The sequence below is a fragment of the Cellulophaga sp. RHA_52 genome (assembly GCF_007827205.1).
Taxonomy (GTDB): Bacteria; Bacteroidota; Bacteroidia; order Flavobacteriales; family Flavobacteriaceae; genus Cellulophaga; species Cellulophaga lytica.
Window position 1 is genome coordinate 980,413 of record NZ_VIRZ01000001.1, and the last position, 57,671, is coordinate 1,038,083.

Sequence of the window (57,671 nt, forward strand, 5' to 3'; positions counted from 1 at the left end):
CAATTCCACTTATTAATTCATGCGGCAAATTTTCTACTCCAAAAAGGTTTATACCACGTGCAATTAATCCGGGAACAATAAAAATAAATAATGTAAATAGGTATAAAAAACCTACTAGTAAAACACCTTTTCTTCCATGGTCTATAGATTTTGCAGATAATACACGTTGTACCATAACTTGGTTGTTAGCCCAAAAGTAAAACCCAAGAATAGGAATACCAATCCACATTCCTAACCAGGGTACAGTAGGGTCATCTAAAGGTCTGGTTAATTTTAACCAAACACCATCGTTAAATTTATCTATAAAAGATTCCCAACCACCAATACTACTAATAGCGTAGAACGATAAAATTGAAGAACCAATAATTAACACAGCAGCTTGTATCATATCTGCATTAATTGCAGAAGACAAACCACCAATAATGGTATAACTACCTGCAACAGCTGCCATACCTATAATGATCCAGAAAATTTCTACTTCCGGAAAAATCATTTTTATAATTAAGGCGCCTGTGTATAGGGTAGCAGAGGCATCTAAAAAAACGTTACCAATAATTGTAATAAAAGAAAAGTAAGATCTAGACTTACCATCAAACCTGCGTTCTAAAAATTCCGGCATTGTAAAAATTCCAGATTTTATGTAGAAAGGCAAAAAGAACATGGCAAAAAATACCATTATTAAAACCGATATCCAGTTGTAATTAAACACTGCAATACCGCTAATAAAGCCTTCTCCAGAATGACCCATTAATGTAGAACTAGATACACTTGCGGCAAATAAAGATAACCCAACCATTGGCCAAGTTAGGTTTCTGCCAGCTAAAAAATAGGCGTCAGAATCTTTACTTTTTCCATTTTTTAAGGCCCACCATACTATAAAAACAATGTACAGTACTAGTACAGTAAGGTCTATATAACTTAAGTTACTCATAATTTAATAATTGTAGGTTGTGTAAAGTAATACGCTTTTTGCAGGAATATTTATTTGCTTTGAGTCTGATGTAAAACTTAAATTAGTTTGTACTGCTTTAGGAAAGTTATTGCCGTCTACAGGTCTGTTTTTTTTACTGTATATAAACTTTTTAAAGTTTTTATTTTGTAAATTTTTAGTGTCTAGTGTAAAAGTTGCGTTTTTACTACTATTATTTACAATAGAAAACGTAACGTGGTTGTTTGTAGACCAGCCAGATACCATACGTACTTTGTTTAGCTTTAAACCAGTAGTTTTTACAATTTTCATATCTTCTGTAAAGTACCTGGTTATAATAGACCACGTATAAAACCAAGGTCTAATATCTTCTTCTTTAGCATCACCAGTTAGTTCTTTGCCAAGAATATTCCACATTCCCCATTTTTTAAGCTGATTTTTATCTCCGGTGTCACCGTTGGTATGCATAGCATCATCTAACCCCCAAGCAATAACGGCATCAAAACCGCTATTCATAGATTGTATTAGCACATCTGCCATATCTACACCATAGTCATAATCATAAACAGATAATTGACTATCTGGGCTAGCAAACGGGTCTGCCTCATACCTTTTTATGTTTTCATCTACATATTTTTCAAACCCAATTTCGCCTAAAATAAAAGGTTTTTTTGCAACGCTATCAGCAAAAGAAATCATTGCAGAGTATTTTTTTTCAAACTCACCAGAACGTACAAACTCTTTTGTAGGGTAATCATGTACATCATAAGCAGCTAAAACATTGCTTAATTGTAAAACAGACTCCTTTGCCCATTCTGTTCCTGTATATTTAGATTTGTCATTATTAAAAGGTGTAGCATCTGGTCCTATAACGTGTACAGGTGTTTTTAGTTTTTTAGACACTAATGCACTATCTAATTTTTTAACACCAAGTTTCCACTCGTCCCAATTACCATCTATAGAAGACCAATAGCCGTTTGGCTCATTTACTAAGTTGTAATACTTAATACAGCTGTATCCTTTAGTATTTACAAGGTAGTTTAGGTGCTCTGCAATGCTATTTAACCATTTAGGGTCTGTACCACCAGTAAAGGTATTTTGCATTTTTAAATGTGTGTCATGCACCTTGTACGGTTGTCCCCATTCTCCAAGTATAACTTTAATGTCATTTTTTTGGCAGTAGTCTAGCAGCTTGTATAAAGCGTGCATTTCTTGGTTTTCAAAATTAAGAATTGGGTTGCCATCTTTGTCTATACCCTCTAGGTACCTCCAATTTGCTTGGTCTAGTACACGTACTATTTTGGGTTTCATATAATTTAACCTTTTAAAAACAGTTTCCCATTTTTTATTGGTCATTAATAAGCCCCATTCTGCGTCATCTGCATCTGCGTGTGGATACGCAGACCACTCTACTCCATTGCCAATAAATTCCGAAGAGATAATAGTATTGGCATCAATTGTAACTAACTCTTCCTTTTTTACCGTTTGGCAAAATGCTAACGGCAAAAAAAGGAGAAGTAATAGGTAATTAAATACTTGCTTTTTAAGCATTTTTAAGTTCATTTAATAATTCATCAATATTACATGTTGCAAGACCAACATACCTGTCTGCAGCACCATAATATACGTATAAAGTATCATCAATAATCATATTTCCTGTTGGAAAAACACAACCTTTGTAAAAGCCATCAATTTCATAATCATGTTCTGGTTCCATAATCCAATTGGTTAGTCTAGATTTTACAATTGTAGGGTCTTCTAAATCTAAAAGAGCTGCTCCTACACGGTAATATCCTAAGCCGCCATTTTCTACACCATGATATATAATTAACCAGCCATCTTTAGTTTTTAAAGGAGGTGTGCTACCGCCAATTTTTTCTTCCCAGCTATTATTAATACCTGCAAGTAGCAATGTACTTGGCTCTTCCCAAACCATTAAATCGTTAGAAAAACGAATCCATATAGAAGGTTTGTCACAGCCATACTCTTCACCAATCCATTCTTTTGGTCTGTGTAACATTGCATATTTCCCGTTTATTTTTTCTGGAAAAATAATAACATCTCTATCGTCTAAATTACTTTGTGTAATTCTTCCTAAGCGTCTGTAATTTTTAAAATCTTTGGTTAAAAGTAAGCCCGAGTTTGCAATGTTGTTTTTTAAAACCAACGGAGCATCAGCATCACAATCTGGTAATAAAATTTGATCATGATCAAAATTCCAATACTGTCCTGGAGGATGAGGTCTGTAGGCATATGTTACATAAAACTCATCTCCAAATTTTACAATTCTAGGATCTTCTACAGCGCCCATATCTGGCCCATCTGTACTTGGGCTAAAAACAGGTTGGTTAGAGGTACGAGTAAAGTTTACACCATCTGTACTTGTGGCTAAACCAAAACGTATTTGATGCTCTTTGTCATTACCAGCGGCTCTGTACAGCATAAAAAATGTACCGTTTTCATACCAAACTCCTGGGTTGCAAACAACTAAACTTTCCCAATCGTTTTCTGGATTTGGACTTAAAACTGGGTTGTTTTGGTGTTTTTTAAGACGTAATAATCCTGTTTTTTTTTGTTCTACAGTATTCATACTAATTTTTATTTCCTTATTTGTAAATTATATTGATTGATTTTTTAATTCTACTTTATAGATTACTCCATATTTGTAAATAGTATAAAAGACTCCCCTTCTAGGGTCATATTTACACCATTTGTAAAGTTTAATTCTTTGTTATTTTCTATTGGAGTAGCAAAGCCATTTTCATCTACTTTACCAACAAAAGAGCCATCTGCGTTAGACTTGTAGCTGTATTTATTTGCAGTAATGTTGCCTAAAAAGTCCGATTTTAAATTAAGCTCATACGTACTGTAATGAGAGTTTACAATAGCAATTGTTTGTTTACCATTGTATGTACCTACTACGGCACGTAATCCTTTTTTATTAGGTAGTTCTACGTTATAAATATCACTACCAGCAGGAAAAAAGCGAGTTAATAATGAAACAGGATAAAAGTATGGTCTAATGTCTTCATCACTAACATTGCCAGTGTGTTCTTCGCCTAAAATGTTCCAAAAACCCCAACGTTTTAATTTATCAGACTGGTAATCTCCGTTGTCTGGACTATTGTACATAGCGTCATCCATATTCCAAACTAAAGAGCCAGAGAAGCCTTCTCTCATTGCTTGTATTAAGGCATCTGCCATATCTATGCCGTAAAAAGCTCTGTAAATCATCATATTAGAATCTTCACCAGCATATGGGTCGTTAGCAATAGCTTCTTCGTTTTCTAATTTTAGCTGCGCATCTACCTCTGTGTATTTAAATCCTATTTCTCCTAAAACAATACGCTTGTCTGCCGGAGTTATTTTTTTATATGCGCTAAGCATTTGTGCAAACTCACCATTACGAATTAGTTGTTGTTGTGGGTACACGTGAATGTCATACAAACCTACATTGTCTCCTAAATCTGCCTCAGTTTTTGTTAACCATTCTGTTTGGCTAGCGGTGTTAAAAACGGCTATATCTGGCCCCATTACTTTAATGTCTGCCAAGCTGTAGTTTTTCATTTCTTCTAAATAAGCTAGCTGTACATTTTTCCAAATGTTGTAATCTCCTTTAGTACTAGACCAATCGCCATTAGGCTCATTAATAATATTTATTGTTTTAATGTTGGTATAGCCTTTTTCGTTTACCAAATGATTTAAGAATTTCACAGATTTTTCAATCCAATCCATATCTATAGTGCTAATGTCACCTGTAGAGCTGTGGCCCCATTCACCATACGTAATTTCTATATTGCGTTCTTTGGCATAGTCTAACATTTTAAAAAGCGATAACGTTTTTGTAGTCTCATCATACACACCATCATTATCATAAGACCAACCAGAATTGGTTACAATTCTTAAAAACGGAGGCCTCATAAAATCTATACGCTTAAATAGGGTGTTCCAATCTGCATCACTAAGTGTTTCTGTTCCTAACCAGGTTGGCACCATATCATAACCACCCCATTGTGCACCATTACCAACAAAATTGGTAGAAACAAGTTCTTCTGTAATTAGTACCTCTCTGTTTTTTTCTATAGAAGTAAATGCAGGCTCATCATCATTACAACTTGCGGCAACAAGTAGCATTGGTAATACAGCAGTGAAAATATTTTTTAGTGTCATATTCTATTTCTTTAGTATTGTTGTAGCACCTTAATTTATAGTTAAGGTGATGATCTTTATTTGCTTAAGTTGTACCACATTTTTTTAGACATATGTGCTGTCTCTTCGTAATTGTAGTTTGTGTCTGTCCAATTGTATAATTCAGATAAATACTCTACTTCTGAGGTTATAGCAATTTCAGTTTCAGAATTAATTTCTAGTGTTAAAACAAATACAGTGCCTGCACTATCTGTAATAGTTACTGTGTCTCCTACAAGTTCCCAAGTTCCTGTACCTGTAGGCACTTTTCTAAATCTTGCATTAAATTCTGTTTCTGGCCAAGTAGTGTCATCAGAAACAAAATCTCCGTGCTCGCCATCTGCACCAGCATTGTTTTCAAATGTGCCGTAAGGGTTGTCTCCGTTTTTACCTTCTACAACAAATGAAATTGTATTATCTAGTTCTTTACCTGCACTAGGTAGGTAATTATTTAAAAGTTCAGTTTTTTCCCAGCCCCAGCTTTCCCAGGTAAACATATCACAGTAAACGCCTATTTCGGCAATGTTCCAAGTTCCTGCAATAGACACGTTACTTAAATCAACATCTATTTTTAGTTTAACTGTCCATAAAGTGCTTTCACCAGTTTGTGAAGTAACATTTATTGTAGTGCTATTGTCTGTAGAAAAATTTAAAGTATTACCAACACTTGTGTCTGCTGTAGCTGCATAAGAAATGTTTAGGCCTGTAAGTTCTATAGCAGAAATGTCTGCTCCGTTATCTGCAACAGTAACTGTAATTTCTTTAGCATCTGCATCTATTTGTGTGTCTCCTACTTGGTCCTTAACAGTTAAGCCAGTAATGCTATTACCTGTTTGTAATACACGTTCTTTGGTTAATGTATACCAGGTTAGTTTAGACATATGAGCTAATTCTTCATAACTCCAGTCAGTATCTGTCCAGTTAAAGTTTTCGGCTAAGTAAGGAACTTCAGTTTTTAAATTTACTTCGTTAGTTGCGGTTAGTAACTCTAAATCTAGTTCATGTTCTACTTTGTTTGCATCGGTAATAATTACTTTGTTGCGTTCAAAATCGCGCAGCCAAGTACCTTTGCCTGTTGGTACTTTACGAAATCGTGTATTAAAGTTCCATCCTTTGCTAGCATCAGTATAACTACCAAAAGCACCATCATTACCTGCGTTATGCTCATAATTACCAAAAGGGTTTCCTTTAGCATCTGCGCCTTCTACAGTAAAAATAATTTCGTTGTCTAACTCTGGGTTTAATTCTGCTAAGTAACTAAACATACTTTCATTCTTTTCCCAGCCCCAGCTCTCCCAGGTAAACATATCACAATACATACGTACATCACCAATGTACCAAGTGCCTTCTAGGTCAGACATAAATGGTAGTAATGTAACTTCCCAATTTAGGGTTTCGCCAGCTCCAGCTGTTACAGCAATTGTAGCTGTACCAGAACTTAAATCTAATGTTGTGTCCTTTTCATTTTCAGAAGTTGCACCATATGAAAGCTCAATATTTTTAATTTCTACCTTAGATAAATCTGCTATATTTTCTGTTTTTGCATAAATTTTAATTTTAGCATCATCAAAATTACGTTCTATAATAGCTGTACCTATTTGACCTTCAACTAAAATAGAAACCACGTTGCGTTCTTTTTGCCAATCTGTGCCCTCTACATCTTCTAGAGGATTTTCTGTACAGGCCACAAAAAATAGTGCCAGCACTATAAAATATATGTTATTTAATTTTTTCATTGCGCTTTAGTTTAGTTGATGTTAGGGTTTAAGTCTATTTCACGTTGTGGAATAGGATAAAAAGCAACTGCTTCTGGAGATAAACCAGCGGCATTGGTTACATTGCTTTGTACTGTGTTTGTACGTCTAAGATCCCATAGGCGGTCTCCTTCGTAAGCAAGTTCTCTTTGGCGTTCTTCTACAACCAGTTTTCTAAAGTCTGCCTTAGATAAACCACCAATACTAGCTAGCTCTGTAGCGTTTGCTCTACTTCTAATTTGATTGTATTGTGCTAAACCATCTGCATTAGCAGTAGCTTCTGCATAAACCAATTGTATGTCTGAGTAACGAATTAAGTATGGTCTTGTACTTGTTTTATCGCCTTCAAATAAAGGATCTACGTATTTTCTTGTAAACGGATAAATTACAGTACCATCTGCAACAGAACCTACAGCAATACCATCTTGGTTGTATATTTCAGAAACAAACAAATCTGTTTTACGTTTGTCTTCAGCTTCATAAGAAGTAAATAATTTATCTGTAGTCTGAAAAACGCTCCACCCGTCATGTGTTGGAGAAAAAGTGCCATTTGTATTTTTTAGATAAACTGTTGCACCATCTATATAAGGAATAAAGTATTTAGATAGTTTAGAGTAATCTCCTTCTTCTGTGCCAGACCTATCTAACGATAATATAAAAATATGTTCAGATCCGTTAGGAGAGTCAACATTATAAATATTTTGTAGATCAGTATCGTGACTATATTCTCCTTGGTTGTTTAGAACCATACCTGCATACTCTGCTGCTTTAGCATATAAATTGTCTACACTTTCTGTAATAGTATTGTATTTAGGAACACCACTTTCTTTAGCAGAAGCAGCAAATAAGTACACTTTAGAAAGCAGTGCCTGTGCAGCAACTTTATCTGCACGACCAGTAACTCTGTTTACCTCTAAATTGTCTATTGCTCTAGTTAAATCGTCTATTAAAAAGGTGTAAACTTCTTGCATATCTGCAGGCAGTGTAGCTGTGGTTTCATCTAACTTATCTATTAGAGATTTTTGTAAAGGGGCTAAACCAAAGGCTTTTACAGCGTTAAAGTGGTTGTAAGCTCTTAAAAACAAAGCTTCTCCTAAGATGCGTTTTTCATCTTCTGGGTTAAAGCCTTTGCCTTCTATATTTTCTATAACCGCATTGGCACGGTTTACAGCAATATATATAGATCTGTAATACTGTGTTAGTAATTGGTTTTGAGCTGTTACCTCCCAATTTACAAATGCCTGTGCATCTGCACCTTCATCTGCTTTAACAATGCAGTTGTCTGACGCTAATTCTGTAAAGTAATACGTAACAGGAGCATAACTAACAAGTGTTAGTGCATCATAAGCATATAAAATAGACGCCTCTGCATCTTCAATAGTCTTGTAAAAGTTTTCATCAGAATAAAAACCAGTAGGCTCTACGTCTAAACCTTCGCAAGAAGTACCACCTACTACAAGAGTAAGTGCCACTATTAATTTTTTAAATTGCTTCATTTTCAATTCGTTTATTATTGTAAATGTTTTCATTTTTAACTGAATTTAAAAGGTTAACTCTACACCTAAAGTCCAGTTTCTTAACTTAGGGTAACCACCCCAATAAATACCGTCTCCACCTAATTCTGGGTCATAACCATTAAAATCTGTTATGGTGAATAGGTTGGTTCCGTTCATAAAAATTCTACCTTTTTTAAACCAAGCAGTGTTTAAGTTTTTTATGTTATAGCCAATAGAAACGTTTTGTAAGCGTACAAAGCTTCCTTTTTCTATAAACCAGTCAGACATATAAAGTGTGCGTCCGTCTCTTAAGCTTGGGTAGTTGTTTGTAGTGTTGTCTTGCGTCCAGCGTAATGGTATGTTTCCTGGCTCACTAAATGCTTTTGTATTAAAAATATCTTGACCAAAACTACCGTTAAAGAATAAAGAAAAATCAAAGTTTTTGTAACGGCCATTAAGGTTTAAACTAGCTGTAAAATCTGGATTAGGATTACCAATTATAGTACGGTCATTTTCATCTATAACACCATCTTCATTTAAGTCTACATATTTAAACTCTCCTGGTTGCGCTAAGTTGCCTTGTAAACCTGCTGCTAGGCCTTCGGCCTCAGACTGTATAATGCCATCTACTTTATAACCATAAAATACATTTATTGGTTGCCCAACAGCTAGTATGTTTGGTATAGCACGGAAAGCTTCTACTTGGCTGCCTGAAAACTCATATTTAATACCAGTTAACGCATCAGTATTTAGACCAGAAGAAACAGCATTACCAAGACTAACAACTTTGTTTTTGTTTCTAGAGAAAATAAACATACCGTTTAAGCCCCAGTCTTCTTTGTTAACCATAGTGCCATCTAATGTAACCTCTACACCTTGGTTTTCTATTTCGCCATCATTAACCCACATTTTATCATAAGAAGAAGAAGGGGAAAGTAAACGCTCGCGTAATAAGTCTGACGTGTGTTTTTTGTAGTAATCTGCAGTAACTTTTAATCTGTTATTAAAAAAGGCAAAATCTGCACCAATGTTAAATTGCTCTGTAGTTTCCCATTTTAAATCTGGATTAGGAATACCTCCCCACGTTTTTTTACCACTTTGACTATCTTGCCCAACTACATAACCAGGGCCAATTGTTGTTTGCCAACGGCCATTAACATAGTATTGGTCTTGTCCGTACCTACTATTAATTAAGTAAGGAGAAATACCTTGGTTACCAGATATACCATAACTAGCACGTAGTTTAAGCTCATCAAAAACATTTAAATTACGTATAAAATCTTCTTTATGCATTTTCCAACCTAAGGCTCCAGAGGGGAACATAGCCCATTGGTTGTTTTCTCCAAATTTAGATGAGCCGTCTGTACGCATCGTAAAAGTTACCAAATACTTGTCGTCATAAGAATAATTTAAACGCCCAAGACCAGAGTACATAACGGTTTCAGAAAGGCTATTGGCAACAGATTGCTTTTCTAGGTTACCAGCAGCAAGGTTACCATTGCCTAAAGATTCATTTAAAAAATCATACGCTTTTAGGTCAGATGTTCTGGCCTCATACCCTTGGTAAGAGAAACCACCCATTGCAGTAAAGTTGTGTATGTTATTAAATGTATTGTTGTAGGTTAAAAAAGTTTCTGCAACGGTTTCACTACTTTCCCAATTGTTAATACCACCAGAACCATTATTAAAGGTGCCGTCTTCTGTATAAATTTTTGGGTTGTAGTAATCTGTAATAGAACGCCCAAATTTATGGTTTACTTGGGTTTTAAGTTTTAAATTTTTAGTAAAATCTACCTCAATAAAAGCAGAGCCAATAAAGTCTAAAAATTTGTTTTTATTGGTTCTGTTTTCTGTTAATGCAATAGGGTGAGAGTAGTCTTGAGAACCTGCTAAAAAGTAGTCGTTAATAGGATTGCCATCTTCATAAATAGGAAAAATAGGGTTACGCCAGTAGGCTAAACCACCATTGTTATTTTGGTTTCCTTTAGAGTAAATAATGTTACCACCAATGGTAACCTTATCATCATAAATTTTATGAATTACATTTAAGTTAATGTTTAGTTTTTCATAATCATCATTAATATAAACACCCTCATTGGTATAATATGTTGTACTTAGGCTAAACTGTGTACGGTCTGTTTGGCTACGTACAGCAACATTTGTGTTGTTAGATACGGGGTCACGAAAAACAATATCATCCCAACGTGTATTGTAAGCCCAATTGCCATTTTTAAGTTCATTAACAGAAGGGTAGTAAACGCCATTTGCATCTTTAGCACCAATGTAAATAGGGGTAAAACCACCATTAATTCTGCTTTCGTTACTTAATTCTGCCATTAAAACAGGATCTCTCCACAGGTTTAAATCAGACGTAAAACTAGCATATGTATTTTGCTGAGACACGGTAACCTCTGTGGTATGTTTGGCACCTTTTTTAGTTGTAATCATAATTACACCATTTGCACCTCTAGAGCCATAAATTGCAGCAGCAGAAGCATCTTTAAGTACTTCCATAGAGGCAATATCTTGTGGCGATATTTGTTTTAAATCTCCGGCATATCCAATAGGGAAACCGTCTACAACCACAAGCGGGTCATTACCACCACGTAAAGAGCTACCACCTCTAATTCTTATAACTGCGCCAGCACCAGGGTTGTCTGATGGTGTAGTTACTTGCACACCGGCAACTTGCCCTTGTAATAAACCGTCTATAGAGTTGGCAGGTTTAGATGGTATGTTGTCCATTTCTACAGAAGTAACAGACCCGGTAAGGTCGCTCTTTTTTACAGAGCCATAACCAACAACTACCACCTCAGATAATTGTTCTAAATCTTCAACTAACTGTACGTTTACAATGTTGTTTTCTGGTATCGAAATCGTTTTAGTAATAAAGCCAATGTAAGATATTACAAGTACATCTTTAGGACTATCAACTTCAATAGCAAAGTTTCCGTCAAAATCTGTAGTGGTTCCGTTTGTGCTAGAACCCTGCTCCATAATGGTAACACCAAGTAGAGGAACACCGTCGTTAGATTTTACTGTTCCGGTTACCTTAATTTGTGCAGCTCCAGTAAAGCCTATAATTAAGAAAACAATAAAAATCATACTTTTTTGAAACTCATATTTCATTAGTTCATGAATTTTTTAGTTAGTAATTAAGTTGTTTACAAAAGAATAACATATCATTAACATTAATTTTGTAAATAATGTTAAATAGTGATACTTATATGAATTTTGAATTGTATTATTGATATTTTAATTCATATTTTTTGTGTTTAACAGTTATTTTTTAAGTTATTTTTATTTAATTTGATAAAAATGTAGTCGTTTATTTACATTTTTATATAATTGACACCTTGTTTTTTGTAAATTTGATTTGATACTATTATGAATAAAGAAGCGCGTATTTTAAGAGAATTAGTGCCTATTTCTGAAGATGATTTTTTCATTGTCCTTAATCATCATTCTGCTAAGTTTGATTTTCCTGTGCATTTTCATCCAGAATTAGAACTTAATTTAGTGCTAAACTCGTCAGGCAAAAGAATTATTGGAGACTCTATACAAGAGTATGTAGCTAATGATTTGGTTTTGGTTGGCTCTAACACACCACATGCATGGACGGGTGAAGACAAAAACACAAATGCTCATGTGGTAACCGTACAGTTTCATGAAAAGTTTTTATCAGAATTAGCATTAAACAGAAAGTTAATGTTGCCTATAAGAGATTTAATAGAAAAATCTAAAAGAGGTATTTTATTTTCTAAAGAAACAATAGCAGTTTTAAAACCAAAAATATTACGTTTATCAGAGTCTCAGGATTTTGATTCCTTGCTTAATTTTTTATCTATTTTGTATGATTTGTCTATTGCACGCAATACAAAAATGTTGGCATCTCACTCTTATGTAGACCATTATACAATACATAAAAGCAGAAGAATAGAAAAAGTGAACAATTATATTAAAGAAAATCTGCATCAAAAAATACCTTTAAAAGATGTGGCAAGTTTGGTAAATATGTCTGAGTCAGCATTTAGCCATTTTTTTAAAAAAAGTACAAATTCATCATTCTCTGACTATGTTAGTGATTTGCGCTTGGGGCACGCAGCAAGGTTACTTATAGAGACAGAACGCTCTATAAACGAAATTTGTTTTGATAGTGGGTTTAACAACATATCTAACTTTAATAGAACCTTTAAACGTAAAATGGGCTATACACCAAGTTATTTTAGAGACCAACAGAAGTTAATAACAAAGCATTAGTTTTTAAATCCCTCTCTTATTTTTTTATAAGCAATTTGTAATTGAGCATCTACCGTTTTTAGAGAAATTTGCAAGTGCTCTGCAATTTCTTTATATTTTAAATTCTCTTGTTTGCTGAGCTTTAAAATCTCCTGACATCTAGGGGGTAATGAATTTACAAGAGACATAAGTTTTTTTGTTCTAAAGTCATCATCCTTTTCGGTTAAACATTCTTGTAAGGCTAATACCTTAAACTCATTTATAAAAGTGTTGTGTTTTTTCTTTTTTCTATATTGGCTTATATAATTATTATAGGCTATTTTGTATAAATAACTTTTAGAAGATACGTTTTTTTTAAGTTTTTTTCTTTCTTCCCATAATGTTATAAAAGCCTGTTGCACGATATCTTCCGCATCCTTACTATCATTGGTGAAAGTTGTAATATATGCTAACAAGGGTTTGTGGTAACGCTTAAAAAATATTTTAAAAGCATTACTATCACCATTGTAGATTGCATTTGCTAGCGATATATCATTCATAAATTATTGTAGAAATAGTATATTTTCAGTGAATATAAACTAAAGATGAAAAAAAAAATAAATTTTTGTTAGGGGATTATTAAGTTTTTCCCGTATTGCCAATATAAAGCTAATATTTAAAGCGTTTTGATAGAACTAGTACAAAAATTTATAGATAACACAATTTCTGAAGAAGAACTAATTACACTTAAAGATTGGTTAGTTGTCCCAGAAAATAAGACTTTAATGGAAGAGTACATTAAAGACGACTATAATTTAAACTACTCTTTTCTTGAACCAGATACAGCTGCGTCATTTGTTAAAATTCAACAACAGATAAATAACAATAAGCCAGCAAAACGTATTTGGCCAGTTGTTTTTAAATATGCAGCGGTTATTATCTTATTAGTTGGTTTTGTATATGGAATATACATGTCAGGATTTTTAAACATAGATAATAAATTAGAAAACCAAATAACATTAGAACTCCCTGATGGAACCATAAAGCCTATAAATGTAGGTAAGAAAGTTTTTTTTAAGATTAATGAAAGTAATACGCAAGTAAAACAAGAGTATACCAAATTGGTATACGACCAGAAAGAAGATGAAAACAAAAAGCTTGTTTATAATAAGCTAGTGGTTCCCTATGGTGAGCGTTTTCAAATACAATTGTCAGACGGTACAATAGTATTTTTAAATGCCGGTAGTTCTTTAAGATATCCAGTAGCTTTTAATAAGCCAAGTAACCGAAAAGTATATTTACAAGGGGAGGCTTATTTTGATGTAGCTAAAAATAAAAAAAAACCATTTTTTGTTGAAACAGAAAAAGTTAATGTGACTGTATTAGGGACAAAGTTTAATGTTTCTACTTATGCTAATGAAAATAATAATTCTGTTGTATTGCAAGAAGGTAGTGTTAGGGTTGTAAGTAATAATGTAGTAGATAATGATTCTCTAACAATAGTGCCAGGAGAACGAGTTAAACTCGTTAATAATAAGTTTATAGCAGAAAAAGTAAATGTTAATAAGCATATAGCTTGGATAGACGGTAGCTTACTTTTTATAAATGATGAGTTTAAAAATATTATTCTAGAATTAGAAAGACACTATAATGTTAAGATTAATAATACTAATGATGCGCTAAATAATATTAGGTATACGGCTTCTTTTAAAAAAGGGGAAACTCTAGAGAGTATATTAGAATTATTTACAGAGAATACAAATTTTGAATTTAAAATAGAAAATAAAGTAGTAACTCTAAAATAAAATAGAAATGAAATAGAAAATGAAAGAAAGACGGGAAATGCGCCAACATTCCCCGAATTTTTAAAAATGTTGATTAAATAAGCTGAATCACCAACCTAAAATCACGTAAAAATATGAAAAAAAACAATGAAAGAGCACTCAAAATTTGGGTGTTTATGAAGTTAGATTTAAAGATGAAACTCTCCTTTTTACTTTTTATTACTGTAATGTTTCAAATGCTTGCTAGTGAAGGCTACTCGCAAAAGACTAAAGTGACACTAGAATTATATAATGTTAACCTTTTTGAGGTGTTACAGGATATAGAGTCAAAAACAGATTTAAGTTTCTTTTTCAAGAACACAGATGTTAACTTAAACAGTAAGGTTTCTATAAACGTAAAAGATAAAAGAATAGAGTCAACCTTAGAGGATTTATTTAAAGGAACGGGAACTACTTTTAAAATAAAGAAAAATCAAATAATCTTAAAACACAATTCTAGAAAGTCAAATTTAGAAAAAGAAAAGTTAGAAATTGTATCACAGCAGTTTGAAGTAAAAGGTAAGATTGTTGATGAAAATGGCATCCCCTTGTTAGGAGCTACGGTAGTAGTTAAGGGAACCGGTAGAGGTGTTTCTGCAAATAAAGATGGTAAGTATACTATTGTAGCAAACAATGGTAATGATGTACTGGTTTTCTCTTACATTGGTTTTCAGAATTCTGAGATATTAATAAATAACAAATCCACAATAAATGTAACATTAAAGGAGTCTATTGAAAAAATGGAAGAAGTGGTTCTTGTGGGCTATGGAAAAGTAAAAAAGGAAAATTTAACAGGCTCCGTATCTACTATAGATGTAAAAAATATAGCAAACCAAGCACCTACTGTAAATATAGACAATGCTTTACAAGGCCAAGTTGCTGGTGTTTATGTGTCTAGTTCTACAGGGCAACCAGGAGCAGCTGCAAGAATTAGAATTAGAGGTACTACTTCGTTATTGGGTTCTAATCAGCCTTTATTTGTAATAGATGGTATCCCTGTTGTGCCAAATAGCAATATACCAATAGGAGGCACAGAAGGAGGTAATTTGGGTAATGAGTTAGCACAAGAGGGGTTAAGTACACCTATAGGAAATATAAATACATCAGATATAGAATCTATTAGTATTTTGAAAGATGCATCTGCAGCTGCAATTTATGGCTCTAGAGCTGCAAATGGAGTAATCATTATAAATACAAAACAAGGTGTATACTCTGGTAAAACAAAATTTGATGCTAGTGTGTCTTTTAGTAGTCAAAATGCACAAACATTAGATGTTTTAAACGCTGCTCAATTTAAGGATGTTTGGACACAGGCAGTTACAAATGGTTCTAGAAATGATGCTTTTGCTCGTAGTGTTTTAGATGGCTCATACTTTGGGGATGCAGATACAGATTGGGAAAAAGAAGTTGGTCCAGGAATACCTTTAGCAACTGCATATAACTTAAATGTGTATGGAGGATCCAAAACTACTAGGTATAGTGCATCCTTAGGTGTAAATACTCAAGAAGGTGTTTATGATAATACTGGATTTGATAAGTACACCTTTAACACAAATTTAGATACAAAAATAAATGATCGTTGGTCATTTGGCACTAAGTTAAATGTGTCCTCAACAGATCAAGAATCTGTAGATGGAGGTCTAACTCAATTAATATACAATTTTAGACCAGATTTAACTGTTTTTGATGAGGGTGGTAACTACTCATTTTCTAGTCAGTTTAATTCAGAGAATCCGGTAGCACGGTCTAACGGTACTAACAGTAATGTAACACTACTCGTGTTAGGTTCAATTTATACACAAATAAAGTTGGCGAAAGGATTAAAATTAAAATCTCTTTTTTCTTTAAACTACAATAACGGAAACCAAAAAAGTTTCTATCCTGCGTACACATTTACTGGTGGTTGGGGAAGATTAACTGGAGATGGAGACGGTTATGCTCAAGAGAGTAGGAGTAGGTTTACTAATACACTTTGGCAAAATACATTAACCTATGAAGGTTTTTTTGGTAAACATAATATAAACTCCGTTGTAGGAGTATCTTTTGAGAAAAATAAGTCCTCTAATACTAAAGGTTGGGGGGAAGGCTTTTTTAATGATGTACTAACTAATATTAATAGCGCAACGGTATTTACAGACGCTTCATCTTTTGAATCTGGTTCTGGCTTAGAATCTTATTTTGGAAGAGTAAATTATGATTATGATAATAAGTATTTATTAACGTTGTCTGCCAGGGTAGATGGTTCATCTAAGTTTGCAAAAGATAACCAATATGCATTTTTCCCAGCAGCAGCATTAGCATGGAGAATATCAGGAGAACCTTTCTTGAGAAATAATAAGTTTATCGATGAATTAAAAATTAGAGCCAGTTTAGGTAAAACTGGTCAGCAAGATTTTGGAGATTATGCTTGGAGAACATTGTATGAAACTGAAGATTATGGACCAGACCCATCAATAATATTAACACAGTTAGGTAATGATAAATTGAAATGGGAAACAACAGATCAATTTGATTTAGGATTAGATTTTTCTTTATTCAATTCTCGTTTATCAGGTACATTAGGTTACTATACAAAAGAAACTAAAGATGCCTTGTTTACAGCTATTACACCCGGTAATACAGGAGTAAATAGAGTAATTGCAAATATTGGTAACACTAAAAATGAAGGCTATGAATTAGAGTTAAAAGCAAGTATAATTAGAAAAAAAGATTTTGCTTGGAATGTGTCATTTAACATCAGTAAAAACGATAATACTTTAACTAAGATATCTGATGATTTTAAAGATGATGATGGATTTTTAACAGGCTTTCCAGGAGGAGGTAGACTTAGAGAAGGGAGTCCAATTGGACTTATTTATGGCTATGTAGCAGATGGTCTTTTTCAAGAACAATCAGAAATTGATAATCTAAATGAAGGGTCAGAAACAGGCATCTATCAAAATTCATTAACGGCTCCAGGAGATATAAAGTTTTTAGACATAAATGGGCCTGATGGTGTTCCAGATGGTAGAATAACAAATCTAGATCAACGTGTAATTGGAGATACACAACCAGATTTCTTTGGGGGTATAAATAATACTTTTACATATAAAGGTTTTTCTTTGTCTACATTTTTTACCTACTCTATTGGAAATGATTTGGATGCATTTGGTTTAGCAAGAGGAACAAACTTCGCCAGTACATTTATTGGAGAAAATAAAATTAACACTGTGCTAAACGCTTGGTCTCCAGAAAATACAGATACAGATATTCCTAGGGCAGTATATTTTGATCCAAACAATAATGATAGAGTCTCTACCCATTATGTTTATGATGCATCTTATTTAAGATTAAAAACAGTTAATCTAAGTTATAATTTCTCTAAACAACTAATAAACCAATTAAAAGGAATAGACCGCGTATCAGTTTATGTAACAGGGCAGAATTTGTTTACAGTTACAGATTACCCTGGAGCAGATCCAGAGGCTTCAAACTTGTATAATAATGACATTAGTGCAGGTAGAGACAACAATCGTTTTCCTATATCTAAAGTATTTACTACAGGTATTAAAATTGGATTTTAAAAAAAATACAGCTATGAAAAAAATAATAATATATATATCAATTATATCTTTAATAACATCTTGTGAATTAACAGAAGTGTTAGACAATGATCCCCCAAATAATTTGGTCTCAGAAAATGTGGTAAAGAATGAAACAGATGCTAAAGCATTATTAAATGGTGCATATACTACTATTACATCTCGTACTAATGCTCTGTATTATATGTATTCAGAGTTAATACCAAGTGCAATGGTAGGTTCTATGAGTCAAACTGGAGGAGGCTCAATAAATGGTCAGTTTTCTGTTAATGATATTTTGTTTGATAATTTTTACGTTAGAGATTTTTGGCTGATTTATTATAAAGTTATAGATGCTGCTAATAATTCAATTAAACTAACTTCTCAACTCACAGACAGCCAAATTACAAGAGCTGCTAAAGAAGAAATTATAGGTGAGGCTCACTTTTTAAGAGCAATGGCAACATTTGATGCCCTGAGATATTTTGGTCAGTTTTTTGATTCTAGTAGCAACTTAGGTGTAATTTTACGTACAGAACCTTCAAATTTTGTAACAAGAAATAAAGCCAGAAGTACTGTAGCAGAAACATATGATCAGATTTTATCGGATATTGAAATTGCCTTAGAAAAAGCACCAGAGTATTCGGTATCTTACAGAGGTTCAAAAACAGCAGCAAAAGCATTAAAAGCTAAAGTTCTCTTATTTCAGGGTAAATATGAAGAAGCAGCAGCAACAGCAAATGAGGTTATTAATGAGGGTTTTGTAACCTTAGAACCTACTTTTGAAGAAGCTTTTGCAAAAGGATTGAATTCTTCTGAAATGATATTAATGACCTATAGAGATGAAAACTCAGATAGTGAGGATAATAACCGTAAACGTTTTTATTTTGGAAGAGTTGGAAGCAGTTGGTTTACAGATTTAATGGAAGGAGATCCAAGGCAACAATTTACTTATTCTGGATCTACGGTTTTAAAGACAAATAATGTAGAGACCTATAGGCCTACATACTTTATGCGTTTGGCAGAAATGTACTTATTAAAAGCAGAAGGTTTAGCTTTTAGTGGTGCAAGTTTAGAAGAAAGTAGTAAACCATTAAATATCATAAGGAATAGAGCTGGAATTGGCGATTCACAGGCAACCACTATAGATGAGTTAAAAAACGACATCTTTGATGAGATAGCTCGTGAGTTAGCCTTTGAGAATGGAAGTGAATGGTTTGCAGCTATACGTTTTAATAAAGTTATGGAATTAAAATCTACCATAATAAGCTCTAATCAATTTATATTGCCTATTCCTGAGGAAGAAATTAATAGTAATGGAGCCATTACATTAGCAGACCAAAATCCTGGTTACGAATAATAAAATTTGAGTTGGTTTTTAGTTTAATAATAGGGTTACTTTTTCTGTAGCCCTGTTTTAATATACCTTAAACTTTAAGAGTAGTTATACTACTATGGCTTGGTTATAAGTCAAGTAGAAATCCAAAATTTTTAACCTTATATAAAATGAAAAAAACAGTAAGCACAATTTTTACTTTTTTATTTTTAAGTTTTTGTGCGCTTAGTGCTCAACAAAAAATTAATTTAAAAGAGCCAATACCTACAGATCCATCAGTTAGAATTGGGGTATTAAAAAACGGACTTAAATACTATATTAAGCATAATACTAAACCAGAAAATAAAGCAGATTTACGCTTGGTGTTAAATGCAGGTTCTATTTTAGAAGATGAAGATCAATTAGGCCTTGCTCACTTTATAGAGCATATGGCATTTAATGGAACTAAAAACTTCGAAAAGAATAAATTGATAGATCATTTGCAAAATTTAGGAATAGAGTTTGGAGCGGATCTTAATGCACATACAAGTTTTGATGAAACAGTTTATAAATTAGCGGTACCCACAGATAATAAAGAAGCTTTTGATGTTAGTATACAAATACTTAGAGACTGGGCAGATGGTATAACGTTTTCTAACGAAGAAATAGATAATGAAAGAGGTGTTGTAGCAGAAGAATTAAGGTCTAGAAGCGGAGCTGGATCTAGAATGTATTACAAATCTTTACCTGTATTAACAAATAACTCTAGGTACGCAAATAGGTCGCCAATTGGTACTTTAGATGTAATTATGAATTCTGACTATGATGCACTTAAGCGTTTTTATAGGGACTGGTATAGACCCAGCTTAATGGCAATTATAATAGTTGGTGATTTTAATGTGGATGAAGTAGAGGATAAAATTAAATCTACATTTAAATCTCTTAAAGCCCCAATAAATGGCAGAGAGCGTATTTATTATAAAATCCCAAGTAATAAAGGAGTAAAAATATCTATACAAAAAGATAAAGAAGCAAGAGGAGCAAGTGTGGCGATTTATTATAAAAGAAAAAAGGATAACGAGGTTACGCTTGCAGATTTAAAAGAAGATTTAATTCAAAAGTTGTATTCTGGTATGCTTCGCCAAAGATTATCTGAAGTACCATTATCCGGTAATGCTCCTTTTTTATCAGCAACAGCCGGTATAGGTAAGTTTTTAGGAGATGTAGATAGTTATTATTTAAAAGCAAATTTAAAAGAAAAACAGATACAAGAAGGCTTAGAACACTTACTATTAGAAAGTCAAAGAGTCAATAAACACGGTTTTACTGTAACAGAGTTAAAAAGATATAAAATTAAATTGCTTAGTAATATTTCTACTATTGTAAAGGAAAGAGGAAAAATATCTTCTAAGTTTTATTTAGAACAATACATAGATAATTTTACAGATAATGTTTCTATACCAAGTGAAGCTTTTTTGTATAAATTTTACAAGGATGCTTTTTTAGATATAACAGTTGATGATGTAAATAAAATTTCAGATAAATGGATTACAGAAGATAATATATCGATAGTAATAAATGCTCCTGAAAAAGAAGGTTTAGTTCTACCTAATGAAGACGAGGTTTTGTCAATTTTTAAAAATAGCAAAGAGCAAAGTGTGGCTCCTTATGTAGACACGTTAGAAGATGTGGTTCTGTTTAATAAAACACCAAAAAAAGGGCAAATTGTTAAAACAGAGTACAATAAGGATTTAAATGTTACTATTTGGAAACTATCTAACGGTGTTACGGTTTATGCGAAACCTACTAAACTTCAGAATGATATGATTACTATGAATGGTTTTAGACCAGGAGGTAGTTCTACATCATCTGCAGAAGATTATATTTCAGCAAGAAATTCTGCTGATATTATTGCTTCCAGTGGCGTAAATGGGATATCTGAAATTAATTTAAATAAATTAAATATAGGTAAAACAGTAACTGTTCGTCCCCGGATAAATTTTTATGATGAGTTGTTTTCAGGTAAAAGCTCCTCTTCAGATTTAGAAACTATGTTACAATTAACTTATTTATACTTTACAAGTCCTAATAAGGATAATAACGTTTTCAAATCTAAAAAAGATAGAATGCTTGCTTTGTATAAAGACCAAGATGTAAACCCTGATGCCTATTTTGAAAAGAAAAAGGCTCAAATTATGTCCCAAAATCACTTAAGAGGAACCCCTTTTACAGAAGAGCAACTACAAAAAGGTCTTTCACTGGATAAGGTTTACAATTTTTATAATGATCGATTTAAAAATGCAAATGAATTTAACTTTGTTTTTGTTGGTAGTTTTAATCTTGATAAATTAAAAGATTTTGTAACACAGTACCTCGGTAGCTTACCTTCTAATATAAATAAATCAAGTGATTGGGTAGATTTTGGCTTAAGAAGACCAAAAGGGATTATTAAAAAAACTTTTCACAAAGGATTAGAGCAAAAGGCTAAAGTTGATATAAACTTTACAGGAACATTAGACTTTTCAATAGATAAACAAAAAAGAATAATGTTATTAGGAAAGTTGTTAAAAATTAAGCTTACGCAAGAATTAAGAGAGAAAATGTCGGGAGTTTATGGTGTTCAAGTTTCTGGTTTTGCTACTGATAAACCGTACAGTTGGTACAGGCTTAGTGTCAGGTTTACATGTGCTCCAGAAAATGTAGATAAATTAAAGGCTAAAGTCTATGAAGAAATAAATAAAATAAAGAAAAATGGCGCTTCTGAATTAGATTTAAATAAGATTAAAGAAGCAGAAATAGCTAATAATACCTCTAATATTAAGTATAACTCCTACTGGGCTTATAAAATTAAAAGCGCAGTTGAAAATAATTTAGATATGAGCGATATTTTAAATTTTAATGAAGAGATAAATAAGTTAAAATCAAATGAATTTAAAAATATGGCAAATACTTATTTTAATGAGTTTAACCTAGTAGAGCTTATTTTAATGCCTCAGAAAGAAAAATAAAACCACCTTTTTCCCTTACAAAAAACCCCTTTACGCACTGTAAAGGGGTTTTTATTATTTCTAAGTTTAATATGTTATTTACTGATGCCTAAAAAATAAAGTATATAAAGTTCCTGTTCCTCCTGCTCCTCCGCCAAAATTTACAGCAATAGAACCATCACCCTTTAAGTCGCCAGCAAAAGATATAGAACGAGAAAAACGTTCTTCCGATTCTAAATTTAATTCAAAACCACCATCATCATTATTAATTCGGCTAAATGATTTAACCGTTTTATCTTCATTTAGGTACAAAATATAGCCCCAGCCTTCATATTGTTGGTTAGCTCCAGTAATTAAATCTGGAATACCATCGCCATCTATATCTCCTGCAGCACACATAGCGTGTCCAAAATTTGCGCCATAAGTACCATTAGGGTTAACATCAGATGTTAATTCATCTGTAAAGCCGTTTAGGCCTTCAGTAATTTTAATTTTAGAGATTACATTGTAAGTAGTATTGTCTAAAGAGAGTATCCAAACTGCTCCCTTACCTCCGTTAGACATAAAAGCACCAACGGCTAACTCTTTGTTTCCGTCATTATCTATATCTCCTAGCATAGCAACTTCTCTACCGCCAAATTGGTCATCATCTTCTAGCCCTGCTCCTAGGCCTCCTTGAGTGTCACTAATGGTTACTGTATTGCCATACATAACTTTAGACTCATCATTTAAAAACAATATATCTATAGCACCACGATTATTTCCGCCATCATTAGATCCAGGAACGCAGGCAACTAAATCTATTCTATTATCTCCGTTTAAATCGCCTATAGCAGTTAAGCCATTAGCAATAATATTTTCATTCTTAACAAAACTCTTAACGGTGCCGTCGGTGTTTAAATGTATAATGTATAGCGAATTGTTTGGAGCTACAGGAGAAGAAACGGCTATATCTGGAATACCATCGTTATTGTAATCTCCAATACCTGCTACGCCATAACCAAAAAAGTTGCCAGCATTTAATGTATCTGTAAAGCCGCCAGCAAGCATAGATATTTTTTGATTAGATTTTACTGTTCCGTCATTGTTCATAAACAAAATATAAACTGCTCCTGCATCTGTAACTCCATCATCGTCAGAACGAGCGCCAACAATAAAATCTGTTACTCCATCTCCATCAACATCTCCTATTTTGTCATGATCTCTTCCAAATCTATCTCCACTTTCTAAGCCCGCAGTAAATCCTGCTTGTCCTTCATTAATGGTAACAAAGCCTTCTGCTTTGTATGCATTAGTCATTGTAGTTGTTTCTGCTTTTTTAGAATCGTCATCGTGGCTACAACTTACTATTGTTGCTACAGCTATTAGTAGGGCAAACTTTTTCATAGATTTAATTTAGATATGTCTATGACCTCTTTATTGTAGAATAGTTTAATTAAGTAACTTTTTTTCTTTAAAACGAAATCAAAACCCCTTTAGAAAACTCTAAAGGGGTTTTTGTTTGTAAAGCAATATGGTGGAGAATACCGGAGTCGAACCGATGACCTCTTGCCTGCCAGGCAAGCGCTCTAGCCAGCTGAGCTAATCCCCCAAAAAGAGCTTAGTCTTTTTTAACACTTAAAACCAATACTGGTACAGGAGCAAAAAATTCAGATTTTGCAATGGTATTTTTCTCCCATAATTTTTTAAAAAAGCCTCTTTTTCTTCTAAACACACACAGCATATCTGGTTGTTTAGTTAAAAAGTGCTCTAACACTCCAAGGTAGGTAGTAGCATTTTCAGAAAGTGTCATTTTAGAGCTAATATCTAAAAGAGCAGTATCTACTTTTAAGTCGTCATCTGTGTAGCCAGGAGTTTTTACCAATAGTAAATTTACGGTACAATTAAATTGCTTTTTAATGGTAATTAAAGGGTTTAGTATTCTTTTTCGTTTTAAAATACCAGATTTAAAAGCTGTAAGTATAGAAGTTACAGGTTTAAACACATATCCTTTAGGTACAATAAGTGTAGGAATATCTGTTTGTTTAATAATTTTTCCTGATGTGTTGCCAAGGTAATTACTCTCATTAATATCATTACTTCTTGGAGCCATAACAATTAGGTCTATTCCTAAAAATTGTTTGTCTATTTTTTTTAATCCTTCAATAATGTCACCTTGGTAGGTTGCTATTTTTATTTCAGTTCCTTTTTTATCAACCTTACTAACAACATCTAACAATTGTTCTCTGCTATTTTTTTCAATTTTATCTGTAGCATTTGCTAAGCTACCGGCACCAGCAGATTTTACATTAAAAATTTCCATTACATAAATAGTGGCGTCAAAATTTTTAGCAAAATCTACGGCATATTGTAATGTTTCATGGCTTTCTGTAGATGTTCCTATAGGAACCAATATGTTCTTCATTTTTCTCTTTTTTCAGTTTAATTAGGTTACTAGATATGCACATTATTGGCTTGGTTAATGGCCAATTAAAAATACTAGTACATTTTATCAGTTGTATTTTATACTCTAAATTTACAATTTAATTTATACCTCGTATGATTCGTTTAGCAAAAAAATCAGAAATTGATAAAATTATTACCGTTACAAAAGCTTGTGCAGCTTTTATGATTAAAAATGGTATTTACCAATGGAACGAGCACTACCCAAGTAAACAGGCTTTTTTATATGATATTGCTCAAGAAGAATTATATGTTTTAGAAGTTGATAAAAAAATAATAGGAACCATTGTACTGTCTACACATATGGATGATGAGTACATACCTATTACCTGGCTAACAAGTAATGAAGCTAACTTGTACATACACAGGCTATCTGTGCACCCAGAATACCAAGGCCAAGGTTATGCACAAAAATTGATGAATTTTGCAGAGGAATATGCTAAAAATAATGACTTTAAATCTGTACGTTTAGATACTTTTAGTGTAAACAAACGAAATGTAAATTTTTACCAAACCAGAGGTTACAAACAATTAGGAGATATATTTTTTCCTAAGCAAAGTGAACATCCTTTTCATTGTTTTGAACTAGTTTTATAAAACCCACTTTTTTTTGAATAAAATTGTAAATCTTAAAAACATAAACAAGCTAGCTATACCGGCTACAATTGCTGGCATATCAGAGCCATTATTATCTATTACAGATGCAGCTATTGTTGGCAATATTCCTAAGTTTGGGCTAGAGTCTTTGGCAGCAGCAGGTATTGTTGGTTCTTTTTTATCTATGCTTATTTGGATTCTTGGGCAAACCAGAAGTGCTATTTCTGCTATAATTTCTCAGTATTTAGGAGCTGGCCGTTTAAACGAGGTTAAAACATTACCTGTACAAGCTATTTTTTTTAATATACTACTTAGCATTATTATACTGCTTTCTACAGTTTTTGTAATAGAAGAAATATTTGTGTTTTTAAAGGCAAAAGGTAAAATTTTAGAGTTTTGCGTGTCTTATTACGGTATTAGGGTTTGGGGTTTTCCTTTAACCTTATTTACGTTTGCAGTAATGGGCATTTTTAGAGGCTTGCAAAATACAAGTTGGCCAATGGTAATAGCCCTAATTGGGGCTGTATTAAATATATTTTTAGATTACATTTTTGTGTATGGCATACAAGGCGTTTTAGAACCAATGTATTTAGATGGTGCTGCTTGGGCAAGTTTACTGTCACAAGCAATTATGGCAATAATAGCATTTTTCTTATTGGTTTTAAAAACAGATATTAGTTTAAGGCTACGTTTTCCTATACACCCAGAGCTGGGACGTTTGGTAATTATGAGTTTAAACTTATTTGTACGTGCTTTATCTTTAAATATAGCATTGGTTTTAGCGGTAAGGGAGGCTACAGACTTGGGAGATAGGTTTATTGGCGCACATACAATAGCTATAAATGTGTGGTTGTTTTCTGCTTTTTTTATAGACGGTTATGGCGCTGCAGGTAATATTTTAGGAGGTAAATTATTAGGTGCCAAAGATTATAATAGCCTTTGGCTGTTGGCTAAAAAAATTCTTCAATATGGAATAACAGTTAGTTTGGTTTTGGCAGTTTTAGGCTTTGTTTTTTATTACCCTATAGGTAAAATTTTTTCTAATGAACAAGTTGCTTTGGATACTTTTTACGCTGTTTTTTATATTATAATTTTAAGTTTACCAATTAATGCTGTAGCTTTTGTTTTTGATGGATTATTTAAAGGCTTAGGTGAAATGAAATATTTAAGAGATACACTTTTAGATGCTACTTTTTTAGGTTTTGTACCTATGTTATACCTAAGTAAAGAGTTAGGTTGGGGCTTTACAGGAATTTGGTTGTCTTTTGTGGTTTGGATGCTAATAAGAGGTGGTGCATTGGTGGTTAAATTTAACACAAAGTTTCGTCCGCTCTTGCAAAAAACGTAATTTTGAATTTTACACAATAAAAAGGTTTTTATGGGTACAACAAGAGCAAACGGTAGTTTATATACCAATATAGATAATAAAATAGCAACAGTAGAATTTGGTCATCCGGCAAGTAATTCATTTGTTGCAGAATTGCTAGATAGGTTAACCAAAGAAATTTTAAAATTATCAGAAGACCAAACGGTAAATGTTATTGTTTTAAAGTCTGAAGGTGAAAAAGCTTTTTGTGCAGGAGCTTCTTTTGATGAGTTAATGGAGGTTACAAACTTAGATGAAGGGCAACAATTTTTTAGTGGTTTTGCAAACGTTATTAACGCCATGCGCAAATGCAAAAAACTAATTGTTGGCCGTGTACAAGGTAAAACTGTTGGTGGCGGTGTTGGTTTAGCTGCGGCTTGTGATTATGCTTTTGCTACTGAGGCGGCATCCATAAAATTATCAGAACTATCTATTGGTATTGGCCCATTTGTAATTGCTCCGGCAGTAGAACGCAAAGTTGGTAAAAGTGGTTTAGCAGAACTATCTTTAGCTGCTACAGATTGGCAAAGTGCATATTGGGCAAAAGACAAAGGTTTGTTTGCAAAAGTATTTGGCTCAATTAAAGAAATGGATAAAGAAATTGAAATTTTTACAGAAAAACTGGCATCATACAACCCAGAAGCCTTGCAAGAAATGAAAACAATATTGTGGCAAGGAACAGAAAATTGGGATGCATTGTTAAAAGAAAGAGCAATAATTTCTGGTAAGTTAGTATTGTCAGATTTTACTAAAAATGCATTATCAAAATATAGAAAATAAGCTTTTATGAATAAGTTTAAAACAGAGATAAAATGGGGTTTTATCTTTACTGGTTTTGCACTTTTATGGGCATACATAGAAAAACAATTGGGATGGCATACAGACCAAGTTAGTGAACATTTAATATATACCAACTTGTTTGGTGTAGTTGCTATTGCTATATATGTTTTTGCTTTAAAAGATAAAAAACAAACAGATTATAAAGGTGTAATTACTTGGAAAGAAGGTTTTATTAGCGGTATTGTTTTAAGTGCAGTAATAGCTATATTAAGTCCGGCTACGCAATACATTACGTACGTTTACATATCTCCTGAGTATTTTTCTAACATTACAGAGTACATTGTAGGAGCAGGAAAAATGACTCAAGAAAACGCAGAAGAATATTTTAACATTAATAATTATATACGACAAGGCATATTTACATCGTTATCTATGGGAGTGGTAACGGCAGCAATTGTGTCTTTTATCATTAAAAATAAAAATAAAAATAAAAATAAAAATAAAAATAAAAATAAAAATAAAAAGAAATAAAAAAATAAAATTATGGGAGGTGATATTGTATTTCCATTACTAGCACTATTTGTAGTAGGAGTTTATGTGTTTAACAGAGTTAGAAATAGCAAAAAGTATAAAAGAAAGTAAATAGTATACAGGTTTAAAGACCTGTATACTATATAAAGAATAATTATGGTTAATTACTTAAAAATGTTTTTGTTAACATTTTTTTAAGGGTTAGCTATTTTATATAAAGCGTTTTGGTTTTATATTTGTAAACTTCTGATTATTAAAAGAAATGTATAAAAAGATTATTTCTATATTTTTTACCGTATTATTCTTGGCGTTTTTATCTGCGCCAACCATAATTACTATGGTGAATGATTCTGTAGATATTTCTGCTTTTTATTCCATTTCTGAAGAAGAAGATAATTGCGCTAAAAAATATTTAAGCGTAGACAGTTTTTCTGAAACAAACGTTTCTTACGTTTTAAAAAGAGAAAAGCAAGGGTATTCAGATAAAAAATACCCTAGACCTCTTATTAACCTTGTTTCGCCCCCTCCCGAGTACCACATAGTATAATTAGGCTTTAACTACGCACGGTAGTGTAGTTATTATTAATTTATTTTAATACCCTCTTGATAAAAATATGCTCAAGAGGCAAAATTTACTATGTTTATGTTTAAAAATTTAAAAAGCGACTTACCAGCGAGTATTGTCGTATTCTTTGTTGCATTACCATTATGTTTAGGTATTGCATTGGCTAGTGGAGCACCACTTTTTTCAGGTTTAATTGCCGGTATAATTGGTGGTATTATAGTAGGAGGCTTAAGTGGCTCTAGAGTTGGGGTTAGTGGACCTGCAGCAGGTTTAGCAGCTATTGTACTAACTGCAATTGGCTCATTAGGAGGTTATGAAAACTTCTTAGTAGCCGTTGTTTTAGGAGGTATAATACAATTGGTTTTTGGGTTTTTAAAAGCTGGTATTATTGGGTATTACTTTCCTTCTTCAGTAATTAAAGGGATGTTAACAGGTATTGGTATCATTATTATTTTAAAACAAATTCCACACTTTTTTGGGTATGATGCAGAACCAGAAGGAGCAGATAGTTTTATAGAGGCTTCTGGTGAAAATACCTTTTCTGCTATCTTTAATATTTTTGATAATATAGCAGTTGGTCCTACAGTAGTAGGTCTTATAAGTTTAGGTATATTATTACTTTGGAGCAATGTTCTTGTTAAAAAAGGAAAGTTTTTTGAAGTAATACAAGGTCCTTTAGTAGCTGTTGCTGTTGGTATTATATTTTACGTAGTAACACAAACTAATGATGCTTTGGCAATTTCACCTGCGCATTTAGTAAGTGTGCCTGTGCCAGATAGTTTTGACTCTTTTCTTGGTCAGTTTAGTTTTCCTAATTTTTCAGCAATTACTAATCCTGCAATTTGGGTTACAGCTTTTACTATAGCTTTAGTAGCAAGTTTAGAAACTTTATTGTGTGTAGAAGCTACAGATAAACTAGACCCAGAAAAAAGCGTAACTCCTACAAATAGAGAGTTATTAGCGCAAGGAACAGGTAATATTATTTCTGGTTTAATTGGTGGTTTGCCAATTACACAGGTTATTGTAAGAAGTTCTGCAAACATACAGTCTAACGCAAAAACAAAAATGTCTGCAATTTTACATGGATTTTTGTTATTAATTTCTGTAATACTTATACCAACGTTACTTAATAAAATTCCGTTATCTGTATTAGCTGCAATTTTATTAATTGTAGGTTATAAGTTGGCTAAACCAGCTTTATTTGCTAAAATGTACAAACTAGGTTGGAAACAGTCTATCCCATTTTTTGTTACAGTAGCTGGTATTGTTTTTACAGATTTACTAGTAGGTATAGGTTTAGGTTTGGCTGTTGGTATAGTTGTAATTTTACTTAAAAGTTACCAAAATTCTCACTTTTTACACATAGAGGATAACAGTAATGGTAAACACAAAATTAAAATGTCTCTTGCAGAAGAAGTTACTTTTTTTAACAAAGGAGCTATTTTAAAAGAATTAGATAGTTTGCCAAGAGATACATACTTAGAATTTGATGTTACTAAAACTAGATACTTAGACTATGATATTATTGAAATATTAGAAGATTTTGCCTTTAAAGCAAAAGAACGTAATATTGATATTAAGCTAATTTCTAAAAGAGGTATAGTAGAGAACCCAGATAGTTTTATAGAATTTTTTAAACTAAGACCAAAATCTAAAATTAGTTTAAGCTAATTACTATGTTAAAAAAGAAATATAAAATTCTTGTATTATCAGATTTAAAAAAGACAACAGTATCTACTGTAAAAAGTACTGTTAACCTTGCAAAAATGATAAACGGAGATGTATCTTTTTTTCATGTAAAAAAAGCATCTGATGTAGTTGTTAGAGACAACCAACTGTCTGCTATGCGTGCTATTAATGAGCAGTACAATAGTACAGACCGTATAATTAGTGCTATAATTAAACCAATTTCTAAAGTACAAAACATAAAAATTAAATACAGTTTTTCTTTTGGAAACGTTAAAAATGAAATAGCTAAACAAATAGAAGAACAGCAACCAGATATTATTGTTCTAGGAAAAAGAAAACCTAAGATGATAAATGTAATTGGTGATCATGTTACAGACTTTGTGCTTAAAAATTACAAAGGAGTAATTATGATAGCTGCTAATGATGGCGCTGTTAAACCCATAGATACATTAGCATTGGGAGTTTTAAATAAAAATGAAGAACCACTAAATTTAAAATTTACGCAAGATTTAATTAAGCACAGTCAGCAGCCATTAACTTCTTTTTCTGTAGTAGAAAAAGGAAGCAATTTAACTGATATGCAAAACTCTAAAAATGCAGTAACATATGTTTTTGAGCAAGGAGACAATGCCATACAAAACATAGCTAATTACTTAACAAAAAGTAACATTAACCTACTGTGTGTAAATAGGGCTACTAGAGGTATAAATAGTGTAATAGATAAAACAAATGTTTCTTTACTCTTATATGCTAACGCGTAGTAAACATTAAAAAAATAATAACTAAAAATATAATATATGAAAGCACATACAAAAGAAACACAAGCTACAATGACACCAGAAAAGTCATTGCAATTTTTAAAAGAAGGAAACCAAAGATTTCAAAGCAACTTAAAAGCAAATCGTAACTTACTAGAGCAAGTTAATGATACTAGTGAAGGCCAGTTTCCTTTTGCAACAATATTAAGCTGTATAGATTCTAGAGTATCTGCAGAATTGGTTTTTGACCAAGGTTTAGGAGATATTTTTAGTGTACGTATTGCAGGTAACTTTGTAAACGAAGATATTTTAGGTAGTATGGAGTTTGGCTGTAAACTAGCAGGCACAAAACTAATTGTAGTTTTAGGACATACTAGCTGTGGTGCAGTAAAAGGAGCTTGTGATAATGCAGAATTAGGAAACTTAACAGCAATGTTAAGCAAAATTAAGCCTGCAGTAGAAGCAGTATCAGAACCAGCAGATGAAAGCTTACGTAACTCTAAAAACTTAGAATTTGTAGATAATGTAGCTGCTAAAAACGTACAACTTACTATAGACAGGATTGTTGCAGAAAGTGAAGTTTTAGCAGATATGCAAAGTAAAGGAGAAATTAAAATAGTTGGCGCTATGTATGATATTAACTCTGGTGCTGTTACTTTTTTTGAGTAAAAACTATAAATAGCCACAACACTAAGCTTTATAGCGTTAATCTAGTAAAAAGGCAAACGTATAAATCTCTATCATTAGTTAAAAAGGCAATTGTTTTGTCTTAATTAGCTATTTGGTAGAGATTTTATTTGTTCTTAAGTAAAAACATCTGCCGTAAAATAATACCTTTGCAGTGCAAATAAGTAACTATGAGTAATATTAGAATAACAAAACAGTTTAGTTTTGAAACCGGTCACGCACTATATGGTTATGATGGAAAATGTAGAAATGTACACGGACATAGTTATAAATTATCTGTTACCGTAATTGGGGCTCCAATAGCAGATAATACTAATGTAAAATGGGGAATGGTTATAGACTTTGGCGATCTTAAAAAGATAGTTAAAGAAGAAATTGTAGATGTGTATGACCATGCTACGGTTTTTAATAAAAACACACCACATATGGAGTTGGCAAATGAGTTAATGCAAAGAGGGCACAGTGTAATACTTGCAGATTACCAACCAACTAGTGAAAATATGGTGATAGATTTTGCTGCAAAAATTAAAGCCAGATTGCCAGAAAACATTAGTTTGCACTCATTAAAACTGCAAGAAACAGACTCTTCTTTTGCAGAATGGTACGCGGCAGATAACTAAAAAAATCTGTTTACGTATCTTTACTAGCAATGAAAAAAATTACAATTCCTAAAGGTAAAAAAGTATACTTTGCAAGTGACAACCACTTGGGTGCGCCTACTATGGCAGAAAGCAAGCCAAGAGAGAAAAAGTTTGTTGCTTGGTTAGATAATGCTAAAGAAGATGCTGCTGCAATTTTTTTGTTAGGAGATTTATTTGATTTTTGGTTTGAGTATAAAACTGTAGTGCCTAAAGGTTTTACAAGGACCTTAGGTAAACTTGCAGAGCTTACTGATGCTGGCATACCTGTGTATTATTTTGTAGGTAATCATGATCTTTGGATGGATGGTTATTTTGAAGAAGAATTAAACATACCAGTTTACCACACACCTCAGCAATTTTTATTTAACAATACGTCATTTTTTATTGGTCACGGAGATGGTCTAGGACCACATGATAAGGGGTACAAAAGAATGAAAAAGGTGTTTACAAACCCTGTTTCTAAATGGTTTTACAGGTGGTTGCACCCAGATATTGGGGTATCTTTAGCTCAATATTTTTCAGTAAAAAACAAAGCAATTTCAGGTGATGATGATGTAAAGTTTTTAGGAGAAGATAATGAGTGGTTGGTGCAATATGCAAAACGCAAATTAGAAACCAAACATTATGATTATTTTGTTTTTGGACACCGCCATTTACCAATGACTATAGACCTAAACGGAAAATCTACCTACATTAACCTTGGTGACTGGATTGGTTACTATACCTACGCAGTTTTTAATGGCGAACAACTAAGTTTAGAAAAGTTAGAAAATTAATTTTCTAGCATCTTAAACTCTACCCTTCTGTTTTGTGTACGGCCTTCTTCAGTAGTGTTATCAGCTACAGGTTTGCTACTGCCATATCCTATCCATTTTACACGGTTTTCATCAATTCCACTATCAATTAAATAGCTCGCCACAGCTTTAGCACGTTGGTTACTAAGTTCTAAGTTACGTTCTTTAGAACCAACAGCATCGGTATGCCCGTAAATCTCTATAGAAAGCCTGCTGTTGTTGCGTAAAATTGTAGTTAATACATTTATTTCTTCTTCAGAAGCAGTTAGTAAATCAGCCTTATTAAACTCAAATAAAACATTTTTAAACGTGTATACTTTATTGCGCTCTATTTTTGGTGTAGCATCTGCTTTTTGTGGTACAGTTTCAGCATACAAAGGAGGCAATTCTCGGTCTTTTGCTTCAACACTAACATCATCTATGTAATAGTATGAGAAATCTTTTTCGTTTACCTCAGAGACTTTCATTTTTTGGGTTCTACTATTGCTAGCAAAATTTCCAATGGTAAAATTAGTTTCGTATCCTTTAGCGGTAAAAGGAATGTAAACTTGCATCCAAATTTGTTTGCTCTTATAAAAAATAGGATCTGTTTGCATATAATGGTCGTACACTAAACCATTAATTTTAGACAGTGTTTTGTGTGTAACTAAGGTTTTTTTGCTGTTTGTTATAGTAGAGCCAGCAATAGGTTTGTTGCTAAAAACAATACTAAAATCAGAAATTGCAAGCGTAGCATAATCCGCTAAGCTTACATAAAAGGTAACAATATATTTTTTGTCTTTTTCTAGTTTTTCATTTAAAGAGCCTTGTATATATTCTCTATAATCTTTATTAGAGTATGTAAAAATGCCAGCGTAAGCAAAACCGCTACGAGCTATTTGTTTGCCGTTGTGGTTAAAAAAACCAACAGTTCTACTACAAGAATTTAAGTAATCTGTAGTGCCTTGTAGTGTAGACCAATCTACTACATTGTTTGTAAACCTGCCAATGTCTTCTGGGCAATGTTTATAATCTTCAAAACTAGAGTTTTTAACAAGGTTTTGTGCAGCTCCAAATGCACCAATAAATATGGCAAAGCATACTGTATATAATGTTCTCATTTTTTATAGGTTGATAACTGTTTCTTTAAGTACTACAGTAAAGAATTTGCCAGCTTTTATCATATAGTAAACGTAAACAAATAGGATTTTATTTTGTTAAAAGAATAGAATATTAAAGCAAAATTATTCTTCTTTTTGGTGCTCTTCTACATCTTTACTTAGGTCTAATTTTCTAAAGCTAGGAGAAAAAATAGCAGTGGCACCAACGGTAATCAACGTCATTGTTCCGCCAAAAACCACTGCGGTTACAGTACCCATTAATTTAGCTGTAAGTCCGCTTTCAAAAGCACCAAGCTCATTAGAAGAGCCTACAAACATAGAATTTACAGAGGCTACTCTGCCACGCATATGATCTGGTGTTTTTAATTGTAAAATAGTTTGCCTTATAATCATAGACACACCGTCTACAGCACCACTAAAAAATAAGGCAGCAACAGACACCCAAAAATAGGTAGACAATCCAAAAACAATTATACAAATACCAAAAGCAAATACAGCAAGTAGTAGTTTTTTACCAGCAAATTTGTGTAGCGGAAAACGGGTAGACATTAACATCATTAACGCTGCGCCAACAGCTGGCGCGGCTCTTAATACTCCAAAGCCTTCTGAGCCTACTTGTAAAATATCTTGTGCAAAAACAGGTAATAGAGCAACAGCGCCACCAAATAGTACGGCAATCATATCTAAAGTTAATGCGCCTAATACAGCTTTAGTTTTAAAAACAAAGGTTAGTCCTTCTTTTAAACTCTTAAAAACTGGCTCGCCTATTTTAGGATTAAGAATGGGTTTTTTAGGAATTTGCAGTAATACAATTAAAGCAAATAACGAAAACCCAAAAATTACACACATAGACCAGTGAACACCAATCCAACTTATAAAAAAGCCAGCTAAAGCAGGACCTAAAACAGATGCCATTTGCCAAGTAGTACTACTCCACGTAGCAGCATTTGGGTATATTTTTTTTGGAACAATTAAGGCAATTAACGAAAAAATAGTAGGGCCTAAAAACGCACGTACCAAGCCCCCTAAAAAAACTAAAAAATAGGTAGTGTATAAAATTGTCTTGGTAGTAGTTTGCGCTATAACACTTGGCATACTAATAACAAACAAGCCAAAGCTAATTACAGAAAACCCTAAAATGCATTTAATTAAAAGGTTTCTTTTTTCTTTTTGGTCTACAATATGCCCTGCAAATAGCGCCATAGACACTGCAGGAATAACCTCCATAAGTCCAATTATACCTAACGAAAGCGGATCTTTAGTTAAGGAGTACACTTGCCACTCTATAACTATAAATTGCATAGACCACGCAAATACCATAGCAAACCTAACTAGTAAAAAAGTATTAAATTCTTTGTAGCGTAGTGCTGCGTACGGATCCATTTTATAACTGTTTAGTTAGTGTAAATGTATTACAATTAACAAAGAGTTACTAAACTTAATTGTTACAGATGTCACTTAAAAAATTATCTATGTTTAACTGAAAAATAGTGCCCTCTATTAAGTCGTTTATCGCTGTTAACTCATTAACGCTAACAGCCAAACTAACTTGTGGTACTGGTGTTTCTAATAACATAGCTCTGCACGATTTTTTTTTAGCGCAACAACTGCAAACGGCATTAGAGTTCATAGTGTTTTGTACATGCTCTGCAAAACGTATTAACTCCTTATGAGTAAGTAAAAAACCAGTATCTCTAAACACTACTTGTATTTTACTTCGGTAATTTTTAGTCTCTTTTTTCCAATGAAAGGCAATTCCAAAATCATTATAATAAATAGCGTCTATGTCTCTCATAATCGTATAGGTTAAAGAAGTTTTTTATTGTTTAATTTCTGAATAGTTTCTAGCACATCTTTAACCGCAATTGTCATACTTTTTGCAGAAATAGTTGCACCAGAAATAGCGTCTACATTTTCGCCATACACTGGTTTTTTGTTTACAGATAAACCAATAAATTGTTTTAGCCAACGCTGTGCTCCTATTTGCCTGCCGTGGTCTTCTCTGTAAATTAAAACTTTTGTTTTTTTAATGCTTAAATCCTTGTTTACAAACACCACATAGTCAAATACATTTTTCATACTATTTGCTTGTCCAACGTATGCGTAACCTAGCAACTCTGCATCTGTGTTAATTTTAAAAACATAATCTTTAGGCGGAATCACATCACTTGTGATTCCGCTTAAACTAAAAGATTCTGTACCGTAAGCAAAGCTTATAGCTGCATCTACTTTTTTTTGTAATTTTTCTGGTAGTTGAGGGGTAGTAAACGCCAGTAACAAAAATGTAAAAGCAATACATAGTAGGGTAGTTCTTTTATTTTCCTGGTGCATTTTCTGTTGTTTTGGTTGATGCAAATTTTTGTATTAATGCAAGGATTTCTTTTTCGTTAGCATTCTTTTTTTCTAACTCATAAAAATGCATAAATAATGGTTTTTTATCTACAGCTTTAGCAAGTTCTATTTCACTGTTTTTAGTGTATACTTTATTCCAAGCAGATCTAACTTTTGCCCAAAATTTCTTATTATTTTTCCACCAATCTTTTGCAGCTTTACATTGCTCATCTGGTACTCTTACATAGGTGTTATATCCTTTTTCCTGAGCTAAAAGGACGTCTTTTTTTCCGGTTTCTCTAATAATTTTATCATTATCTTGCTCATGTAACCAACCGTAATCTGTAATTTCTTGGCGGTTGCCTCTTGCCATTACATTATAATCACTTCTTTTAGAGTATTCTCTTCTTGGTAATGGAGAATCTGATTTGTTTTCCCAGTAATTTTTGCCATCTGCATGTATCCAAGTTGCAGATCCAGAGTATCTAGGGCTATCATCTACTTGGTAAACCAATTGTGTCCATTGTCCTTTTACTTCATTTTCCGGTAACTCTGTAAATACCCACTTGTTGTCTTTATCGTAATGAAAAACACGATTGTTTTCATACAACCAATCTTGCCTCCAATGCTTAATTACCATAGTATCTTTTATAACCAATAGGTGCTGTATAGACAGTTTGTTGTTTTCATCTTCAATTAACTCTGCCCATTCTAAAGCTCCAGAGGTATAATCTAAATGCTTTTCATAATCAATTTCTGGAGCAAAAGTTTCTGTGTACTTAAAATTCACTTTAAAACAACCACACATATCTTTAATAGATTCTTTGTCTAATTGTTTTTTGTCTTGTGCAACTCCTTGCAAACTAAAGCCAACTATTGCTATGGCTAAAAAAAGTACTTTTTTCATAATTGTGTATTTGTGTGTAATGTCTGTTTTGTTCCTACAAAAATATTAAATTTATTTAGATTGATTAAAAATAACACATATATTTACCGAAAATTATTAGGAATGATTCTAAATAGTAAATATTTATCTATTTATTTTATGTTTTTTTTCTCTGTTTTTGTGTTCTCACAAGAGTTAAAAAAAGACTCAATAAACTTAAATAAGTTAGAAGAGGTAGTTGTTACGGGACAGTATAATCCGCAATCAATAAAAAAATCGGTACATAATGTTATTGTAATAAACAGAGAGCAAATAGAAAACCAGGCAGCCAATAATTTGGCAGATATACTAAACTTTAATTTAAACCTAACAATAGTTCCTAATGGGCAAACAGGAAAATCTACAATTTCTTTTTTTGGTTTAGATGCACAATACTTCAATATTTTGGTTGACAATATTCCTCTTGTTAGCGACAGCGGACTAGGTAATAATATAGATTTAACACAAATAAATCTTGATGACGTTGAGCGTATTGAAATTGTAGAAGGAGCAATGGGAGTTGAGTATGGAGCTAATGCTGTTTCTGGAGTTATTAATATTATCACCAAAAAATCTAGTGATAGTGATTGGAAAGTACAAGCAATTTTACAAGAAGAAACAATTAGTGATGAGTATGCTTGGTTTAATAAAGGTAAGCACATACAAGGACTAAATATTGGTCATAATATAAACAACAACTGGTATACTAGATTAGGAGTAAATAGAAATCAATTTGCAGGTTTTTATAATGGCAGGCAAGGTAAAAACTATTATAAAAATGATGGTTTAAGAGGGTATGATTGGTTGCCTAAAACACAAATAAACACTAACGCATTATTAAATTATACTAAAAATAACTTTAAGCTTTTTTATAAGTTTGAATACCTAAATGAAGTTGTTAATTACTATGATGCAGCTGTTAGAGCTAATATAGATACACAATCGCAAACTAGTAACCCGTCTGCAACAGATAGAATTTTTACAACCAATAGATTTGTTAATAATTTAAGTGTAAACGGAAGATTAAATTCTGGCGCTAATTACACGGCTTCTGCATCTTATCAAAAACAAAAGCGCAACCTAAATGAGTTTAATAATTATATAATTACAAACCAGAGAAGTAATGAAACTGATGAGGTTTACCAATCTAGTAGTGTGTTTTTCTCTAAAGGAAGTATTAACAACCTAATTAAAAGTGATTCTTATAATTTTCAATTGGGTTATGAATCTCGTTTTATTAAAGGTTTTGATACCCAGGCTTCTGGAGAGGTAACAGAGCAAGACAAAGAACAGTCTCAAAGTAATTATGCAGTATTTGGATCTTCAGAAATAAATGCTTTAGATAAAATTCTTTTACGCCCTGGTTTACGCTATGAATACAATTCAATTTTTAAATCAAAACTTTTAGGTTCTTTAAGCGCACGCTACCTTATAAAAAATGGGTTTGAGTTAAGAGCAAACCTAGGGAACTCCTACCGTACACCAAATTTTGAAGAATTGTACTATTATTTTGTAGATAGCAATCATGATGTTAGAGGTAATGAAAATTTGAAGCCAGAAAACGGTTTTACGTCTTTTTTAAATTTAAAAAAACGTAGCTGGATTAAAAATACGTCGCTTTTAAACACATTAAAATTTACCTATATAGACGTAAAAGATAAAATTGATTTAGCCATTGTAAACCAAACGCCATTACAGTATCAATACATAAATATTAATGAGTATAAGTTGTGGGGTGTAACATTAGATAATAGCTTAAAAACAGATAATTGGACGCTTAATTTAGGTGCTACAATACAAGGTATTTCTCAGGTTGCTAATGATGAGGCAAACTCAGGAGATAAATTTCTTTATTCTTTTCAATTAAATACAAGTAGTACATACCAGATAGAAAAATGGAATACAGCAGTAACTGTACTTTTAAAACACACGGGAGAACAACAAAACTATAGCGCTACAGGAACTGATGCTAACGGAAACCCAACGTTTTCCAAAACAACTACCAATGCTTACAATTGGGTAGATGCCTCATTTAAAAAATCTTTTTTAGAGAATACCTTTCAGGTTACTCTAGGAGCCAGAAACTTATTAGATGTTACTACTGTAGATGTTAATGGCCCTGTAGGAGAGGGAACTCATTCTTCTGCTAGCAATGGTATTTTACTTGGTTACGGACGATCTTATTACTTAAAACTATTATATAACCTTAAATTTTAAAATTACAATTATGTTAAACAAATTATTAACTATTACACTATGTGCTACAGTTATAGCTTTTACTAGCTGTAGTAAGGATGACGAGCCTGGCGAAGCTATTAAAGTTGTTATAGAAGGAGCGTCAATAGCTCCAAATGTAGGAGGACCAAACGAGCCAAACCAAGTATATGTAGATTTAAGTGCCAATACATCTTCAGTAGTACAAAGAGATACTTGGGATTTAGGATTTTTCTCTGGTGAAAATTTTAGAGTAGTGCTTAATGGTTCAATATATATGGCAACAGCTAAACTTTCTGTTATGGATATTGATGCTATAAACTCCACTTCACAAGAAATTAAAGATTTACAGCCACAGGTAGCTATTGGTACTTTTGATCCTGCAAATTCTGAATTTGTTGATGCCCCAGATGGTAACATTTTGGAAACTGCTTTAGATGAAATTTCTAGTACAGATGCCAATAACTCAGTATACCTTGTAAACTTAGGTTTTAAAGTTGGTACAGAAGTTCCTGGTACAGGTAGTGTTGCTGTTAGTGGAGAGTCTAGAGGCTGGAAAAAAATTAGAATTCTAAGAAATGGTAGTAATTATGTTTTACAATATGCAGATTTAGATGATACAACACATAAAGAAGTAACTATTTCTAAAGATGGCGACTATAATTTTACATTTTTTAGTTTTGATACAGAGACAGAAGTTACTGTTGAACCAGAAAAAGAGAATTGGGATTTAAATTTTACTGTTTTCACTAATGAGATAGAAGGTTATGGGTCTTATGGGTATTCTGATTTTGTGGTTAATAACGCAAAAGCCAATGCACAAGTATATATGATAGATACAGAAGTTGAAACCGATTTAAATTATGACAACTTTACGTTAGCAAATGTTGATGCTTCTAAATTTATTAATGACCAAAGAGGTGTAGGAAGTAGTTGGAGAAATGGTGGTGGACCAGGCGCTCTACCTTCTTTAAAAGATAATGTTTATTATGTGATGTCTGATACCGACGGAAACCTATACAAAATTAAGTTTTTAGCACTTACTAATGCAGACGGTGAACGTGGTCACCCAGAGTTTGTGTATTCATTATTAAAGTAAAAGAATAAACAATTATTTACCCCTAATAAAGGAGTTAATAGCAAAGTTAAGTTTTGAGTTAGTTTTTTTCTAAAAAAGTCCAAGCATTTAATTTGTGTTTGGGCTTTTTTATCTAATATCTCTAAGTTTTAATTGTAAGCTAACAACCCCTTGCCACTCATTTTCGTCTAAAGAAAAAACAGCGCTAAAAGGCTTTTTGTTTTGTACTAAAGGCAATTTATTACCTAAATTAAAACCAATAGCTCCAATTGGGTTAGAACCGTTTTGTACAGCAGCTAATTTTAAATGCGCTTCTTCTTGCCCTACGCCTTTGGCATAACCTGTGTCTTGTAGGTTTTCTGCCATAAATACAGGCGACATATTACCAGGGCCAAAAGGTTCCATTTGTTTAATAATTCGCATTAATTTTGGACTTATTTCATTAAAATTAAGCTCTGCATCTATAGTAATTTCAGGAGTTAAAAGGTTGGGGTCTATAGTTTCTGTAACAACTTTTTCAAATTCTTTTTTAAACCCATCATACTGTGCTTCAGATAAGGTTAAACCAGCAGCATATTTATGGCCTCCAAATTGTTCTATGTGATCTGCACAAGCTTCAAGTGCATTGTAAACATCAAAACCTTTTACAGAACGTGCAGATGCAGCTAGTTTTTCGCCACTTTTAGTGAAAACTAAAGTAGGTCTGTAATACGTTTCTGTTAGTCTAGATGCTACAATGCCAATAACACCTTTGTGCCAATTTTCATTATAAACTACAGAGGTAAAATGTTTTTCTTCTTTGTTATCTGTAATTTGTACTAAAGCTTCTTTGGTAATTTCTTGGTCTAGTTCTCGCCTATCTGCATTGTACTGTTCAATGGCAGCAGCAAATTCTTCTGCCTGTTCCAAGTTTGTTTCGGTTAGTAAATTAACAGCGTGCAAACCGTGTACCATACGTCCCGCAGCATTTATACGAGGTGCAATTACAAAAACAACATCTGTAATGGTAAGTACATCTTTTTTTATCTGATTTATAATAGCTTTAAAACCAGCTCTAGGCGTACTATTAATAACCTGTAATCCATAATAGGCAAGCACCCTATTTTCGCCAGTAATAGGGACAATATCTGCACCAATTGCTGTAGCAACCAAGTCTAAATAAGGTACTAAATCCTCTATAGTTTGTCCTCTTTTGCTACCTAAAGCTTGTATCAATTTAAAACCAACACCACAACCACAAAGCTCATCATACGGGTAATTGCAATCGTTCCTTTTGGCATCTAAAACAGCAACAGCATTTGGTAACGTAGCACCAGGTCTGTGGTGGTCACAAATAATAAAATCTACACCTTTTTCTTTTGCATAAGCAACTTTATCTACCGCTTTTACACCACAATCTAATGCAATAATTAGACTAATATCATTATCATCTGCATAGTCAATACCGGCATAAGACACACCATAACCTTCTTTATATCTATCCGGAATATAAGTAGTAACATTAGGGTAGTAACTTTGTAAATAAGATGATACTAACGCAACAGAAGTTGTGCCATCTACATCATAATCGCCAAAAACCATAATATTTTCTTCATTGGCAATAGCTTGCTCTATACGAGCAATAGCCAAATCCATATCTTTTAATAAATATGGGTCGTGTAAATCTGATAGTTGTGGTCTAAAGTATTTTTTAGCCTCTTCAAAAGTTGTTATACCGCGTTGTAGTAATAGTTTAGCCACAATTTCATCAACCTGTAATGCATTTTGTAGTTCGGCTACTTTAGCAGCATCAGGTTTAGGTTTTATGGTCCAGCGCATGTAGTTTTTTTGTGTTTAAGAGTCAAGAGTCAAGAGTCAAGATAAAAAAATTAAGTTGAAATTCAAGCACAAAGAATCAACCTAAAGCTCAATAGTTATTTTTTCTTATTTTTAATAATAGTAGCAATAATTTTAATTAGTTGTTCAACTTCATTTAATAACAAAGCTCTTCTTTTTTCATTGCCATAATTTACTTTTGTCAAAATTTTTAGATTAACTCTAGATTCTTTTAATTCTTTAAGTGATAGACTTGCTTTAAAAATATAATCTCTATTAGAATTTGTTCCTTGCGCTTCTCCAAAGTTAAGTGCAGAACTCCCTCCAGAACGTAAAAGTTGATTTCCATAATATTGACCAGTCATATCTGTTGGTAAATCTTTACAAAAAAGTATTATTCTGAGGCAAATTCAACTAGCCTATCTTCAATATCAAATTTTTTCTCGGACATTCTTATGTTTTGCTAAAGCTAATGCTTTTAATTTGAACTTGTTTCTTGAGCTTAAATTTATAACTTTTAAGAGCCAAGAAGCAAGAGTCAAGATAAAAGAACTTTAAACTTATTTTTTTTGAGCTTTAGTTTATAATCTTCAACAGTTAATTTAAGCGTGATGAAAAATAGTTTTAATATCTAATGTTGCAAAACGTCTAAACATTTCCATAACACCACAGTATTTTTCAACTGATAAATCTACCGCACGTTGCAATTTTTTTTCATCTAAATTACTGCCGTGAAAATGGTATTCTATAGTAACAGCATCATAATACTTAGGGTGCTCATCTGTTAAGTTTGCAATAGTTTCAATTGTAAACTCATCTACATCTAACTTCATTTTTTTCATTAAAGATGCAACGTCTAAACCAGAACAACCTGCTAAGCCAGCAAGCATAAGCGCTTTAGGTCTGTAACCTTGCCCGTCACCACCATCTTCTTTGGCAATATCTATAGTTAAGTTATTCCCAGACGGGTTGTTACTTTCAAAAGCCATGTTGCCCAACCATTTGGTTGTAATATGATTTGTTGTACTCATAATTTTTTTTCGTTTCTTGTAGATTCAAAAATACAACTAAATATAAAAATAACTATGGCTTTAGTAAACCCTTTAGATCCTAATCACGATTCTGAAACAAAAGAATTGGCAGAATTTTTTAATGAGACCTTAGGCTTTTGTCCTAATTCTGTTTTAACAATGCAGCACAGACCAGCAATATCCAAGGCTTTTATAAACTTAAATAAAGCTGTTATGGCTAATGAGGGTAATGTAACATCTGCATTAAAACGTATGATTGCTTGGGTTAGTAGTAACGCTACTGGTTGTAGATATTGCCAAGCACATGCTATTAGAGCAGCAGAACGTTACGGAGCGGAGCAAGAGCAGTTAGATAATATTTGGGAGTACAGAACTCACGCTGCTTTTTCTGATGCAGAACGTGCAGCCCTAGATTTTTCTTTAGCAGCATCTCAAGTGCCAAATGCTGTAAATGCAGAAATTAAAGAGAATTTATACAAGTATTGGAACGAAGGTGAAATTGTAGAAATGTTAGGTGTTATTTCTTTATTTGGATATTTAAATAGATGGAATGACTCTATGGGAACTTCTATTGAAGAAGGCGCTGTAGAAAGTGGAAATCAATATTTAGGTAAACACGGTTGGGAAGAAGGTAAACACAACGGAAGTGCTTACTAAAAAGAAACCCGCATACTATTTATAAGCCCTGCCATTTTGGTGGGGTTTTATTGTTTTAGATTGATGTCCTATTTGCTCGTAACAGTAAGTTCACCATCATTAGGAATGGCATATTCTTCACAAGAATTTTTAATTTCGTTGTAGCGTTTAGGGGAAACATCTAACCAGAAATCATCACCAAAAAGATTAAAAAAGTATCTGTTATCAACGTGCTTTTGATACATACTTTCCATCTTATAATTGTTTTTTGTAGTGGTGGAGTTTGTAACAGAATCGGTAACAGTTATAGGGTAGTTGTTTTTATTTACGTAGTGTATATAAATAGTGTCTTTACAAAACAAAAAGTTTTTAGGTTCTCCGCTGCCCAAACTCCAGTTAACATCTGGTTCATGTAGTAAAACATTGTATTTGTAGGTGTGCGTAGTACCGTAATTTGTGCCTGTTAATATACCTATAGATGTTTTGTCTTTATTGGTTTTAAAAACAGTTAATCGCATACCATTTGGTAAAACCGAGCTTTTTTCGGTAGTACTTTCTTGTGTATTGCTTTTACAACTTAATATGCTTACACTAAAAGCAAATAATATGGTATAGTTAATTGCTTTAAAATTGATTTTCATCTTTATTTTTTTATTAAAGCTTCAGTATCAAAAGCTAAGCCGCTAAAACCAGTTTTTATAAAATTTCTAATGTTTAAGTGTCCGTTTCCCTCCGGGTCTTGTAACACATCTTTTCTATAGTAATCTCCAAAACAAGCCAAAGTTTCTTCTTTGGATAATTCTTGTTTTAAAGCAAAAGCAAACAATTTACAAGAACCAGAGTTTTCCCCCTCTTTATTCTCTAAGCTGCCATTTTTAAAAGCAGTTGGTGTAAAGGTGTAATTATCTTCTATAACCTGCATTGTATCTGTAAAAGCAATAGCAGTTGGGTTGTTTTTTAGTTTTTCTTTAAATTGATCTAAAGTCATATGGTAAAAGTATAATTGATTTTTAATATGTTTATCCCGTTTTACAGTGAAAAAATAAGAAGGGAAGCTCTTACCTTTTTAGCTCAGCAATGCAATGTTCTGCAGTTAGCTTTATTGTTGCTTGGGCATTAACAATGGTAGCATTTATGGATGATGTGCTAGTAACCATATCTAAAGTTGAATTAATAGCTTTAGTATACCAATTTTGCCAAGCATTTATAATGTTTATTTGTGTTTGTAATTTACCTCCTTTTGCTAATGCTAGCTTTCCTTGTTTTAGCTCTTCGTTTAGGCGAGTAATAGCAGCTTTTTCAATATCAGAAATAATAATTTTTGCGGTATGTTTATTTGCGTTTAAAAGAGTATAAGCACTAATTAAAGCTGCTGTGCCTACGTTTTTAAGTGTAGTTTTAGAAACCTTATCTAGTCTGTCATTATCTGTGTGATAAAATTGATCTGTAAAATGCCAAAATAATACTCCAGGAATATCTGCAGCTAAAAACGGGGTATGGTCACTACCGCCTTCATAAGGATTTGTATTTACCTCCCAGTTTGTACGTTTGCCTTGTTCTTTAAATATTTTTAGTACAAAATCATTTAAATAATGTGGTTTCATTTGTTCTAAAGACAAAACGCTGCCGCCCCATTCTGTATGTTTATCGTTTCCTCTTGTCCAAATTGCACTTGGATCTGGCATTTTTTCAATTAAAAACGAACCTCCTGTAATAGCGGTATTTTCGCCAACCATATCTAAACTAATTCCCCATTTTATATTTTTAGCTCTTGCTTTATCTTCTTGCACATACCTTCTGGTAGATACAATTTCATCTCCCCATAAAAAGGTTAATGTTCTTTTTGGGCTTAATTTACCTTCTTTAATAAATTTGGCTGTTAATGTGGCCATCTCTAAAGCAACGCCAACACCTGTAGCATTATCGTTTGCACCAGGTTCTTGTACGTGTGCGCTATATACAAGTCTTTGTTCTGGGGCAACTGCTCCTTTAATATCTGCAACTAACGTTAATTCTGTAGATGGGTAAATGTTGGTTTTAATATTTGCAGTAACAATTACTTTTTCTTTTTGCAATTTCTTTTTAAGTCTTTGTTTGGCGTCGTAAGACAGTGCTATTGCCCAGCCTTTAACATCTTTATTTTGTGGTATAGACCTAAACTGTATAGATGTTGTGTTTTTTTCTGGTTGTAAATAGCTTGGGTTGCTGTATGATAATATTCCTGCTGCGCCACCTTTAACTACGGCAGTATTAAAAACTTTAGCCGGACTAGTTTCTACAAAAACAATTTTACCTTTTACGTTAGTATCTTTTAGTTTAGAAACATCTGCAATATAAATCACCTCTGCAGTTACACCTTTTTTTGGTGTGCTGTAAGAGTTTAAAGCAATCATATTACTATTGGTGCTATTTTGCAATAAAGGCAATTTTTCACCTTGTATTGTTAGGCTAGCAACTACAGATTCCCAAGTAGGTCTTTTTAATGGCCTTTCTTCTATTCTATAAGTTAAAATGGTAGAGCTATTCGCCTTTTCTTCTTTAATAAAACCAGCTTTTTCTAGCTCTTCAGCAACTTTATGTATGCTTTTGTTAAAACCAGTATTACCTACTACACGCCAATACTTTTCTACAAAGGCGGTAGTGTTGTAAGCTAAGTCTCCTGTAAACTCATTAACAACTAATTTGCTATAGTCTACAGTAGTATTTTTTGTTTCTACTTTGTTTGTAATAGTAGTTGTAGGTCTAGTTTTGCAAGCTGTAAAAGCTATAAAAATTAGGAGTGATATAATTTTTTTATACATACAAATGAGACTTACAGGTTTTTTGATTTTATTTTTTACCACCAACAATAATCACAATTTCCCCTTTAGGAGGTTTTGCTGTGTAGTGTTCTAAAACTTCTTGTGCAGTACCACGTATTGTTTCTTCAAACATTTTAGTAAGCTCCCTAGAAACAGAAACGGGCCTGTCTGTGCCAAAATATTCCACAAAATGTCCTAAAGTTTTAATAAGCTTGTGTGGCGACTCATAAAAAATAATAGTTCTAGTTTCTTCAGCCAATAACTTTAAACGTGTTTGTCTTCCTTTTTTAACGGGTAAAAAACCCTCAAAAACAAATTTATCATTAGGTAATCCGCTATTAACCAGTGCTGGCACAAAAGCTGTAGCTCCTGGTAGGCAGTCTACCTCTAAATTATTTTCTACACAAGCGCGAGTTAATAAAAAACCAGGATCTGATATGGCAGGAGTTCCTGCATCAGAAATTAAAGCAATATTTTCTCCTGCTTGTATGCGTTTAACAATGCCGTCTACCGTTTTATGCTCGTTATGCATATGGTGGCTGTGCATTTGCGTGTCTATCTCAAAATGATGTAATAGTTTTCCGCTAGTACGTGTGTCTTCAGCTAAAATTAAATCTACTTCTTTTAAAACTTTAATAGCTCTAAAAGTAATATCCTCTAAGTTACCAATTGGTGTTGGTACCAAATATAATTTTCCCATTGTAAAAAGTATAATTAAGGTCTTTGGTTTTTGCCAAAGTAGTAAGATAGTGCAGCACCTACAAAGGCTATAGCAGCAAATAGGTAACCACCATTATCTGTAATATAATGTGCGGCAAATGCCATTGTTGTATTTAGGAAAAAACCAAAGTAAGCCCACTCTTTAAGTGTTTTAGAAAAATTACCCCAAATAGCTACTAAGCCCAAAATTTTAGCAATTGCTAGTGGGTATATCAAATATGTAGGGTAGCCTAAGTGTGTAAAATACCCAGATATGGCATTGTGGTTAAAAAAATAGTTGTAAACAGAAAAGCACATAATTGCAGTAAGCAATAATGTGCCAATCCAATAAAGTATTCTAGTACTATTCATAAAAAAGTTTTATGCAAATTTACGTTCAATAATTGCCATAAAACGTTCTTCATACTCTTCTTTTCCTATCCAATTGTTATAATCTGGTTTTACCATATTATTTATAAATGAAACAGAACGCTCCTCGGTATCTATAGTACTAAGCTGAGACAATACTCTTTGGTAATCTTCATTACTATTATTAAATAGGTGTTTTACAAATGCAAGTCTGTCATTTAAGCCAATTTTTATTTCTCCATTTACAATTTTGCTTGCTGTTTTTTCTTGTGTAGCAGCAGTTTTAGTATCTGGCACAAAAAGTTCTTGGTCGTTTTTAGCGTACTCAGGTTTTTGTGCAAACTCATTAAGCATATCATCTGTAGGTATTGGCTCACCCATTTCTGGCATCATATCCATAATGGTATTAATCCCAGGAGTAATAATATCTTCTTGGTGAGGATTACTTTCTGGTACAGATGTATTCTCATAAATTACAGCGTTTGCTAATTTTTCAAATTTTTCTGCAATAATATTTTTTGTAACATCTACTTCTACGTCGTGTAATTTTTCTTCAATAAATTTTAGTACTGCTAATTTCTCATATAACTCTTTAGCAGTTTCATATAAATCAGAAATATTATCTAATTCATTGGAAGTTAGTATGTCCGTAGACATTTTCATTAATTCTTGTTTTAATTTTTCCTTCATCTCCCTAATATTTTAAAACCTTATCTGGTTAAAATTTTCAATAATTTTAATCGATCTACTAAATAAGAACGAAAAACGCTTTATTTTCGTCTAAAAATACAAAATGTTTCTTGAAAATACGGTTAACCCCAAAGAACAATTTGGCTGGATAGAGGTTATTTGCGGATCTATGTTCTCTGGTAAGACAGAAGAATTAATTAGAAGACTTAAACGTGCGCAGTTTGCAAAGCAAAAAGTTGAAATTTTTAAGCCTATTGTAGATACGCGCTACCATGAAGAAATGGTAGTGTCTCATGATGCTAATGAAATAAGGTCTACGCCTGTGCCTGCTGCTGCAAATATACGGTTGTTGGCAGATGGTTGTGATGTTGTAGGTATAGATGAAGCTCAGTTTTTTGATGACGAAATTGTTACAGTTTGTAATGATTTAGCTAACAAAGGCATACGTGTTTTGGTAGCAGGTTTAGATATGGACTTTAAAGGAAATCCATTTGGTCCAATGCCAGCCTTAATGGCTACAGCCGAGTATGTAACTAAAGTGCATGCAATTTGTACACGTACGGGTAACTTAGCCAATTATAGTTTTAGAAAATCTAATAATGATAATTTAGTAATGCTAGGTGAAACCGAAGAGTATGAGCCACTAAGTAGAGCAGCATATTACAAAGCAATGCTTAAAGAAAAGGTAAAAACTATAGACGTAGACGCAGAGCAAATAAAAGACCCAAAAAAAGATAGTAATGCCTAAGGCAACAGAAACTGTTCTAGAAATTAACTTAAATTATTTAGAGCAAAACTACAAATACCTAAAATCTAAACTAGCACCAAACACAATGTTTTTGGCAGTGGTTAAAGCATTTGCATATGGTAGTGATCAAGTGCAAATTGCCAAAAAAATTACAGAGCTAGGAGCAGATTATTTAGCTGTTGCATATACTAGTGAAGGTGTTGCAATACGAAAAGCAGGCATACAAACACCTATATTAGTACTACATCCGCAAGAAGTAAATTTTGAAGAAATTGTGGCTTATAATTTAGAGCCAAGTATTTATTCTGCCAGAATTTTAGATCAGTTTATAAAATATACTTCATCAATAAATAAAGAAGATTATCCTGTACATTTAAAATTTAATACAGGATTAAATAGGTTGGGTTTTTTAAAGGCTGATGTAACACAAATTGTTCAAAAAATACAAGAAACAACAACAATTAAAGTTGCTTCTGCTTTTTCTCATATGGCAGCGTCAGAAGATTTAACAGAAAAAGAGTTTACAGAGCAGCAAATACAAAAGTTTAAAAGTATAAGTAACACACTAGATGGTTTACTTGGCTATTCACCTATAAAACACATGTGCAATACATCTGGTATTTTAAATTATCCAGACGCTCACTTTAATATGGTACGTAGTGGTATAGGGTTGTATGGTTTTGGTAACGATGCAAAGTATGATGTGTATTTAAAACCAATAGCTAGTTTAAAAACAGTAATTTCTCAGTTGCATAACCTAGACCCAAACCAAAGTGTAGGATACAATATGGCATACAAAGCCACCCATAAAATGGTAACAGCAACACTACCTTTAGGTCACGCAGATGGTATTTATAGAATTTATGGCAACCAAAAAGGATTTGTATTTATTAACGGCAAAAAAGCACCAATAGTTGGCAATACCTGTATGGATATGATTATGGTAGACGTAACCAATATAAACTGTAAAGAAGGTGATGAGGTTATTGTTTTTAATGAAGTGCATACTGCAGATGCATTAGCTACAGCAGCAGGTACAATCTCTTATGAATTGGTAACGGGAATATCACAGCGTGTTAACCGAGTTTTTATTTTTTAAGATAATTTTAAGAAACTGTAATTTTTAGTATATTGCAGGTATTAACTAAATAAATACACTAAACATGTTTAAAGAATTTAAGAATTTTATTATGACTGGCAACGTTATAGACTTAGCGGTTGCAGTATTATTGGCAGGCGCAATGGGGCTTGTAGTTAGCGGTTTCGTTAGCGATATTATGATGCCTCTTGTAGGTCACTTCTCTGGAGGAATTGATTTTGCAGATATGAAAGTTGTTCTAGATGAAGCAGTAGTTGCTACAGATGGTACTGTTACTAAGCCAGAAAACGCAATATTATATGGTAAATGGATTAATGCTATAATTAACCTTATTATTGTTGGTTTTGTGTTGTTCTTAATCGTAAAAGCTTACAACAAAACAAAAACTCCTCCGGCTCCAGCTGCACCAGCAGGACCAACACAAGAAGAGTTATTAGCACAAATTAGAGACTTACTAAAAAAGTAATTCCCTAATAATTATATAAAGCCGCTAAGCTTACCAGTAAGCTTGGCGGTTTTTTTATTTCTTTTTTAAAATGTTATAAATAAAACAATTTGTTATATTTATTTTATTCTATTAAAACTTGCTTGGCGGTTAAACTACATTAAACTACATTTGTTATTCTAAATATTATAAAAATGAAAGTAGCCGTAGTTGGTGCCACAGGAATGGTAGGAGAAGTAATGCTTAACGTATTACAAGAACGTAATTTTCCATTAACAGAGTTATTATTAGTAGCCTCAGAACGTTCTGTAGGTAAAAAAATGACCTATAACGGCAAAGAACATACCGTTATTGGCTTGGCAGATGCTGTTGCAGCAAAACCAGATTTAGCAATTTTTTCTGCAGGCGGAGACACCTCTTTAGAATGGGCTCCAAAATTTGCAGAAGTAGGCACAACCGTAGTAGACAATTCTTCTGCGTGGCGTATGGATCCCACAAAAAAATTAATAGTTCCAGAAATTAATGCAAGTGAACTAACCAAAGAAGATAAAATTATTGCAAATCCAAACTGCTCTACCATACAGTTGGTAATGGTTTTGGCACCTTTGCATAAAAAATATAAAATGAAACGTGTAGTAGTTTCTACCTACCAATCTGTTTCTGGTACAGGCGTAAAAGCTGTAAAGCAATTAGAAAATGAAACGGCTGGCATAAAAGGAGAAATGGCTTATCCTTATCCAATTAGCAGAAATGCGTTACCACATTGTGACGTTTTTATGGATAATGGCTACACAAAAGAAGAGATGAAACTATCTCGTGAACCACAAAAAATATTTAACGACCGTACCTTCTCATTAACAGCAACAGCAGTACGTATACCAACAGCAGGTGGCCACTCAGAGTCTGTAAACGTAGAGTTTTATAATGATGCAGACGTTAGCGAGGTAAGGCAAGTATTAAGCAAAACAGCAGGCGTAGTTGTACAAGATAATCCAGATACAAACACCTACCCAATGCCAGTTTACGCACATAATAAAGACGATGTTTTTGTAGGGCGTATACGTAGAGATGAGTCGCAAGCAAACACATTAAATATGTGGATAGTTGCAGATAACCTACGTAAAGGAGCAGCAACAAATGCAGTGCAAATTGCAGAATACCTTAACAATAATAAGTTACTGTAATACGCAGTTTTAGTTTTGGGTGTTCCTAACGGGCGGGCTTTACATTGCAATCTTTTTTAAGAAAAATAAAAAAGGATTTTCATTACAATCCCTAACACAAAAATAGAAACCTTTAAGAAGAATTCTTCTTAAAGGTTTTTTTGTATTATTTTTAAAAACATAAAGCGCTAAATGTGATATAGTTTGCAACAGCTTAAAGCCAAAAAATATGATACCAATTAATGATTTACTAATATTTGGATTAGCGGCATTGATAATGGTGCTTTCGCCTGGTCCAAATATGATTTATTTAATCTCAAGGTCTTTATCGCAAGGAAAAAAAGCTGGAGTCATTTCTCTTTTAGGAGTAATGTGCGGATTTTTATTTCATATACTTATGGTGTCTTTTGGACTTACGGCAATATTTTTTGCGGTTCCATATGCATTTATAGTGGTTAAATTTCTTGGAGTAGCTTATTTATTATATTTAGCTTATAAAACTGTTAAATCCAAAAACAAAATATTTGACGCTGACCAAGGTCTTAAATCAGACAAACCTCTTAAACTCTTTAATATTGGTTTTTTAACAAATATATTGAACCCTAAAATGGCAGTATTTTATCTTTCATTTTTTCCTCAATTTATAAAACCTAAATATGGCTCTATATTAGGTCAAAGTTTTCAACTTGGAATTATACAAATAATAATAAGTTTTTCAGTTAATTTTTTGATTGTCATATCAGCTGCTAAAATGGCAAGTTGGTTCTCCAAAAAGCCAATATGGTTAAGAATACAGAAGTGGTTTATGGCTTCTGTATTAACCGGACTTGCCATAAAAATGGCATTGGCAAAAGCAAAATAAAAACTGTTACACAAAACAGTTAAGTTTTATCAACCTAAAATAAACAAATTCTTATGAAACATTTAAGCATATTTATTTTTACGGCTATTACTTTTGTAGCTTGTAAATCACCCTCAAAAAAAGAAGCAATTATGATCATCTCATATCCATCAACCAAAAAGGTAGATACAGTTACAAATTATTTTGACACAACTGTAGCAGATCCTTACCGCTGGTTAGAAGATGACCGCAGTACAGAAACAGAGTCTTGGGTTAAAGAGCAAAATAATACAACCTTTGGGTATTTAGATCAAATTCCGTTTAGAGAAAGCCTAAAACAAAGATTAGAAAAACTTTGGAATTATGAGAAACTAGGAGCTCCTTATAAGGAAGGAGATTACACCTATTTTTCAAAAAATAATGGATTACAAAATCAATCTGTAATCTATAGAAAAAAAGATGGCGAAGAAGAGGTTTTTCTAGATCCTAACAAGTTTTCAGAAGATGGTACAACATCATTAGCAGGTTTAAGTTTTTCTAAAGATGGTTCTTTGGCAGCGTACTTAATATCTGAAGGTGGTAGCGACTGGAGAAAAATAATTGTTTTAGACGCAAAAACAAAAAATATAGTAGAAGATACCTTAGTAGATGTAAAATTTAGTGGCTTATCTTGGAAAGGTAACGAGGGCTTCTTTTACTCTAGTTATGACAAGCCAAAAGGGAGCGAGTTGTCTGCAAAAACAGATCAGCACAAACTATACTACCATAAACTAAAAACACCACAAAGCGCAGATGAGCTGGTTTTTGGAGGCACACCAGAAGAAAAACATAGGTATGTTGGCGGTAGTGTTACCGAGGATGGTAAATATTTGCAAATTACAGCAGCAGTATCTACATCTGGCAATAAATTATTTTTAAAAGACTTAGAAACTAATGAGGTAAAAACAGTAGTTGAACACACAAAATCTGATACTTATGTAATAGATAATGTTGGCACTAAGCTATATGTAGTAACCAACTTAAACGCACCTAACCAAAAGGTAGTTGTTACAGATTTTAGTAATCCAACACCAGAAAATTGGGTAGATTTTATACCAGAAACTAAAAATGTGCTTACTGCAGGTACAGGTGGTGGTTACTTTTTTGCCAATTATATGGTAGATGCTATTTCTAAAGTATTACAATATAATTACAATGGAGATTTGGTACGTACTATTGAGCTTCCGGGTGTTGGTACAGCTTCAGGTTTTGGAGGTAAAAAAGAAGAAAAAGAGTTTTACTTTTCTTTTACCAACTACAATACACCAGGATCATCTTACAGTTATAATGTAGAAACAGGAAAATACAAACAATATTGGAGTCCAAACATAGATTTTAACTCAGAAGATTACGAGTCTAAACAAGTATTTTATATCTCTAAAGATGGTACTAAAATACCAATGATAATTACCTATAAAAAAGGATTAGAATTAAACGGTAAAAACCCAACTATACTTTATGGATATGGCGGTTTTAATGTAAGCTTAACTCCTAGTTTTAGTATTAGTAATGCTGTTTGGATGGAGCAAGGCGGAGTATATGCAGTACCTAATTTAAGAGGTGGTGGTGAGTATGGTAAAAAATGGCATGATGCAGGTACAAAGCAGCAAAAGCAAAACGTCTTTGACGATTTTATTGCAGCAGCAGAGTATTTAATAGAAAACAAGTACACAACACCAGAGTATTTGGCACTTAGAGGTGGCTCTAACGGAGGTTTACTGGTTGGTGCAACAATGACGCAGCGTCCAGATTTAGCTAAAGTAGCATTGCCTGCAGTAGGTGTTTTAGATATGTTACGCTACCATACATTTACAGCAGGTGCAGGTTGGGCGTATGACTATGGTACAGCAGAAGACAACAAAGAAATGTTTAATTATTTATTAGGCTACTCACCAGTGCATAACGTTAAAAAAGGAGTAGCATACCCTGCAACTCTAATAACTACAGGAGATCATGACGACCGTGTAGTGCCTGCTCACAGTTTTAAATTTGCGGCAGAGTTGCAAGAAAAACAAACAGGAGATAACCCAACATTAATTAGAATAGATATTAACGCAGGTCACGGAGCGGGTAAATCTACCGAAGCTATAATTAATGAGCAGGTAGATGTACAAGCATTTACATTATTTAATATGGGATATACAGAGTTGCCAAATAAGGCAGTTTTAAAAGATTTTAAAGAATAAGAACTATTAATTTCAAAAAAATCCGTTTCTTACTAGAAACGGATTTTTTTATCTATTTATGTTACACGTAAACAATATATCATTTTCATACAACACAACGCCAGTTTTAAAAAACATAGACTTTACAGTAAATGAAGGCGAATACCTAGCAGTTTTAGGAGAAAGTGGCAGCGGAAAAAGTACACTTTTAAAAATTATATATGGTCTTCTTCAGTTAAAGGAAGGGACTATTTTTTGGAAAGACAACCAAGTTTTAGGGCCAGATTACAATTTAATTCCAGGAGAAAAGTATATGAAATACCTATCTCAGGATTTTGACTTAATGCCTTTTCTTACTGTTGAAGAAAATGTGAGTCAGTACTTATCTGTTTTTTATCCAGAAGAATTAAAGGCCAGAACAGAAGAGCTTTTAGAAATGGTAGAAATGACCAGTTTTGCTAAAACAAAAGTGAAATTGTTAAGTGGTGGTCAGCAACAACGTGTTGCTTTGGCTAGAGTATTAGCGCAAGAACCAGAGTTGTTATTATTAGACGAACCCTTTAGTCATATAGATAATTTTAGAAAAAATAGTCTGCGTAGGCGACTTTTTGGTTACTTAAAAATGAAAAAAATTACATGTATTGTTGCTACACATGATGAAAAAGAAGTACTGCCATTTGCAGACCGTATTTTAGTAATAAAAGATGAAGAAATAATTGCAAATGAAAAGACAGAAACACTATACAACAACCCAAAGTCATTGTACATAGCAAGTTTATTTGCAGAGGCTAACTTAGTTCCTGTTTCTACTATAAAAGAGTATACAGAAACTAAAAAAGAGATTGTTGTGTATGCACACGAGTTTAAGGTATCTGAAACTTCTGGAATACAAGTACGTGTAATTAATAGTTATGCAATGGGAGCTTATTATTTAATGGAAGGTGTAACAGAGGAGCAAAGCTTATTTTTTACGTATCCTAAAAGTATAGAAGTAGGCAAAAAAGTGTTCTTAAATGTTTCTTTAGAAATAATAAATAAAAGAATAGAATAAGGTTTTGGATACAGCACAAATAGTACAGGAGTTGCAATTTAAAGCAGTGCGCAGTAGTGGTGCTGGTGGCCAGCACGTAAATAAAGTTTCTACTAAAATAGAGCTTACGTATGATTTGCAAAACTCTACAGCAGTTACAGATAAAGAAAAAGAACGACTATTATTAAAACTAAGTAATAGGCTCACAAAAGAAAATGTATTGTTGTTGCAGTGTGATGATTCTAGAAGTCAGCATAAAAACAAAGATTTGGCTATAAAACGCTTTTTAGAGCTTATAAAGTCGGCCCTAATTGTGCCTAAAAAACGCAAAAAGACAAAACCATCTAGGTCTGCTATTGAAAAACGATTGAACACTAAAAAGAAATCGGCCTTAAAAAAAGCAAATCGTAAAAAGCCAAGTTTAGAGTAGCGACACTTAAAACAACAATGTAAAAACAGTTTCTTGGTTTGGAGTACTTCTTAATTTTAAGCTTCCGCCGTGTAGCCTTAATATTTGTTTAGACAAGCTAAGACCAATTCCTGTTCCGGTATTTTTGGTTGTAAAAAACGGAATAAAAATCTCATCTATTAATTCCGGAGGTATACCAGGACCATTATCTGCAACAGTAATAAATTTTTCTTTTTCATCTGTGATGCCAGCGGTAACAGTAATATTTCCGTTCTCTTGTTCGCCTATAGACTGTACTGCATTTTTACACAAGTTTAAAAGTACCTGTGTAATTTGTTTTTCATCTATAAAAAAGGCTAAGTTTTCTGTTGTTAAATTAGATGCAAAATTAATATTGGTATTCTGGTTTTCTTGGTCTATTAAAACAAACACTTTGTGTATTAATTGTTCTGCTTTCACAAGACTTTTGTCTGGTGCCGGAATACTTAAAAAGCTACGGTAGCTTTGTACAAAGTCCATTAAATTATTTCCTTGTTCTTTTACAACAGCTAAGCCTTTAGAGGTATTTTGTATGTGCTTTTCGGTTAATTCTTCAAGCGGTATTAATCCGTCTTCTTTTTTGTAATAATTTAAAATAGACTCAGATATTGATGTTATTGGCGCTATAGTATTCATAATTTCGTGGGTTAAAACTCGTATAAGTTTTTCCCAAGAATCTGCTTCTTTTTCTTCTAGTTCTCTTTGTATATCTTGTACTACAACTAGTAATAAGTTTTTATTGTCTAGTGTAACGGTAGTAGATTTTAAAGTAAGTTGTATTCTTTCTCTTTCGTTTGTTAACTCTATTAATTTACGCTGAAAAGGCTCTAGTTTGGCAAATAAATTATACAAATTAGTATCTACTTGCTGCAATTGCTTAATGTG

General features: G+C 32.8%; 51 protein-coding genes and 1 tRNA gene (2 of these 52 only partly in view). 26 read left to right on the top strand and 26 right to left on the bottom strand.

Annotated features, from left to right (window positions below):
- From JM80_RS04275 to JM80_RS04305, 7 genes are all read right to left on the bottom strand, one after another.
- Window positions 1-931: the 5' portion of a sodium:solute symporter gene (locus JM80_RS04275; protein WP_013620802.1), read on the bottom strand. It extends 707 nt beyond the left edge of the window; 931 of the gene's 1,638 nt are visible here — the first part of the coding sequence; its start codon is at window positions 929-931; its stop codon lies off the left edge, out of view.
- Window positions 932-934: 3 nt separating this feature from the next.
- A complete protein-coding gene (locus tag JM80_RS04280; protein WP_255436640.1) occupies window positions 935-2,491 on the bottom strand; it encodes a hypothetical protein in 1,557 nt (518 codons plus the stop codon).
- A complete protein-coding gene (locus JM80_RS04285) occupies window positions 2,472-3,518 on the bottom strand; it encodes a glycosidase (protein ID WP_013620800.1) in 1,047 nt (348 codons plus the stop codon). Before JM80_RS04285 ends, JM80_RS04280 begins: the two co-directional genes overlap by 20 nt.
- Window positions 3,519-3,580: 62 nt before the next feature.
- Window positions 3,581-5,098, bottom strand: a complete 1,518-nt coding sequence (locus JM80_RS04290) for a hypothetical protein (protein WP_144709316.1) — start codon at window positions 5,096-5,098, stop codon at window positions 3,581-3,583.
- A gap of 56 nt (window positions 5,099-5,154) precedes the next feature.
- Window positions 5,155-6,852 carry a hypothetical protein gene (locus tag JM80_RS04295; RefSeq protein ID WP_144709317.1) on the bottom strand — a complete coding sequence of 566 codons (1,698 nt, stop codon included), beginning with the start codon at window positions 6,850-6,852 and terminating at the stop codon, window positions 5,155-5,157.
- A gap of 11 nt (window positions 6,853-6,863) precedes the next feature.
- Window positions 6,864-8,399: a RagB/SusD family nutrient uptake outer membrane protein gene (locus JM80_RS04300; RefSeq protein WP_255436641.1), complete on the bottom strand. Its 1,536-nt coding sequence runs from the start codon at window positions 8,397-8,399 to the stop codon at window positions 6,864-6,866.
- Window positions 8,400-8,411: 12 nt separating this feature from the next.
- Window positions 8,412-11,495: a TonB-dependent receptor gene (locus tag JM80_RS04305; RefSeq protein ID WP_144709318.1), complete on the bottom strand. Its 3,084-nt coding sequence runs from the start codon at window positions 11,493-11,495 to the stop codon at window positions 8,412-8,414.
- A 258-nt stretch (window positions 11,496-11,753) separates the two neighbouring features.
- On the opposite strand from JM80_RS04305, the gene JM80_RS04310 reads away from it, so the two are divergent.
- Complete coding sequence (locus tag JM80_RS04310) at window positions 11,754-12,626, top strand: AraC family transcriptional regulator (RefSeq protein WP_013620795.1); 873 nt, start codon at window positions 11,754-11,756, stop codon at window positions 12,624-12,626.
- On the opposite strand, the gene JM80_RS04315 is transcribed toward JM80_RS04310, so the two are convergent.
- A complete protein-coding gene (locus JM80_RS04315) occupies window positions 12,623-13,144 on the bottom strand; it encodes an RNA polymerase sigma factor (protein ID WP_013620794.1) in 522 nt (173 codons plus the stop codon). The two genes, JM80_RS04310 and JM80_RS04315, sit on opposite strands and share 4 nt — an antisense overlap.
- Before the next feature lie 126 nt (window positions 13,145-13,270).
- On the opposite strand from JM80_RS04315, the gene JM80_RS04320 reads away from it, so the two are divergent.
- The 4 genes from JM80_RS04320 (at window position 13,271) to JM80_RS04335 (ending at window position 22,290) form a co-directional block, all read left to right on the top strand.
- Entirely contained in the window at window positions 13,271-14,389 is a 1,119-nt protein-coding gene (locus tag JM80_RS04320; RefSeq protein WP_144709319.1) for a FecR family protein, read from the top strand.
- 155 nt (window positions 14,390-14,544) lie between these two features.
- The gene (locus JM80_RS04325; RefSeq protein WP_255436642.1) at window positions 14,545-17,970 is read left to right on the top strand and encodes a TonB-dependent receptor; all 3,426 of its coding nucleotides are present in this window, start codon (window positions 14,545-14,547) and stop codon (window positions 17,968-17,970) included.
- Window positions 17,971-17,983: 13 nt separating this feature from the next.
- Complete coding sequence (locus JM80_RS04330; protein ID WP_144709321.1) at window positions 17,984-19,327, top strand: RagB/SusD family nutrient uptake outer membrane protein; 1,344 nt, start codon at window positions 17,984-17,986, stop codon at window positions 19,325-19,327.
- 146 nt (window positions 19,328-19,473) lie between these two features.
- The gene (locus tag JM80_RS04335) at window positions 19,474-22,290 is read left to right on the top strand and encodes a pitrilysin family protein (protein WP_144709322.1); all 2,817 of its coding nucleotides are present in this window, start codon (window positions 19,474-19,476) and stop codon (window positions 22,288-22,290) included.
- A 78-nt stretch (window positions 22,291-22,368) separates the two neighbouring features.
- On the opposite strand, the gene JM80_RS04340 is transcribed toward JM80_RS04335, so the two are convergent.
- The 3 genes from JM80_RS04340 to JM80_RS04350 form a co-directional block, all read right to left on the bottom strand.
- Entirely contained in the window at window positions 22,369-23,655 is a 1,287-nt protein-coding gene (locus JM80_RS04340) for an integrin alpha (protein WP_222428948.1), read from the bottom strand.
- 128 nt (window positions 23,656-23,783) lie between these two features.
- A tRNA-Ala gene (locus tag JM80_RS04345) sits at window positions 23,784-23,860 on the bottom strand.
- 9 nt (window positions 23,861-23,869) lie between these two features.
- Window positions 23,870-24,673: a universal stress protein gene (locus tag JM80_RS04350; protein WP_013620789.1), complete on the bottom strand. Its 804-nt coding sequence runs from the start codon at window positions 24,671-24,673 to the stop codon at window positions 23,870-23,872.
- A gap of 134 nt (window positions 24,674-24,807) precedes the next feature.
- Here JM80_RS04350 and JM80_RS04355 point away from each other — a divergent pair, with 134 nt between their 5' ends.
- The 10 genes from JM80_RS04355 (at window position 24,808) to JM80_RS04400 (ending at window position 33,101) form a co-directional block, all read left to right on the top strand.
- A complete protein-coding gene (locus JM80_RS04355; protein ID WP_144709323.1) occupies window positions 24,808-25,308 on the top strand; it encodes a GNAT family N-acetyltransferase in 501 nt (166 codons plus the stop codon).
- Between the two features lie 13 nt (window positions 25,309-25,321).
- Window positions 25,322-26,656 carry an MATE family efflux transporter gene (locus JM80_RS04360; protein ID WP_013620787.1) on the top strand — a complete coding sequence of 445 codons (1,335 nt, stop codon included), beginning with the start codon at window positions 25,322-25,324 and terminating at the stop codon, window positions 26,654-26,656.
- Window positions 26,657-26,686: 30 nt separating this feature from the next.
- On the top strand, window positions 26,687-27,454 hold the full coding sequence (locus tag JM80_RS04365) for an enoyl-CoA hydratase/isomerase family protein (protein ID WP_013620786.1): 768 nt from the start codon (window positions 26,687-26,689) through the stop codon (window positions 27,452-27,454).
- A gap of 6 nt (window positions 27,455-27,460) precedes the next feature.
- The gene (locus JM80_RS04370; protein ID WP_144709324.1) at window positions 27,461-27,985 is read left to right on the top strand and encodes a DUF4199 domain-containing protein; all 525 of its coding nucleotides are present in this window, start codon (window positions 27,461-27,463) and stop codon (window positions 27,983-27,985) included.
- A gap of 262 nt (window positions 27,986-28,247) precedes the next feature.
- A complete protein-coding gene (locus JM80_RS04375) occupies window positions 28,248-28,532 on the top strand; it encodes a hypothetical protein (protein ID WP_013620783.1) in 285 nt (94 codons plus the stop codon).
- 96 nt (window positions 28,533-28,628) lie between these two features.
- Window positions 28,629-30,221, top strand: a complete 1,593-nt coding sequence (locus tag JM80_RS04380; RefSeq protein WP_042257316.1) for a SulP family inorganic anion transporter — start codon at window positions 28,629-28,631, stop codon at window positions 30,219-30,221.
- Between the two features lie 5 nt (window positions 30,222-30,226).
- Window positions 30,227-31,000: a universal stress protein gene (locus JM80_RS04385; RefSeq protein ID WP_013620781.1), complete on the top strand. Its 774-nt coding sequence runs from the start codon at window positions 30,227-30,229 to the stop codon at window positions 30,998-31,000.
- A 36-nt stretch (window positions 31,001-31,036) separates the two neighbouring features.
- Window positions 31,037-31,666, top strand: a complete 630-nt coding sequence (locus tag JM80_RS04390; protein WP_013620780.1) for a carbonic anhydrase family protein — start codon at window positions 31,037-31,039, stop codon at window positions 31,664-31,666.
- Window positions 31,667-31,854: 188 nt separating this feature from the next.
- The gene (locus JM80_RS04395; protein ID WP_144709325.1) at window positions 31,855-32,304 is read left to right on the top strand and encodes a 6-carboxytetrahydropterin synthase; all 450 of its coding nucleotides are present in this window, start codon (window positions 31,855-31,857) and stop codon (window positions 32,302-32,304) included.
- 29 nt (window positions 32,305-32,333) lie between these two features.
- A complete protein-coding gene (locus tag JM80_RS04400; protein ID WP_144709326.1) occupies window positions 32,334-33,101 on the top strand; it encodes a UDP-2,3-diacylglucosamine diphosphatase in 768 nt (255 codons plus the stop codon).
- On the opposite strand, the gene JM80_RS04405 is transcribed toward JM80_RS04400, so the two are convergent.
- The 5 genes from JM80_RS04405 to JM80_RS04425 form a co-directional block, all read right to left on the bottom strand.
- Window positions 33,098-34,219, bottom strand: a complete 1,122-nt coding sequence (locus tag JM80_RS04405) for an OmpA family protein (RefSeq protein WP_144709327.1) — start codon at window positions 34,217-34,219, stop codon at window positions 33,098-33,100. The two genes, JM80_RS04400 and JM80_RS04405, sit on opposite strands and share 4 nt — an antisense overlap.
- A 123-nt stretch (window positions 34,220-34,342) precedes the next feature.
- Window positions 34,343-35,602: an MFS transporter gene (locus tag JM80_RS04410; protein WP_144709328.1), complete on the bottom strand. Its 1,260-nt coding sequence runs from the start codon at window positions 35,600-35,602 to the stop codon at window positions 34,343-34,345.
- A 55-nt stretch (window positions 35,603-35,657) separates the two neighbouring features.
- Entirely contained in the window at window positions 35,658-36,014 is a 357-nt protein-coding gene (locus JM80_RS04415; protein WP_013620775.1) for a hypothetical protein, read from the bottom strand.
- Window positions 36,015-36,025: 11 nt separating this feature from the next.
- Window positions 36,026-36,550 (bottom strand): FMN-binding protein, encoded by a 525-nt coding sequence (locus JM80_RS04420; RefSeq protein WP_051456128.1) that lies wholly within the window; start codon window positions 36,548-36,550, stop codon window positions 36,026-36,028.
- The gene (locus JM80_RS04425) at window positions 36,534-37,457 is read right to left on the bottom strand and encodes a DUF6607 family protein (RefSeq protein ID WP_144709329.1); all 924 of its coding nucleotides are present in this window, start codon (window positions 37,455-37,457) and stop codon (window positions 36,534-36,536) included. Before JM80_RS04425 ends, JM80_RS04420 begins: the two co-directional genes overlap by 17 nt.
- Before the next feature lie 102 nt (window positions 37,458-37,559).
- On the opposite strand from JM80_RS04425, the gene JM80_RS04430 reads away from it, so the two are divergent.
- Together JM80_RS04430 and JM80_RS04435 are read left to right on the top strand one after the other, a co-directional pair.
- On the top strand, window positions 37,560-39,692 hold the full coding sequence (locus JM80_RS04430) for a TonB-dependent siderophore receptor (protein WP_144709330.1): 2,133 nt from the start codon (window positions 37,560-37,562) through the stop codon (window positions 39,690-39,692).
- Between the two features lie 10 nt (window positions 39,693-39,702).
- Window positions 39,703-40,788, top strand: a complete 1,086-nt coding sequence (locus JM80_RS04435) for an HmuY family protein (protein ID WP_144709331.1) — start codon at window positions 39,703-39,705, stop codon at window positions 40,786-40,788.
- A gap of 108 nt (window positions 40,789-40,896) precedes the next feature.
- Here the strand turns inward: JM80_RS04435 and recJ are convergent, their stop codons facing one another.
- The 3 genes from recJ to JM80_RS04450 all read right to left on the bottom strand — a co-directional run bounded on the left by recJ (window position 40,897) and on the right by JM80_RS04450 (window position 43,613).
- On the bottom strand, window positions 40,897-42,585 hold the full coding sequence (recJ, locus tag JM80_RS04440; RefSeq protein ID WP_144709332.1) for a single-stranded-DNA-specific exonuclease RecJ: 1,689 nt from the start codon (window positions 42,583-42,585) through the stop codon (window positions 40,897-40,899).
- 95 nt (window positions 42,586-42,680) lie between these two features.
- Window positions 42,681-42,947, bottom strand: coding sequence for a four helix bundle protein (locus JM80_RS04445; RefSeq protein ID WP_255436647.1), 267 nt, complete (start codon window positions 42,945-42,947; stop codon window positions 42,681-42,683).
- 237 nt (window positions 42,948-43,184) lie between these two features.
- The gene (locus JM80_RS04450; RefSeq protein WP_013620768.1) at window positions 43,185-43,613 is read right to left on the bottom strand and encodes an OsmC family protein; all 429 of its coding nucleotides are present in this window, start codon (window positions 43,611-43,613) and stop codon (window positions 43,185-43,187) included.
- A gap of 54 nt (window positions 43,614-43,667) precedes the next feature.
- On the opposite strand from JM80_RS04450, the gene JM80_RS04455 reads away from it, so the two are divergent.
- Window positions 43,668-44,270 (top strand): carboxymuconolactone decarboxylase family protein, encoded by a 603-nt coding sequence (locus tag JM80_RS04455; RefSeq protein WP_013620767.1) that lies wholly within the window; start codon window positions 43,668-43,670, stop codon window positions 44,268-44,270.
- A gap of 68 nt (window positions 44,271-44,338) precedes the next feature.
- Here JM80_RS04455 and JM80_RS04460 read toward each other — a convergent pair whose 3' ends face one another.
- The 6 genes from JM80_RS04460 to JM80_RS04485 all read right to left on the bottom strand — a co-directional run bounded on the left by JM80_RS04460 (window position 44,339) and on the right by JM80_RS04485 (window position 48,808).
- Window positions 44,339-44,890, bottom strand: a complete 552-nt coding sequence (locus JM80_RS04460; RefSeq protein ID WP_034646724.1) for a hypothetical protein — start codon at window positions 44,888-44,890, stop codon at window positions 44,339-44,341.
- Window positions 44,891-44,892: 2 nt separating this feature from the next.
- On the bottom strand, window positions 44,893-45,237 hold the full coding sequence (locus JM80_RS04465; protein WP_013620765.1) for a HopJ type III effector protein: 345 nt from the start codon (window positions 45,235-45,237) through the stop codon (window positions 44,893-44,895).
- A gap of 70 nt (window positions 45,238-45,307) precedes the next feature.
- Window positions 45,308-47,050, bottom strand: coding sequence for a M28 family peptidase (locus JM80_RS04470; RefSeq protein WP_144709333.1), 1,743 nt, complete (start codon window positions 47,048-47,050; stop codon window positions 45,308-45,310).
- A gap of 28 nt (window positions 47,051-47,078) precedes the next feature.
- Entirely contained in the window at window positions 47,079-47,750 is a 672-nt protein-coding gene (gene rsmI, locus JM80_RS04475) for a 16S rRNA (cytidine(1402)-2'-O)-methyltransferase (RefSeq protein ID WP_013620763.1), read from the bottom strand.
- Window positions 47,751-47,764: 14 nt separating this feature from the next.
- The gene (locus JM80_RS04480) at window positions 47,765-48,121 is read right to left on the bottom strand and encodes a DoxX family protein (RefSeq protein WP_089118256.1); all 357 of its coding nucleotides are present in this window, start codon (window positions 48,119-48,121) and stop codon (window positions 47,765-47,767) included.
- 9 nt (window positions 48,122-48,130) lie between these two features.
- A complete protein-coding gene (locus JM80_RS04485; RefSeq protein ID WP_013620761.1) occupies window positions 48,131-48,808 on the bottom strand; it encodes a hypothetical protein in 678 nt (225 codons plus the stop codon).
- A gap of 103 nt (window positions 48,809-48,911) precedes the next feature.
- Here JM80_RS04485 and JM80_RS04490 point away from each other — a divergent pair, with 103 nt between their 5' ends.
- The 8 genes from JM80_RS04490 to arfB all read left to right on the top strand — a co-directional run bounded on the left by JM80_RS04490 (window position 48,912) and on the right by arfB (window position 56,768).
- Window positions 48,912-49,556 (top strand): thymidine kinase, encoded by a 645-nt coding sequence (locus JM80_RS04490; protein WP_013620760.1) that lies wholly within the window; start codon window positions 48,912-48,914, stop codon window positions 49,554-49,556.
- Window positions 49,549-50,655, top strand: a complete 1,107-nt coding sequence (alr, locus tag JM80_RS04495) for an alanine racemase (RefSeq protein ID WP_144709334.1) — start codon at window positions 49,549-49,551, stop codon at window positions 50,653-50,655. The genes JM80_RS04490 and alr overlap by 8 nt, the downstream gene beginning before the upstream one ends.
- 64 nt (window positions 50,656-50,719) lie before the next feature.
- Entirely contained in the window at window positions 50,720-51,121 is a 402-nt protein-coding gene (gene mscL / locus JM80_RS04500) for a large conductance mechanosensitive channel protein MscL (protein ID WP_013620758.1), read from the top strand.
- Window positions 51,122-51,294: 173 nt separating this feature from the next.
- Window positions 51,295-52,284 carry an aspartate-semialdehyde dehydrogenase gene (locus tag JM80_RS04505; RefSeq protein ID WP_034646719.1) on the top strand — a complete coding sequence of 330 codons (990 nt, stop codon included), beginning with the start codon at window positions 51,295-51,297 and terminating at the stop codon, window positions 52,282-52,284.
- Between the two features lie 208 nt (window positions 52,285-52,492).
- Complete coding sequence (locus JM80_RS04510; RefSeq protein WP_013620756.1) at window positions 52,493-53,125, top strand: LysE family translocator; 633 nt, start codon at window positions 52,493-52,495, stop codon at window positions 53,123-53,125.
- 53 nt (window positions 53,126-53,178) lie between these two features.
- Entirely contained in the window at window positions 53,179-55,329 is a 2,151-nt protein-coding gene (locus tag JM80_RS04515) for a prolyl oligopeptidase family protein (protein ID WP_144709335.1), read from the top strand.
- Between the two features lie 58 nt (window positions 55,330-55,387).
- Window positions 55,388-56,359, top strand: a complete 972-nt coding sequence (locus JM80_RS04520) for an ABC transporter ATP-binding protein (protein ID WP_144709336.1) — start codon at window positions 55,388-55,390, stop codon at window positions 56,357-56,359.
- Between the two features lie 4 nt (window positions 56,360-56,363).
- A complete protein-coding gene (gene arfB / locus JM80_RS04525) occupies window positions 56,364-56,768 on the top strand; it encodes an alternative ribosome rescue aminoacyl-tRNA hydrolase ArfB (protein ID WP_013620753.1) in 405 nt (134 codons plus the stop codon).
- Between the two features lie 6 nt (window positions 56,769-56,774).
- On the opposite strand, the gene JM80_RS04530 is transcribed toward arfB, so the two are convergent.
- Window positions 56,775-57,671, bottom strand: the 3' portion of a protein-coding gene (locus tag JM80_RS04530) for a PAS domain-containing sensor histidine kinase (RefSeq protein WP_144709337.1). Its footprint extends 453 nt past the window's final position; 897 of the gene's 1,350 nt are visible here — the last part of the coding sequence; its start codon lies beyond the right edge, outside the window — the gene reads right to left on this strand; the stop codon is at window positions 56,775-56,777.

What these genes read in the sequence shown, in the direction of transcription:
- JM80_RS04280 (WP_255436640.1), bottom strand. Translation starts at nt 2,491, where the DNA reads ATGAACTTAAAAATGCTTAAAAAGCAAGTATTTAATTACCTATTACTT.
- JM80_RS04285 (WP_013620800.1), bottom strand. Translation starts at nt 3,518, where the DNA reads ATGAATACTGTAGAACAAAAAAAAACAGGATTATTACGTCTTAAAAAA.
- JM80_RS04290 (WP_144709316.1), bottom strand. Translation starts at nt 5,098, where the DNA reads ATGACACTAAAAAATATTTTCACTGCTGTATTACCAATGCTACTTGTT.
- JM80_RS04295 (WP_144709317.1), bottom strand. Translation starts at nt 6,852, where the DNA reads ATGAAAAAATTAAATAACATATATTTTATAGTGCTGGCACTATTTTTT.
- JM80_RS04300 (WP_255436641.1), bottom strand. Translation starts at nt 8,399, where the DNA reads ATGAAAACATTTACAATAATAAACGAATTGAAAATGAAGCAATTTAAA.
- JM80_RS04305 (WP_144709318.1), bottom strand. Translation starts at nt 11,495, where the DNA reads ATGAAATATGAGTTTCAAAAAAGTATGATTTTTATTGTTTTCTTAATT.
- JM80_RS04310 (WP_013620795.1), top strand. Translation starts at nt 11,754, where the DNA reads ATGAATAAAGAAGCGCGTATTTTAAGAGAATTAGTGCCTATTTCTGAA.
- JM80_RS04315 (WP_013620794.1), bottom strand. Translation starts at nt 13,144, where the DNA reads ATGAATGATATATCGCTAGCAAATGCAATCTACAATGGTGATAGTAAT.
- JM80_RS04325 (WP_255436642.1), top strand. Translation starts at nt 14,545, where the DNA reads ATGAAGTTAGATTTAAAGATGAAACTCTCCTTTTTACTTTTTATTACT.
- JM80_RS04330 (WP_144709321.1), top strand. Translation starts at nt 17,984, where the DNA reads ATGAAAAAAATAATAATATATATATCAATTATATCTTTAATAACATCT.
- JM80_RS04335 (WP_144709322.1), top strand. Translation starts at nt 19,474, where the DNA reads ATGAAAAAAACAGTAAGCACAATTTTTACTTTTTTATTTTTAAGTTTT.
- JM80_RS04340 (WP_222428948.1), bottom strand. Translation starts at nt 23,655, where the DNA reads ATGAAAAAGTTTGCCCTACTAATAGCTGTAGCAACAATAGTAAGTTGT.
- JM80_RS04350 (WP_013620789.1), bottom strand. Translation starts at nt 24,673, where the DNA reads ATGAAGAACATATTGGTTCCTATAGGAACATCTACAGAAAGCCATGAA.
- JM80_RS04355 (WP_144709323.1), top strand. Translation starts at nt 24,808, where the DNA reads ATGATTCGTTTAGCAAAAAAATCAGAAATTGATAAAATTATTACCGTT.
- JM80_RS04365 (WP_013620786.1), top strand. Translation starts at nt 26,687, where the DNA reads ATGGGTACAACAAGAGCAAACGGTAGTTTATATACCAATATAGATAAT.
- JM80_RS04370 (WP_144709324.1), top strand. Translation starts at nt 27,461, where the DNA reads ATGAATAAGTTTAAAACAGAGATAAAATGGGGTTTTATCTTTACTGGT.
- JM80_RS04375 (WP_013620783.1), top strand. Translation starts at nt 28,248, where the DNA reads ATGTATAAAAAGATTATTTCTATATTTTTTACCGTATTATTCTTGGCG.
- JM80_RS04380 (WP_042257316.1), top strand. Translation starts at nt 28,629, where the DNA reads ATGTTTAAAAATTTAAAAAGCGACTTACCAGCGAGTATTGTCGTATTC.
- JM80_RS04385 (WP_013620781.1), top strand. Translation starts at nt 30,227, where the DNA reads ATGTTAAAAAAGAAATATAAAATTCTTGTATTATCAGATTTAAAAAAG.
- JM80_RS04390 (WP_013620780.1), top strand. Translation starts at nt 31,037, where the DNA reads ATGAAAGCACATACAAAAGAAACACAAGCTACAATGACACCAGAAAAG.
- JM80_RS04395 (WP_144709325.1), top strand. Translation starts at nt 31,855, where the DNA reads ATGAGTAATATTAGAATAACAAAACAGTTTAGTTTTGAAACCGGTCAC.
- JM80_RS04400 (WP_144709326.1), top strand. Translation starts at nt 32,334, where the DNA reads ATGAAAAAAATTACAATTCCTAAAGGTAAAAAAGTATACTTTGCAAGT.
- JM80_RS04405 (WP_144709327.1), bottom strand. Translation starts at nt 34,219, where the DNA reads ATGAGAACATTATATACAGTATGCTTTGCCATATTTATTGGTGCATTT.
- JM80_RS04410 (WP_144709328.1), bottom strand. Translation starts at nt 35,602, where the DNA reads ATGGATCCGTACGCAGCACTACGCTACAAAGAATTTAATACTTTTTTA.
- JM80_RS04415 (WP_013620775.1), bottom strand. Translation starts at nt 36,014, where the DNA reads ATGAGAGACATAGACGCTATTTATTATAATGATTTTGGAATTGCCTTT.
- JM80_RS04420 (WP_051456128.1), bottom strand. Translation starts at nt 36,550, where the DNA reads ATGCACCAGGAAAATAAAAGAACTACCCTACTATGTATTGCTTTTACA.
- JM80_RS04425 (WP_144709329.1), bottom strand. Translation starts at nt 37,457, where the DNA reads ATGAAAAAAGTACTTTTTTTAGCCATAGCAATAGTTGGCTTTAGTTTG.
- JM80_RS04430 (WP_144709330.1), top strand. Translation starts at nt 37,560, where the DNA reads ATGATTCTAAATAGTAAATATTTATCTATTTATTTTATGTTTTTTTTC.
- JM80_RS04435 (WP_144709331.1), top strand. Translation starts at nt 39,703, where the DNA reads ATGTTAAACAAATTATTAACTATTACACTATGTGCTACAGTTATAGCT.
- recJ (WP_144709332.1), bottom strand. Translation starts at nt 42,585, where the DNA reads ATGCGCTGGACCATAAAACCTAAACCTGATGCTGCTAAAGTAGCCGAA.
- JM80_RS04445 (WP_255436647.1), bottom strand. Translation starts at nt 42,947, where the DNA reads ATGACTGGTCAATATTATGGAAATCAACTTTTACGTTCTGGAGGGAGT.
- JM80_RS04450 (WP_013620768.1), bottom strand. Translation starts at nt 43,613, where the DNA reads ATGAGTACAACAAATCATATTACAACCAAATGGTTGGGCAACATGGCT.
- JM80_RS04455 (WP_013620767.1), top strand. Translation starts at nt 43,668, where the DNA reads ATGGCTTTAGTAAACCCTTTAGATCCTAATCACGATTCTGAAACAAAA.
- JM80_RS04460 (WP_034646724.1), bottom strand. Translation starts at nt 44,890, where the DNA reads ATGAAAATCAATTTTAAAGCAATTAACTATACCATATTATTTGCTTTT.
- JM80_RS04465 (WP_013620765.1), bottom strand. Translation starts at nt 45,237, where the DNA reads ATGACTTTAGATCAATTTAAAGAAAAACTAAAAAACAACCCAACTGCT.
- JM80_RS04470 (WP_144709333.1), bottom strand. Translation starts at nt 47,050, where the DNA reads ATGTATAAAAAAATTATATCACTCCTAATTTTTATAGCTTTTACAGCT.
- rsmI (WP_013620763.1), bottom strand. Translation starts at nt 47,750, where the DNA reads ATGGGAAAATTATATTTGGTACCAACACCAATTGGTAACTTAGAGGAT.
- JM80_RS04480 (WP_089118256.1), bottom strand. Translation starts at nt 48,121, where the DNA reads ATGAATAGTACTAGAATACTTTATTGGATTGGCACATTATTGCTTACT.
- JM80_RS04485 (WP_013620761.1), bottom strand. Translation starts at nt 48,808, where the DNA reads ATGAAGGAAAAATTAAAACAAGAATTAATGAAAATGTCTACGGACATA.
- JM80_RS04490 (WP_013620760.1), top strand. Translation starts at nt 48,912, where the DNA reads ATGTTTCTTGAAAATACGGTTAACCCCAAAGAACAATTTGGCTGGATA.
- alr (WP_144709334.1), top strand. Translation starts at nt 49,549, where the DNA reads ATGCCTAAGGCAACAGAAACTGTTCTAGAAATTAACTTAAATTATTTA.
- mscL (WP_013620758.1), top strand. Translation starts at nt 50,720, where the DNA reads ATGTTTAAAGAATTTAAGAATTTTATTATGACTGGCAACGTTATAGAC.
- JM80_RS04505 (WP_034646719.1), top strand. Translation starts at nt 51,295, where the DNA reads ATGAAAGTAGCCGTAGTTGGTGCCACAGGAATGGTAGGAGAAGTAATG.
- JM80_RS04510 (WP_013620756.1), top strand. Translation starts at nt 52,493, where the DNA reads ATGATACCAATTAATGATTTACTAATATTTGGATTAGCGGCATTGATA.
- JM80_RS04515 (WP_144709335.1), top strand. Translation starts at nt 53,179, where the DNA reads ATGAAACATTTAAGCATATTTATTTTTACGGCTATTACTTTTGTAGCT.
- JM80_RS04520 (WP_144709336.1), top strand. Translation starts at nt 55,388, where the DNA reads ATGTTACACGTAAACAATATATCATTTTCATACAACACAACGCCAGTT.